The following is a 57,671-nucleotide window of genomic DNA, read 5'->3' as shown; positions in this document are numbered from 1 at the left end:
ATGGCGTAACAATAAGCTTCGACAAATCAAGAACCTACATTAACTTACAGTTAAATCCTTCTGATTTCACGTCAGAAGTTGATAGTAGGGAAATAAGAAAGCAACTAGAGAGCGGTGAAACTAAGCGGCTGTATGTTTCTGAAAAAGCGTTAAAGTCGGCCTGTGATACAGCTAATCATTATTTTAAGACGGGTGATAGCACTGTCGTTCAGGAACGCATTGGCGAGCGCAAAAATGCTGAAATTGAATTTCGCATTCCCGAGGATGGGATGCAGGCGAACCTTGTTCTGACCACACCCTATGGCGGTAAACTTCCCTCATTAAGTACCGTTAAATCTCTAGCAGTAAAAAACAGAATCATTCGTGGCTTAAGCACCAAAACCATTGAATCTATGCTTACCCAAGCAAGGCAGTCTCCTCCAGGCACAGTACTAGAACAAATTGTCGCGAAGGGCCTACCAGCTAGAAATGGCAAAAACTCAAAGTTTATTCCCCTGGTACCAAACGCACTTGAAAGGGTGTTAAAACCCCAGACGGGTGATGGCGAGCGCGTGGACATGCGTAATTTAGGCGAAGTTATTTGCGTTAAAGTGAACACGCCTGTGCTGAGAAGAACCGAGCCAACTCAGGGCCGTTCTGGCTTCGATATCAAAGGGAATAAAATTCCAGCCGTTGCGGGCGAATGGGTTAACTTTAAAATGGGCAGCGGCACCGTGGTGTCCGACAGCGACGCCAATTTATTAATGTCTGCAATTTCTGGTATGCCGAAATACCGAGACCAGATAATGAACATTGACGATACCTTCATTTGTAGCGGCGTGAACGTTGGCTCTGGGCACGTGAATTACGAAGGTGCAGTATTGGTAAACGGCGATGTTACAGAGAAAATGCAGATCAAGGCCGCTGGAGATGTAACCATTAACGGCTTTGTGGAGTCGGCGTATATCGAGTCTGGCGGCGACATCATCATTACCGAAGGCGCGATGGGTAAAGTTAACGATACCCAAGGTGAATTCCAATGCCAATTAGTCGCAGCCGGCAGTATCCACGTTCAACACGGTCAAGGCATTGATATTCAATGTAGCGGTAATATTACCGTTGGTCGTCAGTTGGCGTATAGTCGCCTGCGTTGCGGCGGCGCAGTCATAGTTGGACAAATTGATAAGCCCATGGGAAATCTATTTGCTTGTGACATTATCAGCCAAGATCGCGTTGAAGCTGGCACTTTAGGCGCTGTATCTGGCAGTACGTTGAAAGTTGATTTTAGCCCAGGCTTTAACCAATTGTTAGAGCGCAAAGACTCTTTAGATGAATTGTTGAAGCAAATTCGCGAAAACAATCTTAAACACAAAGAAAAGATTAACCTTATTCAAGGTAAGAAAGTACCTAAAGAGCTTCAACGTAAAGTAGCTGAAGCGTTAGAGCTTTTTAACAATGAGAGCGCATTGCTGGAGTGGCTTGAAAACAAAGCCAACGACGTCAAAGCAGCAAAAGAAAACTACCAATCAGATATAAAACTTATCGCAAACAAACGTCTTTATCCCGGGGTCTCGGCGAAGCTTAATAACCGTAACTGGCGTTCTGAGCGAGAATACGACAGGGCGCAAATTCGTTACGATTCGCACCAATGGCACTACGACCCTTTAATTTGACCTAACTAGTTCACTGAAGTTACTGTGCCACAGTTACGTTGCCATACCCTTGGCGCTTTGACTGGTACAGTGCCTTCATGGTGCGTTCAAACCACTCTGTGAATTCCTCAGACTCCCTGAGTTCAGATAAACCCATGGCCGTTTTAAAGCTCTCGACAAGCGAGTGATGGGTAGAAATGCAGTCTAACAATCTGTCTGCAAGGTTTTTAGCTGCGTTTAACTCGGTTTGAGGGCACAAGATAATGAACTGTTCACCGCTAAAACGCGAAACAACATCGACTTCTCGAACGGTATTTAGACAATTCGTTGCCACGGCTTTTAGCGCCTCTTCTTTAGCCGAGGGCTCAATTGAATCTCTGTCATCGCTTACAGGGGTTAGTTCGATAACAATTAACGAAGCCGTAGTGTGAAATCGATGGAAACGTGAGATTTCTTCTTCCGCACGCTGGATCATATGGTTGCGGTTATATAGCCCCGTTACCGTGTCGTGAGCAGACAAGAAAGCAAGGGTCTTGTTCTTTTCTAACAAGGTTGCTTGTAACGCACCTATTTCCTCGTTTTTCTGGTTAATAATACGCTTGTAGCCGCTAACGTTTCTATTTCTAAAAGTAAAAAGCAAGAAAACTAAAATGACAATCGCGGTGCTCAAAACCATAACGACATAGTTACGACTATAGCGAACTTGGACATTATTCCACTGCTTATAAATTTCTACCTTTCGCGTTTCTGGGATACGCTCAATGGCAAAGTTAAGCTTGTCCACCAGGTGGCCATAGGTTTTGTTCACACCAAAAGCTAATGAGTCGAAGGGCTCGGCGTAACCAACAATATTGAGGTCTTTCAACTTCAAATTATTGATGTGCATATTCACGCTCATTAATGAGCCCACCATTACATCAAACTCATCATTCGCCAGCTGCTTTAGCCCTTCTTCTTCAGACGGAATAAGCTTTAAACGTAACCCCGGATAGTGTCGTGAAATATATTCAACTTGGCGATAACCCTGAACAATCCCTACTACTCGATTTCCCACTCCAGCGTAGCCTTGTATCATTGGCATTCCAGACTTAGCCACCAGTACATTGGGCGCTTCAAAATACGGCACGCTAAAGTCGAGGAACTGCTTTCGATAGTCTGAAGTATTTAGCATGGGGATAACTTGGCATTTCCCCTGCTGAACGTACTCTAGGCTCTGTTGCCAGCTCTCAGTGGGCACTAGGGTAAACGTTAATTCAGATAGTTCAGCAATCAGTTGCATATACTGAGCAGAAACCCCCACATGGATACCGTTTCTGATTGCTTCGTAAGGCGCCCAGTTAGGATCTATACAGTACGTTACATTATTAGATTGTTCAGATGCCGCCTTTTGACCAGCTTCTGCTTGTAGGAGCGCGCTATAACAATTCGCTCCTACAAACAACATGGTACAAAGCAGATATTTTTTTATTTTTTTCAACTGCACACCCAAAACATGTGAAGATATCGATGACAACCGCGAAGTATTAAGCGTAAATTCAAAAATTGCAATTATTTAGCTGATAATCTCGCTTTTCAGCTAGGTAACGCTCTGTCTTTGCTGAAACTCATCGATTTCATAGCGCTTTTTATTCATAATTTTGGTAAGGCTTGCCACCGCTTTTTCAATATCGACGAAACTTAAATACAATGGCGCAAAACCTATTCGCAGAATATTTGGTGCACGGAAATCTGCAATCACCCCCTCAGCGATCCACGCTTGGCAAATGGCGTAAGCGTGGTCGTGAGCGAAAGCTAGCTGACTACCTCGATTATCAATATTGGGGCTTACAATGGAAAATTTGTCCAGAAGACCTGCGCGCTTGGCTTCAGCGATGAAAAATGCCTGTAGCTTTTTGGATTTTTCATCAATAGCTTTAAGTGATACATCTTCAAATACGTCTAATGCCGCATCTAAAATGCTCATTCCAATAATTCCTGGCGTACCGCACAAGTTTTGCTTCACAGAATTGTCGCCAGCGTAATCAGGGGAAAATGAGAAAGGCGAGCTGTGCCCCATCCAACCAGACAAAGGTTGTTGATACTGTGCTTGATGTCGTTTAGCGACATAGATAAACGCTGGCGCACCAGGGCCGCCATTTAGATATTTGTAGGTACAGCCGACTGCAAAGTCCACATTACATGCGTCTAGGCTGACAGGAAATGCTCCAGCACTGTGCGCTAAATCCCACAAAGTTAAAATGCCTTTTTGATGGGCTTGCTCGGTAATGGTTTGCATATCGAGTTTGTTGCCACTTCTGAAATTTACCTGTGTCAGCATCAGTACGGCAATATCATCAGTTAGCTGTGATCCAATACATGCTTCGTCAACATAGCGAATACTGTAATCGCTGCCTAGTAAGTCAAGCAGGCCTTGCACCATGTAAATGTCGGTAGGAAAATTATCGCGGGTCGTCGCTATTACCTTGCGACTTGGGTGCATTTTCAACGCCGCACTTAATACTTTAAACAGATTAATAGAAATGGAGTCACAACAAATAACTTGGCCACTTTTAGCGCCAATCAGGCCGCCAATCTTATCACCCACTATTTGAGGTAGATGGATCCACTGATGCTTGTTCCAGCTTGTAATGAGCCCCTTTCCCCACTGTTCATTGACAACTTCGTCAGCTCGCTGTTTCGCAGCCTTAGGAAGAGGTCCTAGCGAATTCCCGTCTAAATAGACCGTATTAGCGGGAAGCGAAAACGCCTGCGCCTTGTCACGGAGTGGATCTTTAATATCAAGTTGTTCAGCTGAAAAAACCTTATTCATCATGTTCACTAATAACCTCAAGTAAAGCATCAAAGGATGTTGATTCAGGGTGAAGCCAATCGAAATGGCCACCATTTTTAATTATTTTTGGGTTGGTTCCAGATAATACAGCGTGGCGCGCTGGCACTATACTATCAGCATCGCCTTGGAGTAGTGTAATTGGCAAACTGCCATGGGTTGGGCGTGGTGTCGCCCTTTGATATGCGGTTGGAACATCTTCAGGCGTTCCATTCATGAATTTCGCTGTAGCCGACTGGCAGCTGTTATGTCCCATGGCATAGGACTGGATGTCCGTAATTGCCGCTAACCCGATAATCCGTTTTATGTTTGCGCGCGATAGGCTCAAGGATGACGAAGAAAGACGTTGCGCAGCAAGCAGAGCTAAGTGCCCACCAGCAGAATGCCCCGCAATGTAAATGTTAGTGTAGCGCCCTTCGTTCTCTATTCGTTTTAAGGCTGTACTTATTGCTTGTGTCACGTCGTCTAAACTACCGGGCCAGCCACCGCCTTCATCACCTACGCGCCGATACTCTGTTACGTAGACACCCATCCCAAGCTCTGCTAAAGCATGATACATCCCTTTCGCATGTTCGTAACCGTAGGCATTAAGCCAACACCCACCGTGAATAAATATTAACGCTTTATCAGCATACATTTCGTTCGTAGACGAACGTCCGTGCCAAGTATAAATCGTTTGTAATGGGTCATCGCCGTAGCTGAATTGTTCATCAGCTTCGCTTGTTGGCAAGACACCCAACGCTGAATAAGGCACCTGGCTTATTTTCTTGGGGTAAATAGCTGACGATTCACTGTTTGCGTGGGCACTGTTGGCATGGGTGTCATCCGAAGTCTTTTTTTCTTCGTTAGTGTGGGTGTCTTCCGAAACAGCGTTGTTAGAAACATCAACGGTTGATTGAGTTTCGTGAAGCGCAGACAGAGTTAAGTCATCGTGGGTGTCTTCAGTACTCGATAAAGAACGTGATTCCTCGTAGTGAGTGCCATTGTTATCGTGGGTGTCTACGTAAGTCGAGTTTACTGAAAACGATGAGTCAGCTTGGACTTTCGTAACAAGCGTTATAGTGGATAGGGCAACCGCAAGGGTTATAGAATTGATAACGTTAGTCACTGTCTTCATGCTTTTGTATTTTTCTTTATATTGAACCACAGAGCGAAATCAATGTGATTAGGCTCCGTGATTAAATATTTTACATATTTGCCATCTATAGCTATAGCGGCTTAGAGCATTTCAACGGCAAGCGCTACACCCTCACCACCACCAATACATAAAGATGCGATACCTTTGCGACCACCGCGTTGCTTAAGCGCGTGAAGTAGTGTTACCAAAATGCGTGCACCAGAGGCTCCAATTGGGTGACCCAATGCACAAGCGCCGCCTTTTACGTTTACTTTACTTTCATCTAATCCAAGCTTCTTGACAGCCAACATGGTTACCATGGCGAAGGCTTCGTTAATTTCGAAAAGATCGACTTCTTCTTTCGTCCAACCTGCTTTATCCAGCACTTTTTCCATAGCGCCAACAGGCGCAACGGTGAAGTTTTCAGGTTCAATAGAATTTGTAGCGTGAGCAACCACGCGCGCAAGCGGTGCTAGACCAAGTTCATTTGCTTTGCTTTCGCTCATTACAACCAGTGCCGCTGCACCATCAGAGATTGAGCTTGAGTTAGCAGCCGTGACTGTACCGTCTTTTTTGAAAGCCGGTCTTAGTGTTGGAATTTTTTCTGGGCGAGCGGAACCTGGGCCTTCATCGGTATCAACAACGGTATCGTTCTTACGAGAAGAGACTGTCACGGGTACTATTTCATCGACGAAAGTTCCGCTGTTTATTGCTTCATGTGCCTTGGAAAGCGAGCTTAGAGCAAACTCATCCATTTCACCGCGAGAAATATTTTCTTCATCAGCAGTATCCTGTGCGAAGCAGCCCATTGCTTTGCCGTCATAGGCATTTTCCAGACCGTCTAACATCATATGGTCAAGCACTTGACCATGACCCATACGATATCCAGTTCTAGCTTTAGGCAACATATATGGCGCATTACTCATGCTTTCCATTCCGCCTGCCACGACTGTTGTCGCACTGCCTGCTTTAATTAAGTCGTGCGCCATCATTACCGCTTTTAAGCCCGACCCGCATACTTTGTTGATAGTTGTCACACCTGCACTTAGCGGAAGCCCCGCCCCCAGTGACGCTTGTCGCGCTGGAGATTGACCAAGACCAGCAGGTAATACACACCCCATGATGACTTCATCAATTACAGAGACATCCATCTCTTCACAGGCTGCTTTAATCGCAACTTCTCCAAGTTTGGTCGCAGCAAGCGAAGATAAATTACCGTTGAAACCACCCATTGGTGTGCGCTTAGCCGCGACAATAACTACTGATTCGTTACTCATAACCGTGCCCTTAAAATTCATATAAATTATAGAGTTAAGTGAAGAAATCTACGTAGATGTATACAAAAGTAAACACCCCTAACAGCTACAACGTCTTGCCTTCACCATGAAAAATTGACGTTAGCAAAATGTTACTCTACCTTAACGTAAAATGTAATTAACGTTAACGTAAACCTGTACTAAGTATGTGTCAACCAAACACTACGTTTTAATATAGCGGTATATAAAACCATCTACCTTAAAACGATAGTGCTATTGCAATGACACCCAACCTACTACAGAGAATTTAATTACAAAGACACCCACGTCAAAACAAGGGTGTTAAACAGCGCTGAAATACAAGGTACGTGTAATGAGCAAGTACGACGACGAAACAACATATGCAATAGGCGAACTCGCTCGAGAGTTTGACATTACTCCTCGTTCAATTCGTTTTTACGAAGAACAAGGCCTAATGTCACCGTCAAGAACGGGACAAAATCGCGTTTATCTGAACAAAGATAGAGTGCGCTTAAAGCTGATCTTGCGAGGAAAACGACTAGGATTTTCCCTTGCTGAAGTCAAAACACTGTTCGACATGTACGACACCAACCCCAATTCGGCTATTCAGTTAGAAGCCATGCTCGAAATGACTGAACAGAAAAGAGCGGTGCTTAAACAGCAGCTAGAAGACATCCAGATGTTAATGACTGAACTGGATGATGTTGAAGCACGTTGCCGTGAAGAACTCGCAGAACTCAAACGAGGAAATATCGCATGAACACCTCCTACCCTACTTTAAATTTTGGACTTGGCGAAGACATCGAGATGTTACGTGATCAGGTCTATCAATTTGCACAAAATGAGATTGCTCCTCTTGCTGAACAAGCAGACGCAGACAACCAATTCCCAAACCAATTGTGGACAAAACTTGGTGATATGGGCCTATTGGGCGTTACTGTTTCAGAGCAATATGGTGGCTCTGATATGGGCTACCTTGCGCATACTATCGCAATGGAAGAAGTTAGCCGCGCGTCAGGTGGTATCGGTTTGAGCTATGGCGCGCATTCGAACCTTTGTGTTAACCAGATCTTTAAAAACGGTAATGATGCCCAGCGTGAAAAGTATCTACCTAAGTTAGTAAGCGGTGAACATATTGGTGCACTGGCAATGAGTGAACCCAATGCAGGTTCAGACGTTGTTAGTATGAAGTTAAAAGCTGAAAAACGCGGCAACAAATACATCCTAAACGGCAATAAGATGTGGATCACGAACGGTCCTGATGCACATACATTTGTTATCTACGCTAAGACCGACCCTAACGCAGGGCCAAGAGGGATCACAGCGTTTATCGTAGAGCGCGATTTCCCTGGCTTTAGCCGCGCACAGAAACTCGACAAACTAGGTATGCGCTCTTCTAATACCTGTGAATTAGTTTTCGAAGATTGCGAAGTACCAGCTGAGAACATTCTTGGCAAAGAAGGCGAAGGTGTTCGCGTACTTATGAGTGGCCTAGATTACGAGCGCCTTGTTTTATCAGGTGGCCCGCTAGGCATTATGCAGTCGTGCATGGATATCGTAGTACCTTACATTCACGACCGTCAGCAGTTTGGTCAATCAATTGGTCAATTCCAGCTAGTACAAGGCAAAGTAGCTGACATGTACACGCAAATGAATGCCGCACGCGCGTATGTCTACACCGTTGCACAATCATGCGATCGCGGTGAAACAACGCGAAAAGATGCTGCTGGCGCTATTCTTTACTCAGCGGAACTGGCAACCAAAATGGCATTAGATGCCATTCAGCTACTTGGTGGTAATGGCTACATCAACGAATACCCGACGGGACGCTTATTACGTGATGCCAAGCTTTATGAAATTGGCGCAGGAACGTCTGAAATTCGCCGAATGCTTATAGGCCGCGAGCTATTTAACGAATCGAAGTAATACGGAGTTCTGGGTGGAAACAAACTTCGTTTGAAACAGGGAAAGCTCAGGCATTCCCTGTGTCATTGAAATTAGGAAGACACCCACCCTACTCTATTTAAAGTAGATTTAGAAACGCTGAACTTTATTAACAGGCTAATGAATTGCAAAGACACCCACCGCAGCGCAAGCGCTTAGCATGGGTGTCTTGTTAATCATCTTGCTAACTAGTGGCTAACGCGACAGCCGTCGCCTAGGCCCAACACAAGGAGGGGTTATGCCCGTTCTTCGCTCAAGTATAAATACGAAATCTGAAACATTTATCGCAAATGCTGAACACATGCAGGCTCAGGTAAATGATCTCCTCGAAAAAATCGAACAAATTTGCCAAGGTGGCGGTGAAAAAGCGGCGGAGCGCCACGTGTCTCGAGGGAAACTTCTACCTCGCGACCGAATCAACGCACTGATTGACCCAGACACGCCCTTTCTGGAAATAGGCCAACTGGCAGCATGGGAAGTCTACGAAGACTATGTACCTTGTGCCGGAGTCGTTGCCGGTATCGGTATTGTTGCAGGTATCGAGTGTATGATTGTAGCTAACGATGCCACTGTAAAAGGCGGGACGTACTACCCCCTTACCGTGAAAAAGCACCTTCGCGCTCAGACTATCGCAGAGCAAAATAACCTACCTTGTATTTACTTAGTAGATTCAGGTGGCGCTAACTTGCCCCGTCAAGATGATGTATTCCCAGACAGAGAGCACTTTGGACGCATCTTTTTTAATCAAGCGAATATGTCTGCTAAGAATATTCCTCAAATTGCGGTAGTAATGGGTTCCTGTACAGCCGGTGGTGCTTATGTTCCCGCCATGGCTGATGAAAGCATTATCGTTAAAGAACAAGCGACTATTTTTCTAGGCGGCCCACCGCTTGTTAAAGCTGCAACAGGTGAAGTAGTTACCGCAGAAGAGCTTGGCGGTGGTGACGTTCATACTCGAATTTCGGGTGTTGCCGACCATCTCGCTAACAACGACCACCACGCACTTTCATTAGCGCGTAATGCTGTCTCTAGACTAAACAGAAAGAAGCCAGAATGCCTGGACGTGGCCGAGGTAAAACCTCCACGCTACGACACCAAAGAAATATACGGCATTGTGCCTGCTGATAGTCGTCAGACATACGATGTAAGAGAAATCATTGCGCGTGTTGTGGATGACTCAGACTTTGATGAATTCAAACCGCTTTACGGCACAACCTTAGTTTGTGGTTTTGCACGCATTTTCGGTTTCCCTGTAGGCATTGTGGCTAACAACGGCATACTTTTCGGTGAAAGCGCGCTTAAAGGTGCTCATTTTGTCGAACTATGCGCCATGCGAAAAATCCCTCTCGTATTTTTGCAAAACATCACAGGCTTTATGGTCGGTAAGCAATACGAGCACGGCGGTATCGCAAAACACGGTGCAAAAATGGTAACCGCTGTAGCATGTGCGAATGTACCAAAACTCACAGTCCTCATCGGCGGCAGTTTTGGTGCAGGTAACTACGGCATGTGCGGCAGAGCCTATGACCCACGCTTCCTTTTCATGTGGCCAAACGCTCGAATTTCTGTAATGGGTGGTGAACAAGCTGCTGGCGTTCTCGCTCAAGTTAAGCGCGACCAAAAAGAGCGCTCAGGCGAGTCATGGTCGCAAGAAGAAGAAAAGGCATTTAAACAACCTGTTATCGATACGTACGAAAAACAAGGACATCCATACTATGCGTCTGCAAGGCTTTGGGATGATGGCGTTATTGACCCAGCGGATACTCGATTAGTGCTTGGCCTATCGCTTTCAGCGGCACTTAACAAGCCTATCGAAGACACCCAATTTGGCATATTTAGAATGTAGGAGTGCAGGTAATGGAACAATCAGTTATTTACAGCGTAGATGAAAGAAACATTGCCACTGTTACTTTAAACAGAGCTGAAAAACATAATGCCTTTGACGACGAAATGATAAACGAGCTTACTCGCGTTTTTAAAAAAGCGGGGGAAGATAAAAGCGTTAGGGCACTAATCCTGAGAGCTGAAGGCAAAAGTTTCAGTGCAGGAGCCGATCTTAACTGGATGAAAAAAATGGCCAGTTATACCGAAGCGCAAAATGAAAGTGATGCACTTGCATTAGCAACCATGCTGCAGACGCTTTATAAAATGCCGAAGCCCACGATAGCAAGAGTACAAGGTGCAGCTTTTGGCGGTGCTGTTGGTTTAATTGCATGTTGCGATATTGCTATTGGAAGCAAGCTCAGTAAATTTTGCTTAAGTGAAGTTAAAATTGGCCTTATTCCAGCAACCATCAGCCCTTACGTGGTTGAAGCTATGGGCGCACGAGTATGCCGACGCTACTTCCAGACCGCTGAAGTATTTTCTGCGCGCAGAGCAAGACGACTCGGACTTTTGAGCGAATCAGTAACAGAAGACGAACTCGATAGCACTATCGACAATATTTTATCAAACATACTGAAAAACGGCCCCCAAGCAGTGGCGAAAGCAAAAGACTTAGTGCAATGGGTGTCTACGCAAGAGATTAACGATGCGCTTCTCACAAAGACGAGCAAACTTATCGCACAAGTTAGGACATCTGAAGAAGGTCAAGAAGGTCTGTCAGCCTTTTTAGAAAAGCGCAGTGCTTCATGGGTGGAGGTTAAGAATGATAAATAAATTACTAATTGCAAACCGTGGTGAAATTGCTTGCCGCGTTATAAAGACAGCCAACGCTCAAGGTATAAAGACAGTCGCCGTTTACTCTGACGCCGACAAAAATGCCCTTCATGTACAAATGGCTGATGAAGCTGTTTATCTAGGGCCATCTCCGTCGAAGAAAAGTTATTTACGAGGCGAGTTGATCATTGAAAAAGCAAAGGAGCTTGGTGTAGACGCTATCCACCCAGGCTACGGCTTTCTCTCAGAAAATGCTGAGTTTGCGAATCTATGCGCCAAAAACAATATTATCTTTGTAGGCCCACCAGCATCTGCAATTGAAGCGATGGGTTCTAAGTCTGCCGCCAAACACATTATGGAAAAAGCTGGTGTTCCTTTGGTTCCAGGCTATCACGGCGACGATCAAAGTGAAGCGGTATTAAAAGGCGCTGCCGATGAAATGGGATACCCAGTTCTATTAAAAGCCGCTGCTGGCGGTGGCGGTAAGGGCATGCGCCAAGTGTGGAGTGAAAAAGAGTTTTCTCAAGCATTAAATGCAGCCAAACGTGAATCTATGGCGAGCTTTGGTGACGACCATATGCTGGTTGAAAAGTACCTGACGCGCCCTCGTCATGTTGAAATTCAAGTTTTCTGTGACACCCATGGTAACGGCGTATACCTTTTTGAACGTGATTGTTCGGTTCAACGCCGACACCAAAAGATTATTGAAGAAGCCCCTGCCCCCAATATGTCTCAGTCAGTGAGAGAAAAAATGGGTGAAGCGGCGATACTCGCGGCGAAAGCCATTAACTACGTAGGTGCGGGAACGGTTGAGTTTTTACTTGATGAAGACGATTCATTTTACTTCATGGAAATGAATACACGCTTGCAAGTAGAGCATCCTGTGACAGAAATGATCACCCGTGAGGATTTGGTTCACTGGCAATTAACTATTGCCGAAGGAAAGCCCCTTCCTAAACAACAAAATGAACTCACCTTAACAGGACACGCATTCGAAGCGCGCATTTATGCTGAAGATCCAAACAACGAGTTTCTACCTTCTACCGGCACGCTGCGCCTGTTACGCACACCAAAAGAAAATGACGTAGTTCGCGTTGACACAGGTGTCGTTGAAGGTGATGAGGTAAGCGTTTTTTACGACCCAATGATTGCCAAGCTTGTGGTTTGGGGAGAGAACCGTGAGATAGCGCTCAAACGCTTAATTAGTGCATTGGGTGACTACTATATTGACGGTGTAAGCACAAACATCGACTTCTTAAAGCGTGTCGCAACACACCCTGCGTTCGTTGCCGCTGAGCTTACAACTACGTTTGTGGAGAAACACCATGATTCGTTGTTTAGCGCGACAAGTGAGGATGCAGCTAGCGATGACACCCAAGTAAATATTCCTGTGATGGCATTGCTTTCACTTTTAAATAGAAAAGTTTCTAGAAGCGATAAAACCCCATCTGTTTGGTCAACCGTTGGTGCGTGGCGCGCTAACGCAAATCATACAGAAATTCTCACCTTGCTTTGCAACCAAGAAGAAGTGCATGTTGGGGTCAAACACCAGCGTCACGGAACTGAAGATGCTTGGGAGCTATCTGTTGGAGACAATTCCTATAACGTTAAAGGCAAGCTGGTAGATAGTGCTTTGCATGCAACAATTAATGGGTACAAATCAACATTTACGTATTCAGATAATGATGGCGTGTTTACACTCTTCAACAAAGACACCCATGCTAAGTTCAGCCTAATCTCAGCATCTCTTGGTGATGATAACGATGATAATGGCGACGCTAATTTCAGTGCCCCGATGAACGGAACCATAGTGGCGCATTTGGTCGAAAAGGGTGTGTTGGTCAAAAAAGGGGAGCCTATACTAGTTATGGAAGCGATGAAAATGGAGCACAGCATCATTGCCCCGCACGATGGTGCAGTGGAAGAGTTCTTTTTCAATCCCGGTGAACTAGTTGACGGTGGCGCAACACTGTTGGCGTTCTCCACTAAAGAAGCTGCCGAGGTTTGATGTGATGTTTCCTAAAGAAGTGAGTATTGTTGAAGTAGGTCCTCGAGATGGCCTTCAGAATGAAAAGCAGGCCTTAAGCGCCGAACAAAAGATTGAACTTATTCAACTTCTTTCTAAAACTGGCCTTAACCGTATCGAAGCAGGAAGCTTTGTATCACCCAAATGGGTGCCCCAAATGGCAAACTCGGATGCGGTTTTTAAGGCGCTTAGCCCCGAAGACAAGATTCATTATTCTGCATTGACACCCAACCTTAAGGGCTTGGAAACAGCCATTGAAGCGGGTGCGAAAGAGGTTGCAGTATTCGGTGCTGCCTCTGAGTCCTTTTCACAAAAGAACATTAACTGCTCTATAAGCGAGAGCTTAAAGCGTTTCGAGGCTGTGTTTGACCTGGCAAGCGAAAGCAAAATCAAAGTGAGGGGCTACGTTTCATGTGTAATGGGGTGTCCTTATGAAGGTGAAATTTCACCTAGTGCCGTTACACAGGTGAGTAAGGAACTTATTGACATGGGGTGTTACGAAGTATCCCTTGGCGATACTATCGGCGTAGGCACACCAATGTCTACAAGACTACTATTAGATGAAGTATTGAAAGAGATTAATGTCAGCAAAGTTGCCGCCCATTTTCATGATACTTATGGACAAGCGCTAGTGAATTTATACACTGCCCTTGGATACGGCATCTCATCAATTGATTCAGCTGTTGCAGGACTTGGAGGCTGCCCGTATGCCAAAGGAGCAAGTGGAAATGTTGCAACGGAAGACGTCCTATATATGTTGAACGGTATGGGTATATCAACAGGTATAGAAATGACGAAATTGTTAAAAGCGTCTTCTTACATTTCAGAACTTTTAGGCCGCTCTCCCGTGTCGAAAGCAGCTAATGCGCTTCTAGCAAAATAAAAAACTGATGGGGGGATGCGGCAATGCGCCCCCTCTACCCTCTAAGAAAGACACCCACCCTAATTGTGAAGTTTCACGTAAAATCACCGTTTATGTAATGGATGTCTTTATAAGTTTATCGGCACAAACTCATAAATACATTCTTTCACGCTCAGCAAGTTAGCTTTGCATTGGATGTCTCTTCAAATATTCATTACTTTTCAGCGAAAAGTCTTACGTTGGGTGTCTCTTCTAGAACAAAACAAGTCCATCGGTCAGGTCACAACTGAATATTCACAATGCTAAGGTCACACAATGACTAATTACCTTGCATTTATCTAACATGGCTCAAAGCAGAAAATCCCTCATTAGTTTAAAAGATACACCCTACTATCATTGTATATCTCGCTGCGTGCGCCGTAGCTACCTCTGCGGGTACGACCGAAACAATAGAGTTAGTTACGAGCATCGAAAATCGTGGGTAGAACAACGGCTGTTATTTTTGAGCCGGGTATTCGCGATAGATATTTGTGCTTACGCTGTTATGAGTAACCATGTCCATATCGTTTTATGCGTGAATAAAGAGGCAGCGCTCTCATGGTCATTACAAACTGTGTTACATCAATGGCATAAAATGCACAAAGGAACCGTACTTACTCAAAAGTTTATGAAGGGCGAGATCTTGAGCGAAAGTGAGTGTGAGACAGTTAAAAGTACTGCTGATGTGTATAGAAAAAGGCTCTACGACATAAGCTGGTTTATGAGAAATTTAAACGAGTATATTGCGAGAAAAGCAAACGAAGAGGACGATTGTACTGGCAGATTTTGGGAAGGTCGCTTCCGTTCACAAGCATTGCTAACAGAAAAAGCCCTACTGTCATGTATGGCATATGTTGACTTAAACCCTATACGCGCAAAGGTCGCAACGGGCTTACAAGACTCATATCACACAAGCATTAATAAAAGATTGAACACGAGTATTTCACAAAACAAGACAATAAAAGGGTTAATGCCATTAAAGAGCCACCAACGATGTAGAAACACTCGCGGCTTAGATTTCACATTGAATGACTATTGCGATCTTCTTAACCAGTCAATCCAACTGTTGCGCAACACCGATTCGATAGCCGCTCAAACGAGACCCATTCAACATGTAAAACCTCTTGGTGTATGCCAACATCATTGGCATCACATTATCAGTGATTTCGAAAACGTGTTTTCAGTCGCGGCAGGAGACGGTTCATCTATGCGGAAGTTCCAAGCAAATACTAAAAGAAAACGAATGGCCAAAATATCTTCGGCAGCGATATGCTTTGACTAAACCATTCTACTTCTCGTCAGGTAAGATAACAGTAATGATAATTGCCAGTAACAGCATACCAGCCATAATATAAACCACTGAAAAGGTTAAAACAGGGGTTAATGCAGCGTAAAGTGCACCGAATGCTAATAAAATCATACCTATAGCCGTGTTTGAGAAGCCAACCAGCTCTGTTCTTTCATGGCCTTCTTTAACATCTAAACTATATGTTTTCCGTCCGGTTCTTACGCCAGCATGGGATACCGATAACAAGAAAAACAACAGTGCAGAGGTTACAATCGTCGTCGTTTGCAATGTAAGCAAACCAATGCATGAAATTATTGCGAGTACCCCTGAAATTTGGAGTGTTAACTTTGCGCTTTTGTCTGCAATCTTTCCCCAAATTATTGATGATAAAAGAGCAGCAATTGCTTCGGCTCCTATATAAATAGGAAGCAGCTCTTTTACATCTCCATTTTTTTCTATCATAAAATAAGGCGCAACCAAGGCTGAGTGAACGAAAAGCCCTCTTACCAAAATGAATTTGTAAACCGTGGCGTCGAAGTCAATACTAAACGCTTTCTCCTCTTTATCACCCACATCTACCGTCGTTTTAACAGGCCATACACATATAAGGGTCAAAACAAATGATAAAAGACTCCCGCACAAGACTATCAGCAGCACGTTCGAAGAAAGAGAGCCGTCGTAAATTGTCAAAGGTATAGCGATAACAAGGGTGACCATGCCTGAAACGGTAGATGCAATTCCGATTAGGTTACCCCGCTCTCCTTTCTTAGCTACGTCAGCCTCCATATCTTTCACGGTAAGAGAACAGGCAGAGCGACCCAGGCTCAAGAAGACAAGGGAAATAAGTATCAAGGTACCCGCCAAGCCCCCTGAAAATAAAATGGCCGCGATCAGCATACAGAAAACTGAAAGCGTTTGTGTGAGCATACCGACACGCCAAACCAAGTGCCGCTGAGTATGTTTTCGAAGATAAATGCTAATAAGTACTTGAGGCAGAAGCGCGCCCGACTCTCTAATTGGAACCAGCCAGCCTATCATCCAAACTGGTGCGCCGATGCTAATAAGAAGTGCGGTCAAGGTTGTTTTAGCAGAGATCAGTAGGTCGGCTAGTTTATTAAGCGAAAGGCCTGTAATAAGTAATTTTTTTTGTTTCATGGAAGGTAAGCATGCACCGCAATTCGATTGAACATATACGGTGCACTTATTCAGTCAGATCAGAAAGTTGTATGCCCTACCCAGCGTTTTCGGCGAGTATTTTGAGATTTTCTAGACCCATTTCGAAATCAGGACCAATCATGCTGTCCATCATCAAAGCAAAATATTTGTTTATTGGGTTATTATCTACCGAGCCTTCATCTCTCCAGGTTACAAGAGAACCATTTTCTGTGGGCTCAATTTCTACGACGCCCGATGAACCCATGTCAAAATCGGGAAAATATAATCGGTACATCACACGTCTGTTATGCTCTAGTTGCGTAATCTCCATTTCTCCATTTCCCTCGGTTTCACTTAACCACTCGGAACGCATCCCAATAGCTCTATCAGGCCCTGAATAATCAAGTTTCATATCAGGATCACGCTTGAACCATACGCCCCATTTCTTCCACTCTTTCAAATCAACGACATAGGGATATATTTCTGATGGCTGAGCATCAATATTAATTGTTCTTTCAACGCTGTAATCTTTAGGAATAAAAAAGCTTGTTGCGACAAATAATACGATAACAACACCTACGACCATTAAGAGTTTTTTTAACGCTCCCATCTGAGACTCCATAAAAGAATTGACCCTTCAAATATAACATTTAATTAACATTTGTCACTTAAAGATCTTTCTTGCTCATTTTACTGTTAGATAGACACCCATTCCGTCATGTTTAACGCAGTTGAAAGCAAATTTATACTCAAAATAACTATTATGAGCCTTCTCTTTCGCGTTACCGAGAAAGGACACTCGGCAATAAAACCTTATGATGCATGAAGTAACCACTTCGTTTATCGAGCAAAGTGTAGACTAACTTTCTACAGTTTAAAAATGGGTGTCTACACAGTGACTTGCTTTGATCGAGGGCTTTTCTGGATGCGCATGATGAAATTGAGTTGTGTGTCTCGCTAACTTTTTTATCGTCAAATTTACTAAGTAACCAACTCATAGTAGCGATGGGTGTCATGCTAAAATTTTAATTCAAGAAGCCTATTCCAGTTTAAGAATAAGAGATAGGGGTGGGTGTCTTTGTAAGAGCAACGGTTGAATGCCATTGGATGAGATTAAGGGAATTAGGATGGGTGTCTCTGTAAGGGCGAGAGCCCCCCAACCTACAATTTTTTAAAAACTTTTACCATTTCATCACAAAGCATGAAAATCGCGCTGTCATTCTAAATTATCTTGTGTAATATGGATTTAGGTTATCAAGAAAGCCTGTTCAATCAGGCCTATCATGCATAGCGCAGTCAATCGCAACACTTCGTTTTCTTTTTATATTTCTATCGATACACAGTTGTCGCTTTATTACAGGAGTTTATAGGAAATGGCAGATCAAAGTTCTCGTTACATCAGTAACCTTACCCGCGATACATATGCGCTCATCCTCGCGGGTGGTAAAGGTTCTAGACTACACGAGCTCACTAATTGGCGAGCCAAACCGGCACTTTATTTCGGCGGTAAATTTAGAATTATCGATTTCCCGCTATCAAATTGTGTTAATTCAGGTATCCGTCGAATAGGCGTGGTTACCCAATACAAGTCGCATTCTCTTATTCGTCACTTGGTTCGCGGTTGGGGTCATTTCAAAAAAGAACTTGGCGAATCTGTAGAAATCCTACCCGCTTCTCAACGTTTCTCCGACAGTTGGTATGAAGGAACCGCAGACGCGGTCTTCCAAAACATAGATATCATTCGTGATGAGCTTCCAAAATATGTCATGATCCTTTCAGGCGACCACATCTACCGCATGGACTACGGTGATATGTTGGCCAAGCACAAAGAGTCTGGTGCCAAAATGACGGTTTCATGTATGTCGGTGCCCTTGGAAGAAGCTGCAGGTGCGTTTGGCGTTATGTCGGTTGATGAAAACTATCGTATTAACGGATTTGAAGAGAAGCCAGCTAACCCGACTCCACTTCCTAATGACCCAACGCGCTGCTTAGCATCTATGGGCAATTACGTGTTTGATACAGAGTTTTTATTCGAGCAATTACGTGTTGATGCTGAAAATATGGGCTCTCAGCGAGACTTTGGTAAAGACATCATTCCATCAATCATCGCCGACCACCCAGTATACGCCTATCCTTTTGAGAAAAGTGGCGGAGACAACGCCTATTGGCGCGATGTAGGTACTATCGACTCATTTTGGGAAGCCAATATGGAAATGGTTGCTCCTGTACCTCAATTGAACCTCTACGATAGAAAATGGCCTATATGGACATACCAAGAGCAACTGCCACCAGCAAAGTTTGTTTGGGAAGACCACGACAGACGTGGTGAAGCGATTAACTCCGTAGTTTCTGGGGGCTGTATAATTTCAGGCTCTACACTTCGTTCATCTATTTGCTTTTCCAACGTACGCGTACATTCCTATGGCCTTATTGAAGACGCCGTAATTCTTCCTGATGTGGAAATTAAACGCCATTGCAAGCTGAAAAAGGTGATTATTGATCGAGGTTGTGTCATTCCTGAAGGCACTACAATTGGTTACGATCACGAGCAAGACAAGGCACGTGGATTCCGCGTATCTGAAAAAGGCGTGGTACTGGTGACGCGAGAAATGTTAGGTCAGCCCGTAGGTGGACTAAGCAAGCCTAGAAAGCATGACTAACTCATTTATCCTAATGTTATGGCGAGATTGATTTTGGCGTTAAAACGCTTAAATCAATCTCCGTAATATTTAATTCGCCTCATTACTCCACTGCGTTAATGTACGCTCAATAAAGCTCGCTACCTGCTCAGGGTGTTCTAGTGGAAACATATGCCCACCATCGAGCACGCTATGCTCAATAGCATTATGCGTCAGAAGCCGCGAGTACATTTCTGGCTTACACACGTTACTTTTGCTTCCAGTCGCCAATACGGCCGGACACTTAAGCTTTCCTTTATATTTACCCAAATTGTGCGGAACATTGCGAAACAAATCTGCTTCTACTTCTGCACGAAATGTGAGTGAAATATTGTCCCCCTTCAAGGCGGTTACAGATTTTACATAATCGCGCACGCATCGTTTATCCATATCCCTAAACAATGCTTTGCTGTGAAAGTACGCCACCATATCAGTATTGCTTGGCCAGCTGGTCTTGCGTGTTTGCGCGAGTTTCGCTGGCGTTAGCTTGTTAATTAACGGCGTGTGTTTCGCGAATTTAAAAAAGTAACTTAACGGGCCAACAACAAGTGGCGGATCGAATAAAATAATGCCTCTGAACAGCTCTGGCGCCTCGCATGCCGCCATGTAGGTAATTACAGCACCAAATGAATGCCCAATACCATACACGCCTCGCGGATCCTTGTTCTCTTTTTTTATATGCTTGATGAGTTCTTGAACTTGATTGCGCCAGTTACCATTCACTGGAAGCTGAGGATCGTGTCCAAAGCGCTCAACATGAAGACGATGAAAGTGATCAGGTAACGCTGAAAACATCGCACTATAACTACCTGCGGGAAATCCATTTGCATGGGCAAAATGAAAACTCAACTCTGACGACGTCACCAAAACACTCCTTTATACTCAAACAACAAAGGGGCTTTAAATCAGCCCCTTAGCATGAAAGTTCGATAATACTATAAGCCTCTGGCTTCTGCCATTTCCCAATCTTTTACAATCTTCGTGCTCGTCCATAAGAACACGGCAATAGAAAGCGCGTAAGGAACTACCAGGTAGATGAGTGCCTGTCTCAATGCCTCCGTCTCGCCTAAAGATGGCACCAATGCTTGGCTAATAATACCCGTCAGCGTTGGGCCACCGCCCAGCGCAATGATGTTCAATACGAAGAAGAACAACGCTGTCGACATGGCTCTTACGTTTATTGGAGCTAGTGTCTGTGCCATCGCAAAACTTGGCCCTAGGTATGAACCACTGGTGAATAACAACAGCGCCATGAGCCCTACTGATAGCCACAAATCTTGCACTTGTAACGATGCATAAAATGCCGGCACACCAATAATAAGTGCGATAGCGGGCAATAACGCATAAGCTTTTTTATTGTGCTTACCCCATCTATCAGCAATGTAGCCTCCTAGCCATACACCGAGCGCATAGGCGGTGCCATTGATAATGCCAAAAACGATTAGCAACTGTGTAATATCTAAACCCGCAAAGGCGCGAACGTAGTAATCAATTACCCATGTCGATATGGCATAGTTACCGAATGATCCAAAGGAAATACCCAGTGCCATTCCCCACCACGTCGGAATTTTCAGTAACATCTTGAGCGACGACTTTACACTCGGCTTATTCGCATCATCTGCGCTTGGTAAAGAGACCGTTCTGGCAGGTTCCTTGATCGTGAGCTTAAGCAAAATAGCCAGTAACACCCCTGGAATACCTACGCTGTACATTACCGTTCGCCAGTCGGCAGAGCCGCCCTGTAAAAAGAACGCTGATGCAAAAAACGCAAGCATGACGCCAAAAGGAATACCTAAAGAGTATATTGCGAGCGCGCCCGCGCGTTTTTCTTTAGGGAATAAGTCAGAAATAATACTGTGGGACGGTGGACTACCACCCGCTTCACCAATGCCGACACCAATACGTGCTATGGCAAGCTGCATGTAATTGGCAGCTAACCCAGATGCAGCGGTAAATCCACTCCAAAGCGTTAGAGAGATCGCAATGATATTAACGCGGCTGTACCTGTCGGCAAGCCATGCAATTGGGATCCCCATCACGGTATAAAGTAGCGCAAAGTAGATGCCTTTAAGCCACCCAAGTTGGGCATCATCTAACCCCAAATCGGCTTTGATAAAAGGAGATAGAATCCCAATGATTTGCCTGTCTATAAAGTTAAAGGCATACACCAAGGTTAATATGAATAGAACGTAATTCCGGTAACTTCTAGATGCTCCTGCTTCTGCAGCGGGAATACCTTCAACGTGAGTATGGGCCATAACAGTCCTTTTGAGTGACAATAGCCCAGTCTATGCATTAGGCAAAAAAATAAACAACTAATTGTTACTTATTTGTTAACATAACGAAAATTTCTAACTGAGGCTTTTCGTTCTATAGCGCTTAAGGTACGATGACAAACACTTAACTCATCAGACCAGACAAGCAAATATGACAGTAGATGAATTGCTCAATATTCCTCAATTATCTCAAACTTCGGAAAACACATGGAAAGTTGATGGACTAGTTATCCCTAAGACGTGGGGACAGGGACGAACTGCGTTTGGAGGAATTTCTGCCGGTATGCTTTACACCGCAGTAAAGCAGCAAGTCACTGATAACCGTGTGCTGCGCTCTTTTACCACCAACTTTGTCGGTCCCCTATCTCTTGAAGCGCCTTTTTCTATCGAAGTAACGCTACTTAGAACAGGGAAAAATGTCTCTCAGTTCACCGCTCATGCTATTCAAGACGGCAAAAGCTGTGTTTTTTCGCAAGCCTGTTTTGGTGTTGCGCGTCAGTCAGGTATTCAAGTTGAGAATACAGATACACACGACATGCCTCAGCCGAATAAAGCAAAGTTCATCCCGCAAATACCTAAAGTTACGCCTAAATTCTTACGCTATTTTGATTTGGCAATTGAAGATGGCGGCATTCCATTTACGCGCAGAAAAACCAGCCATTATCACGGCTTTATGCGCTTCAAGCAGCCCCCCGAAGCCATCACTGATGCACATATCATTACTATGATCGACGCATGGCCACCTACACTTTTACAAATGATGAAGCTTCCGGCACCAGCCAGTACAGTAAGTTGGAACTTGGAATTTATCCATCCTCACAAGCCGGTAAGCCCGACAGACTGGTTTGCTTATAAAGCTCACACAAGACAAGCTGCAGATGGTTATGGCCATACTGAAGCGACGATTTGGGATAAGGATAATGAAGTGATTGCCATCAGTAGGCAAACCGTAGCGATTTTCGACTGATCGCTACGGCATTTCGAAAAGCACGTTAAAAACGTTACGTTAATACAGCATAAACGCGTTAGGGTTAAACAGGGAAATTACCGAAATACACTGCAGGTTGGTTATATCTAGCGCGTCTTCTAAATCTTCGCGATTAAGCGACAATGCCTCATGCAATTCTGGCTTTAAGTTGTGATAACTCGGGTAGATCTCAGGGTTAACGTTATCGAGTGCCAACACATAGGAGAGTTGTAGAATCTTCTCATCTGTAGAAGCAGACTCCTCCTCTTCTTTGTGGATACTGGCAATTGGCGTATAAATAGAGCTTGGAATATCCCACTTTTCAATTAATCTTGCCGATAATTCCGCATACGTGAACCCTAGCACTCCAAATTGAAGTTCAGCAGGACTTACTCTGGTGTTGAATGCCTGACAACGGGTTGCCGACTCAGGCAAAACCGAAACGGTTACCAGCTCGCCTATGTTGTGAAGCAGCCCCGAAACAAAGAGTCGCTCAGGCTCACGAATATTGCGCATATCGGCAAAGTATTTTGCCAGGAGACCGCACGATACACTTTGCTCCCAAAACTTGTCGAGATCGATACGTTGACCGTCTACATCACTGAATGCTTGGCTTACGCCATAAGCCAGTGCCAAGTCGTAAGTGGAGCGGGTCCCCACTACCTGGATGGCTCTTGTGACGGTGTCTATTTTATTAGGAAAACGATAGAGCGCTGAGTTTGCTACTCTTAGCAATTGCGTTGCCAATGACGGATCGAAAGCAATAATATCGCCGATGTCGTCAATGCTTGAAGCTTCATCATCCATACAAGCTTTAAGTCGAGTTACCGAATCAGGTAAAACAAAGAGGTTTTCCGCTTTCGAAACTAATTCATCTAAATTCATTCGTGCACTCTCTTTCATGCCGCCTTTGTCAATATAGCGTTGAAGGCACCTCCATTCGCCTTGTGTCCATTAAGGTATAGGCACAAAAATGTAGTTGGTCAATAAGTATCAACTAGTAAAAAAGTATGATTTCTTTACTAATCATTAAGTTAACCTGAATCCTTCATAAGCCTTGATACCGCGGGGCTCATTTTCAATTTGAAAATCTTGCTTTACGCTGAACATCAACAATCCACGTAACGCCGCTGATACGCACTACCCTCGTATATTCAGCGCGTCTCTCGAAGGCCTGTATTATAGCTTTTTGCCTCTTTTTACATACTAATAATTCTAATACACAGAAAAACTTAGGGTAATTACCCATAACAATTAGATTTTCTAAGGAACACTTGCTTTTGTAATGACCAATTCAAATTTATGGTAGTATTTGCATACTATTCACTATGCCCTTGATGGCATAATTCTTAAAGCAAAAGTTGTAATCCATCCATGTTAAATGTCGCTGTTATCGGTTATGTGTGGCCTGAGCCAAATTCTTCGGCCGCGGGCCAAAATATGTTAGCTATTATTAAGCGTTGCTTATCTGCCGATTTCAATGTGACATTTCTGACCGCTGCCACCGATAGCGACCATAAAGAAGACCTTACAACATTAGGCGTTGATGTGCATTCTGTGGCACTGAATTGCAGTTCTTTTAATAGCAAAATGGCGCATATAAAGCCTGACGTTGTTATATTCGACCGCTACATGACAGAAGAGCAATTTTCTTGGCGAGTAAAAGAAGCGTGCCCAAATGCACTTCGAGTTTTAAATACTGAAGATTTGCACAGCCTGCGTCAGGCAAGGCACGAAGCGGTAAAACAGGACAATGATGCTCGCCTTGCTCAGTTAAATAGCGAATTGGCGCAAAGAGAAGTTGCAGCAATACTAAGAAGCGACCTTACATTAATAATTTCAAAGCGAGAAATGGCGCTTTTAACGGAACACTACGGTGTACCTAGAGCGCAGCTCCAATACCACCCTCTAGTTGTAGGAAAAACGCCCCCCATCACGCTTCCGTTTGAGGAAAGAGCGCACTTTGTTCATATTGGAAACTTTCGCCATGCGCCTAATTGGGACGCGGTCCTGCAACTTAAGCAAAGCATATGGCCTGAGATAAGAAAAGCGCTACCCAAAGCAGAATTGCACATATACGGCGCTTACCCGCCTAAAAAGGCCACCCAACTGCACAACGAAAAACAAGGCTTTTTGGTAAAAGGTTGGGCCGAAAATGTGGAGTCTATAATGTTGAGCGCAAAGGTGCTGATTGCTCCTTTACGATTTGGCGCAGGCATTAAAGGCAAGCTGATTGATGCGATGCGCTGCGCTACTCCTAGTATCACCACGTGGATAGGCGCAGAAGGTATCACCTCAACCGATTCAATCACTGCTAATAGCAATGTACAGGAAATCGATGAGCCAAAGCAGCTAGCGCAATGGCCTGGTGCGCTTTGTAGCGCGAATACAACTGACGCAGCGGTTATTCAAGACTACGTAGAACAAGCTGTGGCACTTCACAATGATAAGTCTTCGTGGGATAGCGCTAGTAGCTTAACGGCATCAATACTTAGCTCATTTGAAAGCGAACTGCCCGAAGTGCCGTTAATTGAAAGAATCATTGGTTTAAAACAGTCGCTCAAGACGCATAGAAACGGTTTATTTATGCAAAGCTTGTTGTGGCATCAAACACTGACAGCGAGCAAGTACATGAGCCAGTGGATTGAAGCAAAAAACAAATAACGGCAGCCACCAGTTTAGCGGCTAGATGCCCTTTAATTTAGCTATTACAGATTTAATCCCGTTTCCACGGGACTGACTTAAGTAGCGTTCCAGCTGACAGCGAGACAAATATCTCTCAAAGTCGAATTCACTGCGCTGCTGCGGGGTTAACTCGTTTGCTTTTTCTAACAATACTGCAAGCACGCCGCGGATCACTTTGCTAGGCGAGTAAGCCATCAAACTGCCTTGTTCGTCAGAAGTTGCGAGCCATACCGGGCTTTCACACCCTTCTACTTCTGTTTCAGCCAAACGTTTTTCTGCTGGAAGCGAGACAAGCGATTTACCCGCAAGCATCAGTGTACGAGTAAAATCGTCCCACCCTTTCGCGTTAGCCAAAGATGAAGCCAGAGGAAGCAAAGTTTCGAGAGAACTCATGATCTCTATACCTTGCTTAATTTCCGCTAAGCTCTGAGGCTAAGTCATCTGCAGTCATAACTAGGTTTTCAACATCACTCGTGGTGGGGAACATAACTAGCTCAACGCCATTCTTATCGAGGCCTGGCAACCAAGTTTGCATAAACTCATCGAGTGTAATATTCACGCATTGGCCTTCAATTTCGTTTATATCTACAAACTTTTGAGCTAAATCGTGATGCGGGAATACTGGTAGCTGAACGCTTTCACCACCTTCAAACATCACAAAACCTTCACTACCTTGCACCATCCAAATTTCATTTGCTTTTGCAATGTAGCTCACTACAAGCTCTTGTCGGTCTTCTGCACTCAGCTTCATCGCTTGCTCGATAACCGCATCACTCAATTTGTCTGCAACTGTTTCTGGAAACACGTTATTTCACCTATCTCAAATTTTGCGGCAAGTATACCTTCCCCAGTAATGGGCGCAATGCAATAAGCGTTAAAAAAGCCCCTTCGGCTAATACACTTACAAAGACACCCATCCGTAGCGCTTCTTACCCACCAAAAACTTTGTTAAGAAGACACCCAAGTTTAGCCCTGAAATTACGGGAATCATCTCTCTATCACACTTACAAAGACACCCATCCGTAGCTCTTCTTCATCATCAAACACACTATTAAGAAGCCCCCCAGTTTAGCCCTGAAATTACGGGAATCATCTCCCAACTGTAACTCGAACAGCCATTACATTATTAACATTGACATTTTTCGCCCGTTACGAAGACACCCATGATAAAGTTAGAGCAAATCATCCAACGCTGTGAAAGCTTAAACGCAAAGACCTTTACCTCATGCGCAATCTATTTACTGCTTTTAAGCAAGACACCCATGCCAACCACGCTATCTTGGAAAATACCTTTCCCTTCTCGATGTACCACAAAGATAGTGAGTTTAACCATGAGGCCTATCTTGCCATCCTTAACATTATGAGGGTGTTTCACCAAACAACAGCAGAAACCGTAAAACAGGCTGCACTTCAGACCCCTTCCCTTAGCCGCATCGCCTCAATGCTCAATAGCGAAGTTGTTCTACTAGCCCTTAACAATGACACCCACGCGTTGTCGTCCACAACACTGTCGACTCAACCGCGTTACAAAGACACTCATGCCAAGCTCGAATCTACTACAAGAATAAAAAACAAAGATGAGCCAATCTTAAACACCCAGGCTATCGCACAGTTAACTCCTTGCTCCAATTCAACCACCAGCCATGCCATTGCAGCCATTTATGTATGGTTGGGCTCATCAATGGGCGCCAACATTATTGTTAGGCGGTTAGAAGCTATGACGTTAGATATTCCTACCGAGTATTATCAAGCGATGGCGGGATGTGCCAAAGAATGGGTGTCTTTCAAACAAGAAGTAGAAACACTCTTACCCGAGCTCGGCCTAGATAATGAAAGCTTTGTTGAGAACGCGGTGCAAGACGCAAATGCTTGGTTTGAGTTTTTGATTTCACTCGGCAAGCACACGGCACCGAATGACACTCCCTACCATGAGGCAAACGTGTGATTAATGGATGGCTAAATTTATGCTAATGACGAGATTTTAATACACAGCGATTTCACCATTAACTATAAATAAACTTAATCTAGCCAATCGACTGAATGCATTAATATAGTGGCAAAACGTCGTTAAGCGGCCGTGCAGTTTCTGGTAAACTCTAGCCAAATTCGAAGCAACCACTAAAAAGCATGAAAGTAATCTCATTTAATATAAACGGTATTCGCGCTCGTCTACATCAACTTCAGGCGGTTATCGACGCACACCAACCCGATATCATTGGCTTACAGGAAATTAAAGTTCACAACGAACAGTTTCCGGTAGAAGCCGTTGAGGCCATGGGCTATCACGTTTATTTCCACGGACAAAAGAGCCATTACGGCGTTGCTTTTTTGGCGAAGAAAGAGCCGCTTTCTGTGTCGATGGGTTTCCCAACAGATGACGAAGACGCCCAACGTCGCATGATTATTTTAAAAACCACCGATGATGCTGGCGAGCCCGTTACCGTTCTAAATGGTTACTTTCCTCAAGGCGAAAACGAAAAGCATGAAACCAAGTACCCAGCTAAGCGTAAGTTCTACAAAGACTTAATGACTTATTTAGATGATAACCACACACCAGATGACAACGTAATTGTTATGGGCGATGTCAACATCTCTCATACAGACTTGGACATTGGCATTGGTGAAGACAACCGCAAACGTTGGCTGAAAACTGGAAAATGCAGCTTCTTGCCGGAAGAGCGTGAGTGGTTGAACACAGTAATTGACTGGGGCTTTGAAGATAGTTTTCGAACACTCAATCCAGAGACAAACGACAGGTTCTCATGGTTCGATTACCGCTCAAAAGGATTCAACGATAATCGTGGCCTTCGCATAGATTTGATTTTGGCAACAAAACCGCTTCATGCAAAACTACATGACGCCGGTATTGATTATGAGCTGAGAGGCATCGAAAAGCCGTCTGATCACGCGCCTATTTGGGCTGAGTATAAAGGGTAAACAGTACTAAATACTGCTCCCCGCCATTAACTAAGGAGTAAAAGTGAGTTCACTACAACTGTTAGCATTACTGATTTACGGTGTATTTTTACTCGGTGCGGTCAGGCATGTGGACTTTACTCATTTTGCGAGTAACAAGCAGCAGCAACACCTTATTTTTGGTACTGCTGCTTCGCTTTTCGTTCTCTGGTTGTTTAAAGCAGGCATCTTCGAGGGCCTAGATGTTCATTTTTTAGGCCTTTCAGTTTTGACATTAATGCTCGGCTTTAGAAACGCTATTATTGCATCGTTTATCGCGCTACTAGGCGCAAATGCAGTCGGCTACGGAAGTTGGGAAAACTTTGGCGTTAACGGGCTACTCGGCACCGTTCTACCCATTGGCATAACCTATCTATTTTATATGCTTTCTTTTCACCGTATTCCTCGACAACTTTTCGTGTACATTTTTGTCTGTGCATTTTTCCCTGCCGCTCTTTCTATTGCATTAAAGACGCTAACGCTCGGCGCATTTTATTACATTGAAGGTACATATACTTGGGACATCATTTTTGACAACTATGTTTTGCTTATACCACTTTTGGTCTTTCCTGAAGCTCTGTTAAACGGTATGGCGATAACGCTTTTAGTGATCTACCAGCCAACGTGGGTTTATACCTTTCACGACAAGTTTTACCTCGATAATTAAGTTCTCTTCAACACAGTTACTGTAACTCGTGTAACTCATCAACTAATGTTTAATAAGCTTTTCCTAATTTCAATCTATTATTAAAGAGTATGGTTGAGTGGTAAAAGCCGAATCTATATACAAACATTTTCGTTGGAGTGTAACGACGCATCTAGTATGGCGTCCGAAATGGATAGGTTATTCAGTGAAAATAAACCTTCACTTGTTATTGGTTACGGCAATGCAGACTTACCTTTTAATGAGCTTCAATATGGCCTTAGTGCGTTTACCGCTCCTTCATTCATTTCCAGTTCTTGTTTAGGAGCACTACTTTGCGACGGCAGTACCGTTGACGCGGGGTGACAATTAGCGCTTTTTTGTGTGAATAACGATGGTGGAGCCTATGGCGTTGGACGTGCAGACGCCTCCTGCTGCTGCGCCTTTGAAGATGGCGCCATCGCATTACAAAATGCGCTAAACAATGCGGGAAGACCTAAGACACTGGATTAGGACTTTATATCTCGTTTCCCATCGTTGAAGCGATGGGGGGAACCATTAGCGTGGAAAGTGAAGTAAACGTGGGCACCACATTTACCCTATCTTTTCCAACAAAGTTGGAAGATAAAAAAACCGCACAAGCGTGCGGTTTAAATACGTTTGACAGCAACTCCTAGTCGCTTATATCAAGCAATTACTCACTACTTTTTGAACAAAATGTCCATAACGTCAGCCAGCTCGCCTTTGCCTTCACGGATTTCTTCTTCCGACAACCCCGCAATTTCGTGAGGGAAAACCAGCCATTCATCACTTTCGTTAACGTAATAATCTGGCACGATGTCTGTTGTGTTGTTTTGCGGCTTGTACCACGGACATGCAATGCGAATATCTTTAGGCATGTTCAAGCGCATTAGTTTGTTAATTTGCTTAATAAGTGCATCTACACTGCGGCCTGAATCGAAAACATCATCAACAATCAACAACTTGTCATCAGCATTCGCATTTTCTACCAAGTAGTGTAATCCGTGCACACGGATCTCTTTCGATTGTTTGTTTATTCCGTAGTAAGACGATGTACGTACTGCGATATGGTCGGTTGACGTATTCTTAAATTCAAAGAATTCTTGAACCGCGATACCAATGGGAGCACCACCACGCCAGATACCAATAATAAAGTCAGGGCGAAAGCCGTCTTCATACACCTTTGCCGCTAGGCGAAAGGAATCCTGTAGAAGCGATTGCGAGGTGATAAAATTCTTATTCATGACGTCTCACTGGGCAAAATTTAAAAGACCGCGAGTATAGTGAATTTTGCACTAACTTGCACGGTAAATTCAGCGATTTATTCGTTTTGGAGCGCTTGCGAAGGTGCAATTTTCATCGCTTTGCGCGCTGGATAAACACTGGCTAAAACACACAGTAGCAAAGACAGCAAAGCAATGCCTGCAATTTGTACAACGTCCATTTCAATTGGCAGCCCTCTACCGTCTGCCGCTAAGGCTAACGGCGACCCGATAAGATCCAAAATGTTATTTAATTGGAGTGTAATCACCACGCCTAATACTAGACCGATGCCAGCGCCTTTAATGCCGTTAAACAAACCGTTTAACACAAAAATCCACATTACTGAACTGGGTAACATACCTTGAGTTTGGAGTACTGCGATATCGCCTTGTTTTTCCGTTACCACCATTACCAGTGCCGAAACGATATTAAATGCCGCCACCGCGATAATAAGCAGCAACATGAGTGTCATCATGTTCTTCTCCATCTTGACGGCATCAAATAGCGGCCCCTGACGCTCACGCCAAGTCTTCATATTATTTACAGAGACACCCACCCTATCGGTGAGCGCGCTAACAACTGCTTGATAGTTAAAAGCGTCATTTAAAAAGAGTCGAAGCGATTGTTCGCTACCTTTAGGATCTCGCATTAAGCGGTTCACATCCTTAAGGTTCATATACATCACTTTGTCATCCATCTGCGAGCCCATATCGAAGACACCCACCACGGTTACAAGCCGTTGACTTGGCATTCTTCCAAACGGTGTATACACACTTGCGCCTGCCACCATAACCCGCAATCGGTCTCCAACACGCGCTTCAAGTTTAATGGCAAGTGAGCGCCCAATAATGGCAGCAAAACTCCCCTCAGTTAAATCGCTAAATCGCCCCTGCTCCATGTGACTTGCTACCAAAGTGTGTTCAATCATTACTTCAGGTTGAACACCGTGAACCTGAACACCACGCAAGTCCGAGCGAGACTGCACTACTGCTTCAGCTTCCCTGTAAGCCATAGTGGCAACAACGCCTTCGATGGGTGTCTTGCTAATTTCTTTCAAAGTAACTGTCTGCGTTTTTTCTGCAGTTTGCGTGGGTGTCTCTGTAATTGCGTTTTCGTTGGATGTCCTGCTAGGATTCTCGCTTATGATGGGTGTCTTTGTAATTTCAATATGAGGGACAATGCCTAATATGCGCTGTTTTAGTTGACCTTCTAGGCCGTTCATAACAGACACAACGATAATCAGCGCCATCAATCCCAGTGCAATACCCGCCACTGAAAATCGATTAATAAATGAAACAAAACTGGTTTGGCTTGCTTTGTTAGACTTGGCATAACGATAAGCAATGAATGCAGAAAGAGGATAAAACATAGCGCCTTGCTTTTCAGTAATACGGTAATCTGCCTTATGTTTAGCTATGCTTAATGAATGAGAAATTCAGATAAGTAGCCCAAAGACGAGATGACGGGTTAACCCCAAAATAGTAAAGTGAGTATACTACGTGTGAACGGTATACTACTTATAAGTTACTAACTGCACAAGAATTAGTGGCAGAGGAATGATGTGAGCGAACTTAGCCTAGAACAAAAAAAAGCCCAATTCGATGAATATTTTTCTATCGCACATCGCATAAACGCCAATATGCGCCCGTTAGGTGAAGACGAAGTAGTGCCTGATGAAGAGAACTTAGAGGAGTCGATGCCGTATGCATTTCGCATTGCCAGCGAAATGGCCGCTATCGAAGCGCAAGCAATTCGTCCGCTTCGCAACTTAAGTGACCACGCTGAGTCGCTGGCTGACTACTTAAACCATCAGTCTCGAAAAATCGATTTGATGATGTCGTTCGTTTTGCACCAGCAAGACGAGCCAGAGTTCCGCTTCAAAACAGTCAAACTGGGTGGTGGCGGTGTCATTATTGAGTCAAAAGAAGCATTGGATGTGGGCGCCAAAGCGGAACTTAAACTTTTCTTAGATGCCGAAGCAGCAGCAATATTTTGTTTTGGCGAAGTAATTACTTGCGAGCAAGTAGAAGACCGTTACCATATCGCCTTTATTTTTAACACCATTCGAGAGCAAGATCAGGAGCTTTTAGTTCGCGCTAGCTTGCATATTCAAACGCAACAGCTAAGAAAGCGGGCAAAAGAAAAAAAAGCGGGATCTGAATAGACCCTAACATCAGTATATAAGCCGTAAAACTCATCTTGCACTTAAAAAACAGGACGTCATGACAGCCACTTTATTATCGCTTCCATTACCTGGGCCTAAAAAAGAAGCCTCATCACAAGATCACAAACACTGGGGCCAACTTCAAGGCAGCAGTGCCGCACTATGTATCAGCCAAGCACTCAGCCAATACAAAGGCCCTATTGTACTGATTACCGCCGATACACCCTCGGCAATGAAGCTCGAAAAAGAAATAGCCTTCTTCTTAAGCGATAATATAAAGCATACACCTATTACTTTGTTCCCAGATTGGGAAACACTGCCCTACGATTCGTTTTCGCCCCATCAAGACATTGTTTCTCAGCGATTAGAAACCCTATTCCGCTTTACACAGCAAGGCGAAGGCATATTCATAGTGCCTGTTAACACGTTAATGCAGCGTTTAGCCTCTACCGATTATTTAGCAAAGTATTTGCTTATGCTAAACAAGGGCGACACCTTAGATAGAGATCAGTTCAGACGCAATCTCGAGCAAGCCGGTTACCTGCATGTTAGTCAGGTAATGAGCCACAGCGAATTCTCGGTGCGCGGCAGCATCATCGACCTTTTTCCGATGGGAAGCGACCAGCCATTTCGAATAGACTTGTTTGATGACGAAATCGACTCCATTCGCTATTTCGATACTGAAACCCAACGCTCTGGCGAGGCTGTTAACGAAATTCGCTTGCTACCAGCACGAGAATTTCCTACAGACAAAGAGGCAATCACGCTTTTCCGCCAGCAGTTTTTAGAAAAGTTCGACGCAAACAATGCATCTGAAAGCGTATTTTCTCAGGTAAGCAAGGGCACCATGCCAAGCGGTGTGGAATATTATCTTCCCCTCTTCTTTGAAAAAACCGCTACGCTTTTTGACTATCTTCACCCTAAAAGCCTGCTATTACTTCACGGTGATGTGCAAGACGCCAGCGAGTTTTTCTGGGCCGACGTACAAGAACGTTACGAGCAGTATCGTTATAACTTAGCCCGTCCACTGCTTGCACCAGACGAGCTGTTTTTACCTATAAATGAGCTATTTGGTGCCATAAAACAGTGGCCACGTGCATCCCTTTCCAGCAAGGCACTTGAAGAAAAACAAGGTACTAGCAACCTTCAATGCGAAAAGCTTGACGACATTGCGATTAACTCGCAGAAAAAAGTACCTGCTGAACGACTTATTAAAACGGTAAATCACGCCACTGACAACGGGGCTAAGGTACTGTTTTGTGCTGAGACCCAAGGTCGCCGAGAGGGTTTGCTAACCGTACTCGCAAAAGCGGGCATCAAGCCAAAGATTGTTGATAGCTTTAGCGATTTTATCGCAAGCCACGACGCCATTGGCATTACCGTGGGTATGGTTGATAACAGTTTCCGCTGGCAAACTCAGGAAGGCGAGCTGTTATTCATTACCGAAACCGAACTATTAGGGCAGAAAGTAAGTCAGCGCCGCCTTCGCGATAAACGCACCGCCACCGACGAAAGTGCAATTATCCGTAACCTGGCGGAACTTTCTATCGGTCAGCCTGTGGTGCATCTCGACCACGGTGTTGGCCGTTATTTAGGCCTTCAAACATTGGACGCGGGCGGCGTAGCAACCGAATATTTGTGCATCGAGTATGCCAAGCAATCTAAGCTTTACGTGCCTGTGGCCTCGCTTCACTTAATTTCACGCTACACCGGTGGCGATGTCGACAGCGCGCCAGTAAGCGCCCTAGGTTCTGACGCATGGACAAAAGCCAAGCAAAAAGCCGCTGAAAAAGTTCGTGACGTGGCCGCTGAGCTTTTAGATGTATATGCCCGCCGCGCAGCCAAGCCAGGTTTTGCGTATAAAATTAACTGGGACGACTACCAAGCGTTCTCAGACAGCTTCCCCTTTGAAGAAACACCCGACCAAGCCCAAGCCATTGCTGCGGTTATGCACGACATGGGCAGTCCATCGGCTATGGATCGCCTCGTTTGCGGTGACGTAGGTTTCGGTAAAACCGAAGTTGCCATGCGCGCGGCATTCCTTGCAGCTAATGCTGGTAAACAGGTGGCTATTTTGGTGCCCACTACCCTACTTGCGCAGCAACATTACGAGAACTTCAAAGACCGTTTCGCGGCATGGCCGTTTGAAATTGAAGTCATGAGCCGTTTTGTCAGCGGTAAAGCGCAAAAATCTGTGGTTGAGCGGATCGGCGAAGGCAAAGTAGATATCGTAGTAGGCACACATAAACTGCTGTCTAGCGATATTAAATATAAAGACTTAGGCCTTGTGATCATCGACGAAGAACATCGCTTTGGCGTGCGTCAAAAAGAGAAACTTAAGTCATTACGTGCCGATGTTGATATCCTTACCCTTACGGCAACGCCTATTCCTCGTACGCTTAACATGGCGTTATCAGGCATGCGCGACTTATCGATTATTGCCACAGCCCCGGCTCGTCGTTTATCAATTAAGACTTTTGTGCAGCAGCGTAATAAAGCCGTTATTCGCGAAGCCATTATGCGTGAGATACTGCGCGGTGGTCAGGTTTACTTCCTTCACAACGAAGTGGATAGCATTGCACGAACGGCTGAAGAAATCGCTGAAATCGTTCCCGAAGCCCGTATTGCAGTGGGTCACGGCCAAATGCGCGAGCGTGAACTTGAAGGCGTAATGAGCGACTTCTACCACCAGCGCTACAACGTACTTGTGTGTACTACCATCATTGAAACAGGTATCGACGTACCAAGTGCGAATACCATTATTATGGATAGAGCCGACCATTTAGGTTTAGCGCAGCTGCACCAGCTTCGTGGTCGTGTGGGTCGCTCGCATCACCAAGCGTACGCCTACTTATTAACGCCTCATCCAAAGCGCATGACCAAAGATGCAGTAAAACGTTTAGAAGCAATATCGCAGCTTGAGGATTTAGGTGCAGGTTTTGCGCTTGCTACCCACGATTTAGAAATTCGTGGTGCCGGTGAGCTGTTAGGCGATGACCAATCGGGGCAAATAGCGAGTATTGGTTTCAGTTTGTATATGGATATGCTCGATAAAGCCGTTAACGCCCTTAAAGAAGGTAGAGAGCCGTCATTAGACGACGCGACCTCGGGCCATACCGAAGTTGAACTGCGTATTCCAGCCCTATTGCCTGAAGACTATATTGCCGACGTTAACACTCGCCTATCGCTATATAAGCGTCTGGCAAGCTGTACGTCGCAAGACGACATTGATGAATTCCAGGTAGAATGTATTGACCGCTTTGGTCTATTGCCAGAGCCAGCTAAAAACTTGATAGAAGTGGCTGAAATTAAACTAAAAGCCCAGGCGTTAGGCATTCTAAAAGTAGACTTGTCGGCCCAAGGCGGTACCATAGAGTTTAAAGAAACCACTAAGGTTAACCCAGGCTATATTATTAGTTTGGTGCAAACCAAACCAAACACCTTTAAGTTTGAAGGAAGCCAAAAACTGCGTTTGGTGAAAAAGACCGAAACAGCTAAAGAGCGCATCGCGTTTATTAGCGATATTATTGCCGATTTTGCAAAGGAGTCGCGGTAACATGAAGTTATCTCGCTGGTGCCCGTTAGTTGCATCAATAAGCGCCGTTTTCTTAACGACAATTTCAACTACAGCTAACGCTAATGACAACTGGTGGTTCGATGTGGAAGTTATTGCGTTTAAGCGCAACGTGGCACTAACTGAGTTAGAAGAGCAGTTTTCTTTGGCTGACAACTTGTCAGCCCCTCGCGCTCAGGCAGACATCATAAGCGATATCATTTCGCCTGATATAAGCTATCTAAAACAAGGGTTAGCCGTTTGCGGCGCTGAAACATCAGTTAAGTGGCCTAGCAACGGACTATTGAGCGTGCCCGCAAAGGATGTAGATTTCTTGTCGCTGTCTAAAGATAACAGTTCGCAGTACGGTGACATGTCTCCTAACTCTTACTATGAAGAAGCGGGCTATGGATATAATGAAACATCTGGTTTAACAGCCAATGAGCCATCTCCTACACCAGACGTAGCGAGTCAGGCACAAAGCGAAACCATTAATGGCGATGAGTATGGCGCTTCTTATTCTTCAACAGACTCCGACTATAGCGATAGCCTTGACTACTCAAATGAGGGGTTCATCACTGACGACGTCACACCCGCTCCTGATGCTGCAACCATCGCCAGCTATTGGACGTCTTTCTTCGGCGTAAAAGATTCCTCACCTGTCACGGTGCCTGTATTTAAATACTGTGAAGAAGCGAAGCCATGGCTTAGTGCTGAGGTAACCAATGCACTTAACGTTATTGTTCCAAGCGACAACGAACTAATCTCAGGCGTTTCGACAAGCGAGAGCAAGTCTAGAAGCAGCGCGCTTCAACCTGTAATCGTATGGAAGGTGAATCAGCCGGATAATAGGCTACCCGCTCCAGCAAGTTTACCTATTATCATTGAAGGGCACGACTGGCCGCTTGCTTCAAAAGCGCATCTGCTTACCAGTAATCAGCAAGCACTGTCTTCAATTTCTCGCCAAATACGTTCTAATCGCGAGCTAGAGCGTTTGTTCCACGCAACCTGGCGTCAGCCAGTTATGTTTGGTAAGAACAAAGCTTTCAACGTGCGTCTTTATGGTGGGCAAAACTACGCGCAGCAGTTTGACTTGAACGGTGATATGCGAGCTCCAAAACACGTTGATAATGTAAACAGTGAAACTGACGATTCCGCTCCAGAGTTTGGTTACGGCTCCACCGCCGCTCTTACTGTTAATGATGCTTATAAAAACACATCGAGCACAGATGAAAACAGCCTAAGTGATGTAAGTACTGCTTTTGAAGCTGATAAAACTGCAGCGCTAGGCACTGATCAATTTATTGCTGTTTCAGATATTTTTGCCGATTTGAACCGCCGTTTGTCAAACCCACAGGCTATAGAGTATGGCGCATTTAAAGCGCTTGATACGCCGATGATTGTAGAGCAAGGTGAAGATGACGCTATAGATGCTTCGTTAAGAACACCTATTTGGGAAATTGACGGCACTATCAAAGTATTTCTTAAATATATCAACCGCGTACCTTACCTTCATGTTGATAGTGAGATGTTTTATCGCCAGCCGGTGCCACTCAGCTACTTCAGCAGTGAAGATGATAGCTCTGGCAATGCCGCTAAGCCCCGTATGGCACCATCAACAGAATACAAGCTGGTTTCAGTTCCGTTAGCTGAGCAAAGACGTGTAATCAGTACGCAACTGCATTATTTCGACCACCCGCTGTTTGGTTTTGTAGTACAAATTCGTCGCTACAACCGCCCTGACGTTAGCGAGTGATTTGAGTAAACGCTTAGTGTAAGTGCTTTGGTTTTAAATACGAAAAACAACATTTGCGATTGATAGAGAGATTTAGGTTTTTATGAAGATTTACACTCGCACTGGTGATAAGGGCAGCACGCAAATTTACGCTGACAAGGCCGTACGTGTAGATAAGGATGATTTAGTAGTACAAAGCTACGGCGATATGGACGAACTTAATAGCCACATCGGGCTACTCGCAGCGCATGTTACTGACAAACATAAGCCAATGCTCCAGGACATTCAGCGCAACCTGTTTCAAGCTGGCTTTGCTATTTCAGCAAGCTCAACGCTGACGCAAACTGATATTGAGAACCTAGAAAGCCTTATAGACAATATTACCCGTCAAATGCCGCCTAATACGTCGTTTGTGCTGCCCGGCGGATGTAAGGCTGCTGCGCAAGCTCATGTTTGTCGCGCTGTATGCCGCCGAGCTGAACGTGCTGTCATTAGCCTATCTAAACATTATGACGTGCCAGAAGTGGTACATGCTTATTTAAATCGTCTGAGCGATTTTCTCTTCACTTTCGCGCGATTTATGAATGTAGAAGCTGGCGCAGACGAAGTACCAGTATAAGCAAACGGCATTAAAAAACAGAAAATGAAAAACGGTAGTTATAAAAACTACCGTTCGCTTAAACGCTTCACCAGCTCAACCGCACTGTCGTATTTATCATTAAGCCCTACTGGCATAATACGATCGTAAAGCGCCATAACGCGCTTTTGCTTTTGTAAATCGCTGTTAGACGGGTTAGCAAAGCGCTTTTCCAATCCATCAAGGATAGTCTCAGCCCCTTTCGGATTGTTGCACGCAAGTACCATGTCGCAACCTGCTTCCAGTGCTGCCTCAGCACGCTCAACGTAACTTCCCGCAACACTTGCTCCGTGCATAGACAAGTCATCAGAAAATACCGTGCCGCTAAAACCTAGATCCTGTTTAAGGATACCCTGCAGCCATTTAGTTGAGAAACCCGCAGGCTTATCGCATACCTGATTATAAATAACATGGGCAGGCATAACGCCATCAAGCAACGCACGTTCAATTAAGCGTTCAAAGACCACCATATCGGTACTGCGTATTTCATCAAATTCGCGTTCATCGACAGGTAACGCTACATGAGAGTCTGGCGCTACACTGCCATGCCCAGGAAAGTGCTTTCCAATAGCTGGCATATTTACGGCTTTTAGACCTTGGATTAGATGAGCGGCAAGACGAATAACGTCGTCTGCATTGTCTGAAAATGCCCTGTCACCAATAACTTGCGATACACCATTTATATCAAGCACCGGTGCAAAACTAAAATCGATATCTAAGGTTTTAAGTTCATAAGCCAATACTAATCCACACGCTTTTGCGTATGTCGCACTTTCATCTTGATGCTCTGACTGCCTTAAAATATCGCCCATTGCTGGTATGGCAGTAAAGCCTTCACGAAAACGCTGAACGCGGCCTCCTTCATGATCAACGGCAATCAACACCGGCTGCTTCGCAAAGCGTCTTATATCTTGAACCAGCGCAGAGAGCTGGCGTTTATCATGATAGTTGCGGCTAAATAAAATAACGCCACCCACTACTGGATGTGTTAGCTTTTCCTTTTCTTCAGGCAGAAGTTCTTCGGCCTGACAATCCAACATTAATGGCCCCACGGCACCGCCTTAGTATGTGTCATAAAACATCACTTCAATTTTGCAAGTTCTGTGGTTAGGATAGAGAAAAATAGGGAGTTTTACACGTGATAAATTGGTTCAAGTGGTTGGTCTTAAGTGTTTTAGCACTGCTTTTTTTAACGGTACTGGGATTGTACATCTCGCTTCGTATGAGTTTGCCCGCACTTGACGGAAATAGCGCCACCTATCACGTAAACGCACCTACTGAGCTAAGCCGTGACGAACTAGGCCAAGCTGTTATTAAAGCCAACGATATTTACGACGCAGCCTATGCACTGGGTTTTGCGCATGCTCAAGATCGCTTTTTTCAAATGGATTTACAGCGCCGCGCCGCATCGGGCAGTTTGTCACAATGGGTGGGCGACATTGCCCTAGATATCGATAAAAAAGCCCGCTTTCATCAATTTGAGAAACGAGCAAAAGCCGTATTCGATAACCTTCCCTCAAAACAACAAGAACTACTCGTACGTTACGCTCACGGCGTAAATGACGCATTGTCTGAGTATACGTTGCCACCTTTTGAATACCTAGCTGCAGGCGTTGATATAAAACAATGGCGCCCCACCGACAGTATTCTTGTGATTTACAGTATGTATTTGGATTTACAAGGTAGCCAAGTAGAACTTGATTTAGCAAGAGAGGCACTGCTTTCAACATTTGGGAATGATGTATACAGCTTCATTACTCAGCCGAGTAATTATCAGGCAGCGCTAGATGCCAGCGAGATACCATTGCTTGAAGCACCTATCCCAGAGTACCCTGCACCGCTACGCCCAATTACTCACTCACCAGAAGATAGTAATGACGAGAGTCTTAAGCAAGAGCCTGAAGACGCGACTACTCAGTACTCAAACGATAGCGACAATACTGCTATTGCCCGTGCACAATATAACGGTACTGAGCTTCCTGATATTGGTAGCAATAACTGGGCGGTGACCGGAAGTCACACCACGACAAGCGCAGGCCTTTTAGCAAACGACATGCATTTGGGCTTGCGGGTTCCCATCATCTGGTATCGCGCCCAGCTTAACTATCAAGAATCGGGCGGCGATGTGCAAGTAACCGGGGTTTCCCTGCCGGGTATTCCTGGCATTGTTGTAGGCACCAACGGGCATATCGCTTGGGGTTTTACGAATGCAAATTTAGACAATGTAGATTGGATTGAGCTAGGCGAATCGACGGCCACAAGTACGGTAACAGAGCGTATTCCTTTACCTGATGGTGAGCACACATTTGAGTTTGAAGTAAGCTCGTATGGGCCAGTGAAAGAACTCAATGGCAAGCGCTATGCACTTAATTGGGTAGCGCATCATCCGTTTGCTGCGAACTTGGGAATAATAAACTTCGGCAATGCAAAAAATGTCCAAGCAGCGATAAAGATAGGCCGACGCATTGCTATTCCCACGCAAAACCTCGTGATTGTTGATGAAAGCGGCAATGCGGCTTGGCTTCCTGGCGGCGCGGTTATGGAAAGGCAACAGGCTTCATTCACCGCTATAAAAGAACAAGAAGCAGTAAACACACCACCAAAGCGCGCATCAAAGCTTCCCATGGTTTTAAACCCCGATATGGGAAGAATATGGACTGCAAATGCCAGAGTAATTTCGACTGATGACTTCAAAGTCTGGGGCAACGGTGGTTACGCGCTAGGTGCTCGCGGACAACAAATAAGAGACCGTTTATTTGAAAAAGACACCTTTACTGAGACTGACTTTTACGCCATTCAGTTAGATAATCACGCCCGCTTTCTTATTCCTTGGCAGCACCTTCTGTATGGGCTGCTTAATATGCGAGACATTGAATTTAAGCCTGACCTTGCTTACCTAAACACATGGGGCGAATGCGCGTGTGAAAATTCGGTTGGCTATACGTTAGTTAAGCACTTTAGGCAGGAGGTGGTACAAACCCTGTTTGGAGGCGTACTTTCAACGTTAGACCAACAAGGTGTAAACAGCCGTACACTCTTACGTGGCATTGAACCTGCTGTGTGGCAACTTATTCATAGTCAGCCTGACTCTTGGCTACCTAACGATACTGAAAGCTTCGACGAGCTACTTGTAGACGCCTACAGGCGCGCCAAACACAAGCTGTTAGACAAGTATTCACCAGTAGAGGCTAACATGGAAACATTAGCCTGGGGCAAGGTAAACGCACTTTCTGTTAAACATCCATTTGCCGATCAAATTCCTCTAGTTGGTAATATGTTAAACATGCAGCTAGTGGAGGGGTTTGGCGATACCTACATGCCTGCTGTACAAGCACCTAGCTTTGGTGCATCGGAGCGATTCTTTGTAAGCCCTGGTCATTTAGAAGATGCCATCCTAACCTTACCTGGCGGACAATCTGGCCACCCACTGTCAAAATTTTTTACAACTGGCTTTAACGACTACGCAATACACGCAGCTACTCCTCTGCTGCCCAGCCAGCCGATACACAGCCGAACATTTTACAAAAAAGAGGTTGAATGACACCTGCAATCACTTTGCTTACTAAAAAGCGTATCGCTCACAGCGTTTTAAAATATGAACACGATGCCAATGCGGCGTCATACGGTCTTGAAGCTGTTGAAAAACTAAACCTTAGTGCGGATACCGTTTTTAAAACGTTGGTAGTGAGTGCAGATAATAACAAGCTTGCCGTGGCCGTGGTCCCTGTAAACACCAAACTTAGCGAAAAGAAAATGGCTAAAGCGTTAGGTGTTAAAAAGGTAGAAATGGCGCAAGCAAACGCGGTAATGGTTGCAACAGGCTACGTACTTGGTGGTGTAAGCCCATTAGGGCAAAAAAAGCGGTTAGCCAGCGTAATTCATAAAAGTGCTGAAGGCCTTGCCACTATGCACGTAAGCGCGGGAAAGCGAGGATTAGAAGTGGCGCTTTCTCCTGCCGATTTAGCTTTGCTAACAAGCGCTAAATTTGCGGATATTTCGATAAATTAACTTATTACAACCCAATATATCGTTAGCTGCGTTAGCGAAAACTCACAATGCAGCTATTAGTTATGCGACTGCCGCCATTATATTCTTAAGGTTTTCGATTGGTTTGAGCCTTTTTTTAATAAGCACATCTTCGTTTATCTTAAGGATTATACCTTTCAGTAAATCAGTGGTGTTTTCTATGTGCGAGAGTGATTTAAGGTGCTCTATGTCTTCGAAAATCTTACGCCCTTTTAGCGATAGGCGCTTTTCGGATCTGCCTTTTGCCAAGTCACTTTGAAGGTAACTCGCTATCTTTTTCGCTGACTTTTCATCTTCAGACAATGAGTGAATGTAGTACTTCATCATGCTTGGAACAAAGTCTGTAGTTGCACCGATTTCCATTGTCGCTAAATTTAGAATGTCGATTAAATGCGCAGGTAAACGCCCTTCCACTGGCTTTCGCTTTGCTTCATATTGACGTTTAACCGCAGGTGTGGATTGATGAGGTAACACGGTTACACTCTCACACTTATCGCACACCCCCACCAAAACCTTTTTAACCACACCCGTACCATCACTGAAAGGAACATCTCTTAATTGAAATGTCGCATTTTCAAATGACTGGCACGTGCTGCATGCCGCTTTCTGCGACTCGCCGACTTTGAAAATTTTCATATCTTTTCCCTAATGATGGACGCTAATAAAAACGCTATTCGGTTCTACGTAATACCATTTAACATACCAATTGTGACCGGCTAGCCTTGTCTTAATTATGTGTACTGTAATGCTGCTATCAAAATGATGAAGGCTGGAAGAATAATCGTTTCCTCGACTTCGACCTATAATTTCGGCAACTTCCTCAAGCGACACTTGCCCAATTGCCAATAAATTTTTAACGTCAATATCGTTTCTCTGCTCATGGGAAACGTATCCTTTATTTAGACAGTCAATGACCTGTCGCTTTATTTCCTTGTAACGCACCCAGCACTCCACACGAACGACAAATGTACGCCAAATTGCGTACATTTTCAAATTAAGCTTTCAAAAAAATTATAGTACGAAAAGTAGGAAGGGGTATGAAGCTGGTCTGTGGTATAGGTTTCTGGTGAGTGTTTGAGTGCAGCGCGAGCAATAGCCTAAGTTATAACTTAAATCATAATCTAATTGGCCGCCTGCGCTAACCACTGTTTGCGTGCTTCTTCAAGCGCGGCTACGTCAGGCTGCTCGCTTCCTGAAATAGCGACAGCAATTTGTTGAATGATAGCGTCACGCTTTTCAATCAACGCATCAGTACGAGCAAACAAGTCTTTAGCTTCCGGATATTGCTCTTTAAGCGTTTCTACCTCTTCCAACGCATAATAACGCGCTTCAAACGCTTCGTTGTACAACTGGCGTTTAGCATTGAATACAACGTAATCTTTCGCAGTTTCCGAATTAAGATATTCCATATCTTCTGATGAGAGGTTGGCAGCCTGCCCTACTTCACGGGCTTGTGCCATCCAAGAGTCAACGACTTCGAGATTTTCATCTTTCACGGCCTGCTTAACCCCTTCCTGCAAATCGCTTGCGTGAAGAATTTCCATTACTGTGATTAGCGGAACTTGCGCTGCGTCTTGGTCTCGTTTGTCTGCATCTAGCGACAGATAAGCAAACCATGAAAACGTAGCAGCAACAATAATAGCAAGAACGACAAGTGCTTTCTTCACACTTTCCTCCAAAGAAGTTGCATATGAAAACCAGTGCGACGGCACTGTATAAAAGAAGCAATACAAAAAGAGCGAGAGACCCCGCTCTTTTTCAGTATTGTAACGACCTAAAGATTATTGGTCGACAGGCTCTGAGTTTTCAACTCGGCTTTTCAGTTTTTGACCCGGGCGGAATGTAACCACACGACGTGCTTTAATTGGAATGTCTTCACCGGTTTTTGGATTGCGGCCAGGACGTTCATTTTTATCACGCAGGTCAAAGTTGCCAAAACCTGACAGTTTTACTTGCTCACCAGATTCCAGAGCGCCTTTAATCTCTTCGAAAAAAAGCTCTACCAGATCCTTCGCATCACGCTTGTTAATGCCTAGTTTCTCGAATAGGTGTTCAGCCATCTCGGCTTTGGTCAATGCCATAGTTTACTCTCTTAACGCGGCCCCAAACTCAGATTCCAGACCTTTAACCACAGTATCTACAGCTTGCTGAATTTCAGCTTCTTCCAAGGTTTTATCCGGATCTTGTAAATGAAGTGACAAAGCAAGGCTCTTATAGCCAGGCTCAATTCCCTTGCCTTTGTACTCATCGAACAAGTTTAGAGCAACTAGTTGATTTACGCCAATTTTTTCTATGTAAGAAAGGACATTTCCTACACGCACTTCATCTTTAACCGTAATAGCAATATCACGGCGGTTCGACGGGAAGCGCGATACCGGTACTGCCGACGGTAATTTACGCTCGGTAATGGCATCTACCGCCAACTCGAACACAAATACACGGCCGTTAACACCAAGCAATTTAGTGAACTGCGGGTGTATAGCACCAATATAGCCAACTTCTTCATCATTAAGCAAAATTTTTGCCGTCATGCCAGGGTGTAACGCACTGTGTTGCCCTGTAACGAACTGGAACTCACCGGTTCTGCCTGTAAGTGCCAATAACGCCTCAACGTCGGCTTTTGCATCGAAGAAATCAACCGGGCTGTCGCCCAAGTCCCAATGTTCTTCATTACGACGCCCTGCTACTACACCACCAATTACTTGCTGTTGCAATACACCATTTGGCGCATCTTGTTGAGGAATAAAGCGTAATCCGGTTTCAAACATGCGAACACGTTGCTGCTGACGCTTCTGATTATAAGCAGTAGCACCTAGCAAACCCGGCCATAAACTTACACGCATTACCGACATATCAGATGAAATTGGGTGTGGTAACACCATACCTTTTACGTCTGGGAATAATGCGTTTTGAATTTTAGGGTCTACAAACGAATACGTGATTGCTTCGTTGTAGCCACGGCTTAGAAGCAATGACTTCATTGTGTTTAGCGGCAGCTTGGCTTCTTGCGAAGGCAGCATTGCCAACGTCGCTTTTGGCGCCACGTTTGGAATGTTGTTGTAACCGTATACGCGCGCAATTTCTTCAATCAAATCTTCTTCAATTGAAATATCAAAACGATAGCTTGGCGCAACTGCTTCCCAGCCGGCTTCAGTTTGCGTTACGTCTAAACCAAGGCGGTTTAGCATTTTCGTTACTTTCGCATCGTAAATGCTAATGCCTAGTACGCGAGATAAACGTTCGCGACGAAGCGTAACCGTAGCTTGCTTAGGTAGCTTGTCTTCAGCCACGGCTTCAACTACTGGGCCAGCTTCACCACCGCAAATTTCTAGTACCAGTGCAGTAGCGCGCTCCATGGCTTTGCGCTGAAGTTGTGGGTCTACACCACGCTCGTAACGGTGCGATGCATCGGTGTGTAAACCGTACTGACGGGCACGGCCCATAATCGCATCACGGCTAAAGAAAGCACTTTCAAGCAAAATGTCTTGAGTTTCAGTAGTTACACCAGAGTGTAAGCCACCAAAAATACCCGCCATTGCTAACGCTTTCTTGTCATCAGCAATAACTAACGTATTGCTTTGTAACTTAGCTTCGGTTTCGTCAAGTAGCGTAAGGGCTTCGCCTTCATTCGCCATACGCACGTTAATATTGCCTTCAATACTGGCAAGGTTAAACGCGTGCATTGGCTGGCCAAGCTCTAGCAATACAAAATTAGTTACATCTACAATGGGGTCGATGCTGCGAATACCGCAACGACGTAGCTTTTCAACTAACCACAGTGGCGATGCTGCTTTAACGTTAACGCCCTTAACCACACGGCCCAAATAACGTGGGCATGCGTCGTCAGCGCTTAACGTAATTGATAATTTATCTTCAATAGTTGCGTTTACCGCCGCTACTTCAGGCTCGCACACGTCAAGGTTATTAAGTACGCCAACTTCACGGGCAATACCGCGCATACCCAAGCAGTCTGCACGGTTTGGTGTTAGGTCTACTTCGATTGCGTTGTCATCAAGACCAAGATAATCGCGAATGTCTGTGCCAATAGGTGCATCAGCTGGAAGCTCGATAATACCATCGTGGTCGTCGCTAATACCTAGCTCAGAGAAGCTACATAGCATACCGAATGACGGCTCTCCGCGAAGCTTCGCTTTTTTAATTTTAAAATCGCCTGGCAATACAGCGCCAACAACAGCAACGGCTACTTTAATGCCCTGACGGCAGTTAGGCGCACCACAAACGATATCAAGTAGCTCATCGCCACCCACGTTTATTTTAGTCACGCGCAGTTTGTCGGCGTTAGGATGCTGACCGCACTCAACCACTTCACCTACTAGCACGCCTTTAAAATCGCCGGCTACTGGCTCAACGCCGTCTACTTCCAGGCCAGCCATGCTCAACTGTTCAGACAGCTCATGTGCCGACAGCGACGGGTTAACCCACTCTCTTAACCATTTTTCACTGAATTTCATGTGTACTCTCTGCCTTAGTTGAACTGCTTAAGGAAACGAAGATCGTTTTCAAAGAACGCGCGCAAGTCGTTAACACCGTAACGAAGCATAGTTAAGCGCTCTACGCCCATACCAAAGGCAAAACCTGTGTACTCTTCAGGGTCGATACCCACCGCTTTAAGTACATTCGGGTGCACCATGCCACAGCCCAATACTTCAAGCCACTGACCGTTTTTACCCATAACGTCTACTTCAGCTGAAGGCTCAGTGAACGGGAAGTAAGACGGACGGAAGCGAATTTCTAGTGACTCTTCAAAGAAGTGATGTAGAAAGTCGTGCAAAATACCTTTAAGGTCGGTAAAGCTAACGTTCTTATCAACCATTAAACCTTCCACTTGGTGGAACATCGGCGTGTGTGTTTGATCGTAGTCGTTACGATAAACGCGCCCTGGCGAGATAATACGTAATGGCGGCTTTTCCGCTTCCATAGTACGAATTTGAACACCAGAGGTTTGCGTACGAAGCATCATGTCTGGGTTGAAATAAAAGGTATCGTGGTCGGCACGCGCTGGGTGATTCGCAGGAATGTTCAGTGCGTCGAAATTGTGAAAACCATCTTCAATTTCAGGGCCGGTTTTAACAGAGAAACCAAGCTCACCAAAGAAAGATTCAATACGCGCAATAGTGCGGCTAACCGGGTGCAAGTTACCTGGCTTTTCAGTGCGACCAGGCAAAGTTACATCAACGGCTTCTTCTGCTAGCTTCTTGTTAAGCTCTTCAGTGCGTAAAAACTCACCTTTTGCAGATATAGCTTGCTGAATAACCTGCTTAGCTTGGTTAATCTTTTGGCCTGCGGCAGGACGTTCTTCGTTCGATAACTTTCCAAGCCCTTTAAGTAAGTCGGTAAGTTTACCTTTCTTACCCATGAATTCGACCCTAACTTGGTCTAATGTAGCTGCATCTTGTGCAGCGTCAATCTGGCTTTGTGCCTGATTGATAATAGCGTCAAGCTCCATGTTTTCCTCAATTTACATGATGACTGCATGGCCAAAGCATAGGAAGAATTTTTCTGTGCGCTAAGGCTTGCCTGAAATAAAAGCGGTAGTTTACACGAGTGACAGACATTACCGCTACCCTATATAGCTGATAATGGCGAAAATTTGGTGGGAAACAGCATGGTAAGCGAAAAGTTATAATAATAAATACACAAAAAATTGGATTTATCTTGTTACATTAAGTTGCTCTCACTAAACTTTAAGTGACTTATCTTGCACAGTGCTTTTCACAGTTAGTCTTCAGTTGCCAAAAAGCTTGGCTGTTCTCAAATTGCAAAACAAAGGAATTTCATATGAAAATCCCTTCATTATATATTGCGGCACTCTATCTATTAGCAATAGTTTTAGTCAGCTCCTCGCTAAGCTCTTGTCTATCTACTTTAACGTCTACAGCCCAAAAAACGCAGCTGGGGGACGAGCTATTAGCAACTTCATCCGAACTAATAAACGGGAAAGACACTGTGCTACATAGTTATGTAGCTAGTTTTTTAAAAGAGCATACTCAAAATGAGTTCTCCGACGCTCACGTATCCAATATCGTTGAAATGCTTCGAACAGGCACTTTAGCTTCTGCTTCTAACGGCAACCTCAACTTTATACCAACATGGAAGCAAGATGATAAAGAAGAGATAAAGACTAAAATAGAAACTTTATTGGTATTGTTTCCTAAAAGTGCGAAATCTTTAAGCCAAAAGGCTAGTCAGCAGGAGTTACTGAGTAGCCAAGAATTTGTAGAGCTAATTGTAAAAGCTAATTTGGATCCTACTTTGGTTATGGGAGTACCGGCTTCAAGTGGTGAACCTAATATTTTGCGTATAGGTTGGGGAGGAAGCGGGCTCTTTAGTAGTGTTCTCGAATTCGAAGGTGAAATTTATGCATCTTCTGATGTTACTGGCGTTTGGAAGTTTAATGGTTCTGGGTGGGACCCTCTTGTTAAGGGACTGACTAATTATAATATTACTGGTTTGTTGGTCCATCACAACTCCCTGTTAGCCGCTACCAAGAATCAACTTTTAGAACTTAGGGCCGACAACACGTGGTCACCTATAGGGCTAGAACTTAAAACTTATCGAAACACAACACTTCAGCTTTATTCAACGTCATCTAGCGGGGTGACTTGCTTCGCAGCTATACAGCCGTCTTTGGGTTGTATAGATAAAGACGGAAATATAAGTAAAACACCGTTATCTATCAGCAAGCTAAAAGGCGTTTACTTTGATAAAAGTGACGATTATCTTTTTGGCTTTAATGGCAAGAAGCTTTATAGAATTAACAAAAGTGACGGTAGTCAAACTTTAGAATACACATTTCCTACAAATATATTGAGAATTGAAAAGTTAGATGAGTCATTAGGAGCACTTGTATTTACTCAAAAAGGAATTTTCGAGCTAGATTCGTTTGCTTCGATTACCGTTGATTTAAAAAATAAGTCTATTCTCAATGTGTTAAAGGATACTACATTAGAAGGTAACCACCTAATTGCTCTTGGAAGTACTTGGAATGCCGGGCTATATAAATTGACTTCAACTCCTGAAGGTTTAACAGTTGGAGACAAAGTGCCTATTAGCTTCGATAAATCTCTGCCATTTAGACAATGGAGAAAGGTAATGACTAAGCCTTTAGGTATGCCTCGCTCTGTATCAGGAAAGATATGGTTTAGCGACTACCGAGGTATATACGGTTACGATGTACGTACAAATAAGATTTACGAAAAATCTAGAGACGCTAGCAACTTTGTTGGAACCGACATACATATTGACACAGATAAGTTATACATTACTAGTATGGATAATGGCTTAGTCTCAATGCCATTAGAAACTCCAAATAAGTTTACACAAATTTTCCCAAGAAGAAGTAGTGATTGGCTTCTCGCAGGGCACACTTGGTCTGTTGATAGCAATGAACAAGGCGTATTTGCAACGCTTTCGCCATGGAACTTAGCACAAGATTACCTACTGACAGCCGATAAAGAAGACAACTTCCTTAACGTTCAAAAAATAGACGACGCTACTAATAGAAGTAATGCAGAAGCATTCTGGAGTCAAAGCTACTCAAGAAAGCTTGTAGTTGATGAAGAAATCCTAGTATACAAAGATGGCTCTATTGGTGGTTTATTTAAGTTAAAATTTACCCCTAGAGAGAATAATAACGATATACAGGAAACAACGTCCGAAAAGATATTCTCTACTTCGAACAACCGTGTTTATCGGGCTCTTCTTAAAACAGATAAATATATAGTGTCTTATCATATAGACGATGAACAGAAGCTGTATTTCAACGATATTGAAACAAAGGCATTAGTCAAAACTGTTAATGCGCCAGCAGGCCTTTGGGCGTTTAATATGGCATATATAGACAATGAAATTTACTTAATAGGTGCAATAGGTAACGCCGTTGTGTACAAATATATTGAAAGCGGAAGTGACTTCGTTGAAATATTAAACGAACCTTCATCCTCTGCTTTCTTAAGTTTCAACAAAGCACCTAATGGGCTACTTACAATAGCAGGCGCAGTTAGCTGGGGCGGAAGTTCGAGTGGAAAGGTACTAGTGAACAAACGACACTCAGATAATTGGGTTGACATGACCTGCCTTCTTGGCAACGAAAGTGGCGTAGTTGATACAGAGTTTTCAAGCGACGGACGTTTTATTTACTTACTTCAAAAAGTAGGGTCTATTACTCGAATAGAAACAACGTTCCTATACTCTTTTGAAGGTTGCTAAGAACTCAAACTCATTTAAATATTATTTGAATTAAATCCACTCTTTAGCGAAATTTTAGTTTAGAAAAAGTTTATGAGTTTTCTACGATGCAGGCATCAATAAATCATAATTAATCAGTTTAGTGTTGAGAAAATTTCACTGAGCCTTCAAAAATTGTTGTGAAGGCTCAGTTAGGTTTAGTATATTAACTCAACGATAGAGATTGATTATTAACTACTGAGATCAAGGAAGAGTAAATTGCATAAAAGACATTTCATCCTCACTAGCGGTCGTTGCGGTAGCAATTATCTCGCAAACACTCTTAATTTGAACGCTAAAGTAGTTAACTACGGTGAAGTATTAGGACACTGGACACTTTTGAATAAATTTCATAAACCTTTGTTCAATTTGGGTGGTTTAAGCAAAGAACGGTACTTAGATATGTTATATAGGCAAAGTACCTATTTTTACTTAGCACAATGCTATAGTGCTTACTCGCATTTGAGGAAGAAGCAACCTGTCAATTGGAAGAGTAGATACGACACGCAAACTATAGGAATTAAAGACTTTTTCGTAAATGTAAAGCAAGATAACCTTTACAACTATTTCATTGATTCAAAAGAAATCAGTATAATACACCTAAAAAGAAGTAATATTTTGAAGCGCTTAATCTCTGCGATGTTGATGCATCAGGCTGGTGTAGTCTCAACAACAGAGAATAGTACAGAGAACAAAAGCTTTGAAATAGATATTGAGCAACTTCTAGCTAAGTTGAAAAGGGACTATGAGCTGAATGAGGAAGAAAATGCTTTCGCTGCAAAGTTATCTAAAAAGCAACCGTTTTACCAACTCTATTATGAAGATTACTTCTCGAGTCCAGAGAGCACATCAAAACATAATTCGCAAATTTTTGATTTCCTTGGCGTTGAAACTACTCAAGTTAAGAGCAAGCATCGAAAAGTTCTTTCTCAAAATCTTGCAGATATTATTACAAACTACGATGATATGGAAAGAGCACTTAAGGCTACAAAATTTGAGCAGTACCTTTATTAAAAATTTGCATGATGCTTCAATCGTTATACGACTGAACATTCAACATTGATTATTTTTTACGTAAAGGTATATCTCTACAACTTTTGTAAAACGTGTTAACCATTATAATTTCCACATCTATGAGATGGTAGCTTTAAGCGAACCATTTGCCTCAGAATGAGACAAACTTCTATTTCAACTTGCTCTTAAACAGAAGCTCTAATATGAAAAGCATCGCTATTAAAATAAATCCAGCTGAAACTGAGTCCCAAGCCATCACTTTAATCGAAAAAGAAATACGGAAAGCTAAGGTAAGTGTGATTTCTTTCATTAATGCACACGCTTACACCATGGCAAATAGTGATAACAATTTTAAAAACTGCTTGCTAGATGCTGACCTTTTGTTCAGAGATGGTATTGGCGCAAAAATACTATTAAAAAAATACGGCAAGCCCGTTGGCTATAACGCTAACGGTACCGATTTAATACCGTTAATTTTAGACCGTTTCAAAGGGAAGTCGGTATGTTTTATCGGAACAGAGTCTCCTTACATAGAGCAAGCTGCATCAATCTACAAATCAAACGGTCACAATGTTAAAGCTTTTATAGATGGCTTTCAAAGTAACGAAAAGATGTTTGAATTTGTAGAGGCATTTCAACCCGAAATATTAATACTGGGCATGGGTATGCCGAAGCAAGAGTACTTTTCAGCTTTACTACAGCGCAACTATGAAAAGCCATTGGTTGTAGTGAACGGCGGCGCCATATTTGACTTCATCGCAAATCGTTTTACGCGCGCCCCCTCTATTTTTAGAAAACTTAATTTGGAATGGCTTTATCGTTTAATGAATGAGCCAATTAGACTATTTAATAGATATGCTATAGGTATACCGAAGTTTTTCTGGATATTACGAAAAAACATGAAACAAGAAAGATTAGGTTGATTTCAACCTAATCATTCATTGTCCCGCTTCGTTCTCACCCAGTTTTTTTCACGATTTGAAATAAAAGTGCGATAAACACTAAATTTGCTTAGAACAAAAGGAATCATGCCTTTTAGTTGTGCTGGTGGTAATATTTTTTCCCCATATTTAAACCATGCACAAACAATTGCTAAAGCAAAAACAGAGATACACAGCCCTATGACTGCAGACCAATAAAAGCCGTCGAAAATTGCAGCGATAAACGAGACAACTAGTGTAAGAATTGTGAATATTATCCACATAATAGTTGGGGGAATTGCTGCATCTAATGCCTGAAAAAACAACCTGAAGTTTAGCTGTTTCAAGCCTTGCAGCATCATACTTGGCATTTTCTTTACAACAGATAGATGGCCATGCTCCCAACGCTTTCGTTGGTTTTCGAGCCCTTCATTGTTCTCAGGAAATTCACTCGTCACTAAAGCACGGGGAACAAACATCACTTCTTCCCCCCCTTGAACTATGTGCAAACCGAGTTCAAGGTCTTCAACAATACTGGAAGATGCTAAAGAGTATTTATTTAAGACTGACTTTGGAAAAGCCATACCAGAACCTTGAAGGTGGCAGCTGATTCCTAGCCTTTTTTGGCCTAATGGTCTCACCCAATTCTTTATCAGCCAGGTAAACTCACTGATATTAAGCTTTATGTTGTCTTTATTCGGCGATCTCATTAAATAAAGGGCCTGCGCTACGCAATTTTTCGTTTGTGACGCATTTAGTAAAGTATGTAAACTCCCTTCACCAAACAAGCAATCAGCATCCATTACAACAACAGTAGCAAACTCAACATCATTTTCGGTTAAGTAATCGACCCCGTATTGCAATGCATGTCCCTTACCTACTAATTCTAAATTAGTACGTTCGATGCAGATAGCTCCAGCATCTCGACTAACAGCAGCCGTATTGTCTGAACAATTATCTGCGACAACCAATATCAAGTCGCCTTCTTTAACCTCTTTTCTTGCAGACATTATTGTCTTTGCAATACCTAACTCCTCATTATGAGCCGGAATTAGGACCACGCATGGCAGAGTATGGTTATTGTTGTTTGCTTCAACCGAGTTACTGTTTCGAAGACCTAAAAATAGCTGTAAAGAAAGAAAGGCTGATACAAAAGCCACGATAAAGAAAACAATATCTAGTAGAATCATTTACTCTTTTGCTCCAACCAGCACAGCTAACTTTTCAGCTTCTGTCGTTATATTATGTTCTTTCTTAACCGCTTCGAAAGCTCTTTTTCGAACCGCATCTAACTCACTTTGACTCAATTTGGTAAACGCTACTAATGCGTCTTCGAGTGAATTAATGGAACCAGGAAATACCAAAAAGCCTGTAACCTTATCTACTACAAGCTCTGGTATACCTGCAATTGCCGTACTAATGACGGGAACTCCTGTTGCCATAGCCTCCATAATAGCCACAGGTAAACCTTCGGCAAAACTAGGTAGCAGCATTGCGTCACTTTTACTAAGTAACTCTTTAATTTCGATGCTATCAACCCACCCCGTTATAGTTACATTACCTTGCAGATTGTGCTGCTTAATGAAAGACTCTATTTCTACTCGCATTTCGCCATCACCAGCTAAAGTAAGGTGTGCCTTAAAGCCAGCGTTAATAAAGCGAGAAAACGCCTCTAATAATAGTAATTGCCCTTTTTGCTCGCATAAACGACCAATGCATAAAAAACGGTATTCATCCCCTTCTCTTTTCGAGTTTAGAGCTTGCTCATTAAAAAAGTTTTCTTCAAGACCACAGTGGACAATGCCCACTTTTTGCCAGTCTTTATAATCAGCCCAGCGAAAAAGCTGCGATTTACAATAATTAGTTATCGCTATTACTCTGCTCGCGTATTTTATTTTTTGGTTTAGGTTAAGTGTTAAAGGTTTGTCAAACTCTTCAGGTCCATGAACGGTAAAGCTATAAGGTACGCCACTAATAATGCTTGTGTACATGGCTACTTCCGCCGGATTAGTACCAAAGTGCGCGTGTATGTGATCTACGTCACTTTCTTTGCAGACTTTCGCAACGTTGCAGCTTTCCACCAAATAAATTAGATGAATTAGCAAGCTCTGCTTCGATGCAGAATGCATTTTGAACAACACCTTTAAAGCTTTAAGAAAGCTCTTTGGGTTTTCTCTAATTGCACTAAAAACGTGCTTTAATAATTCCAGTTTGGGCTGTTTTAGCACGTAGTGCGTTTTTTCATACTCTGTGAAATCAACTTTGCTCATGTCGTTCGGATCATCAGAACGCATAGCAACCCTTAAAACTTCTATACCATTCTCTTCATGCGACATTATTTCTCGTCTAATGAAGGTATGGCTTACTTTAGGGTACTGATTAATAAGATAAAGAATCTTCATTTAAGTAAAGTCCTTTTAACGACTTGAGCGACCTTTCTAAAATGACCACCCATAAATATTTTAAAAAGTTCGGAAATCCTGATATCGATCTGAGGGTAACCACTATACATAGTCGCTAACAAATGCGACTCTTCAGAGCGAGTTAATGGCTGAAGCTTGTTCATCAATCGATTGAATGCAAAACGAATCTTTTCAGCAGGTTTGCCGGTTATTCTCTCGCCTGCGTGGTTCTGGATTTGAATATAGGAACGAGTGTTTATATTCAAGATATCTCCGTATTGATTCGATAACCGCAACCAAGTATCCCAATCTTGTAGTGCTGGCATCTGTTCATCGAAGCCACCTACCGCTTTCAAATAAGAAGTTTTAGTGAACACTTGATTACCAACTACATTACCTTTTCTCAACTTTTGGTAAGTAGCTACTTTGGTATCATAACACGCTACTGGACCACTTTTTCTATGCTCTACCACACTATCAAACAACGCAGAAAACACTTTTTTATTTACTGTATATTCTTGCCATTTTTTAATAAATGTTTCTATACGCCATGGTTCAAAGTAATCGTCGTCATCTAATCCAGATATGAACTCCCCTTTAGCCATTGAAATTGCTTTATTCCGACCGTAACACGCTCCTTTTGATTTGCCGGTTGTATTGAGGATTGCGGTTAATATACCTTGGTCATGCAGTTCCTTTAGGTATTCTTGACTGCCGTCCGTTGAGCCATCGTCAGCTACGATAAGTTCGATTGGCGAATGGGTTTGATTCAAAACTGAACTAATCGCCCGCTCTAAAAGCTTTCTGCGATTATAGGTGGTGATATAAACAGTAACTAACAATCTAAATCCTTTTTAAAACAGTCTAACTAATAAATGCTTTATTGGAACAATGGTAACAGAAAAGCGTAATTGAATTACAAATTACTAGAGTAGTAATTTTAAGAAATCATCTACTGAGAACCGTAGCGTTGAACTACCCTTTCGCTTTTACTCTGCGCCTTTGAATTTATAAAGCAATAATTAAACCATCAAGCATCCGATAGGTGTGAAAATACGCTTGAAAGCAGTTTGATTTAATAGTCATTTATGGCTTATGCAACATGTGGGCATAAAAAAGCCGCTATACTAGCGGCTTTAATTTTTCATTGAGAAAAAAGAATTGCTATTTACGATTTTTCTTTGAAACAAACATCAACGTTAAAGACATTAACATAAGTGTCAGTACACCAGGACCGTTTACAGAAGCCACGAAATTAGAATCAGATGTTGCAATGCTATAAGATGACTGTGCATTTGCACCGCTTTTATCTTGGTCATTTATAAATACAAGTTGACTAAACGTTCCTGTTAGAAACTTTCCGATTTCAACAGTGAAAGTCTCAATCGTATTAGGTGCTGTATAAGTATTGTAATCTTGAACTCCGAAAGTCTGCGTACCAGCAAACTGGAAATATCGGTTTTCGCCGTTCTGAAAATCTTCGAAGTTATCGAAAACAATATCATTGTCAAATCCAAAGCCATGCAACTCACCTAATTGACTCGAAAAAAACGTAACCTGAAGAATAGTATCCGCAGTTATGTTGTACACACCTTCAAAAGCAACCCAATTGTTACCAAACATTGAAAGCGTTTTGCCACCATCCCCGGCCCCAACCGTTCCAGTTTTAAACTGGTTACCATAATTCGCGAAGGTATCGCTAAAATCTAATTCTATAACTGCAGCGTTCGCAGTAAAAGATAGAACACTAAATATTGCTAAAACAAGCTTTTTCATTAAGACAACCTCTGCTAAACAAGCTAAAACTAAGTACTTAGCAAAAGTATGCAAACATCATACCGATAATTTATTTTATAATTTTCAACAAGTTAAATCATATAAATCGCAAGTTGTAAATATTACTGACACTAATACACTTCTTTTTGAACTAATTCAGCGTAAGTATTGGCAAATCTAAGGAAGCTGCGAATAAGTCCCTAATGTGAGATCATAGCAGCACAGCAAATTCTAGACAGTAACGCCCATGAGCCAACAGTTTACCTTCGCCGATAGTGAGTTCTCCAGCAAGCGCCGCCAGACCCGTAAAGAAATATTCGTATCCCGAATGGATAACCTGTTGCCGTGGTCTCAACTGCTGGACGTGATTGAACCTTTTTATCCCAAAGCAGGCAACGGTCGCCGTCCGTATCCGCTTGAGACAATATTTCGTACTCACTGTATGCAACAGTGGTATAGCCTCGGCGATGAAGCCATGGAAGACGCGCTGTACGAGATTGCCTCAATGCGCCAGTTTACCCAGCTGTCACTGGATAAAGCCATTCCAGACCGCACGACGACAGCCAAGATCTGTCTGAAATCCGGGAACAGCCCGGATTAGGGGCGAAATACGGCCTAAAACGGCAGTATATTGGCCGAAATTGGAAATTTGATGTTCAAAAATTGAGCTGGTAGTACAAAGTCTCGATTCGGACCTAATTGCAGGACTTGTTCGCAATTTCCTTAGAAAATATGCCTAACCGCTTTTTATTTCTATACCTTCCCATCTCAACTTGATACGCTATTGGAGTCAAGTGAGCCATTACTTAAACTTTCTACAAATTTTAAGTATCAGGATAAGGTTTTACCCGCCTTCAAGAATATGACTTTAAAAACATTTAAGAT

Annotated in this window: 47 protein-coding genes and 2 pseudogenes (1 of these 49 running past the window's edge); 26 read left to right on the top strand and 23 right to left on the bottom strand. The window is 43.6% G+C overall.

What is annotated here, in order from left to right:
- Positions 1-1,652 carry the 3' portion of a FapA family protein gene (locus BIZ39_RS04420; protein WP_014976276.1) on the top strand. The gene continues 4 nt to the left of window position 1, outside the view, so only the last 1,652 of its 1,656 coding nucleotides appear in the window; its start codon lies off the left edge, out of view; it ends in the stop codon at positions 1,650-1,652.
- A 19-nt stretch (positions 1,653-1,671) separates the two neighbouring features.
- Here BIZ39_RS04420 and BIZ39_RS04415 read toward each other — a convergent pair whose 3' ends face one another.
- The 4 genes from BIZ39_RS04415 to BIZ39_RS04400 form a co-directional block, all read right to left on the bottom strand.
- The gene (locus tag BIZ39_RS04415) at positions 1,672-3,075 is read right to left on the bottom strand and encodes a diguanylate cyclase (protein WP_187446458.1); all 1,404 of its coding nucleotides are present in this window, start codon (positions 3,073-3,075) and stop codon (positions 1,672-1,674) included.
- 132 nt (positions 3,076-3,207) lie between these two features.
- A complete protein-coding gene (gene kynU / locus BIZ39_RS04410) occupies positions 3,208-4,443 on the bottom strand; it encodes a kynureninase (protein WP_187446445.1) in 1,236 nt (411 codons plus the stop codon).
- Entirely contained in the window at positions 4,433-5,575 is a 1,143-nt protein-coding gene (locus tag BIZ39_RS04405) for an alpha/beta hydrolase family protein (RefSeq protein WP_187446444.1), read from the bottom strand. Before BIZ39_RS04405 ends, kynU begins: the two co-directional genes overlap by 11 nt.
- A 101-nt stretch (positions 5,576-5,676) precedes the next feature.
- Positions 5,677-6,852, bottom strand: a complete 1,176-nt coding sequence (locus tag BIZ39_RS04400) for a thiolase family protein (RefSeq protein WP_187446443.1) — start codon at positions 6,850-6,852, stop codon at positions 5,677-5,679.
- A gap of 352 nt (positions 6,853-7,204) precedes the next feature.
- Between BIZ39_RS04400 and BIZ39_RS04395 the strand changes: the two genes are divergently transcribed.
- The 7 genes from BIZ39_RS04395 (at position 7,205) to BIZ39_RS04365 (ending at position 15,663) form a co-directional block, all read left to right on the top strand.
- Positions 7,205-7,612, top strand: coding sequence for a MerR family transcriptional regulator (locus tag BIZ39_RS04395; RefSeq protein WP_014949161.1), 408 nt, complete (start codon positions 7,205-7,207; stop codon positions 7,610-7,612).
- A complete protein-coding gene (locus BIZ39_RS04390; protein ID WP_049586522.1) occupies positions 7,609-8,778 on the top strand; it encodes an isovaleryl-CoA dehydrogenase in 1,170 nt (389 codons plus the stop codon). Before BIZ39_RS04395 ends, BIZ39_RS04390 begins: the two co-directional genes overlap by 4 nt.
- 256 nt (positions 8,779-9,034) lie before the next feature.
- A complete protein-coding gene (locus BIZ39_RS04385) occupies positions 9,035-10,642 on the top strand; it encodes a carboxyl transferase domain-containing protein (protein WP_039229963.1) in 1,608 nt (535 codons plus the stop codon).
- A gap of 11 nt (positions 10,643-10,653) precedes the next feature.
- A complete protein-coding gene (locus tag BIZ39_RS04380) occupies positions 10,654-11,454 on the top strand; it encodes an enoyl-CoA hydratase/isomerase family protein (protein ID WP_014949158.1) in 801 nt (266 codons plus the stop codon).
- Complete coding sequence (locus BIZ39_RS04375; protein WP_049586517.1) at positions 11,444-13,462, top strand: acetyl/propionyl/methylcrotonyl-CoA carboxylase subunit alpha; 2,019 nt, start codon at positions 11,444-11,446, stop codon at positions 13,460-13,462. Before BIZ39_RS04380 ends, BIZ39_RS04375 begins: the two co-directional genes overlap by 11 nt.
- A gap of 4 nt (positions 13,463-13,466) precedes the next feature.
- Entirely contained in the window at positions 13,467-14,363 is an 897-nt protein-coding gene (locus BIZ39_RS04370; protein ID WP_080986391.1) for a hydroxymethylglutaryl-CoA lyase, read from the top strand.
- A gap of 322 nt (positions 14,364-14,685) precedes the next feature.
- Positions 14,686-15,663 carry a transposase gene (locus BIZ39_RS04365; RefSeq protein WP_316248222.1) on the top strand — a complete coding sequence of 326 codons (978 nt, stop codon included), beginning with the start codon at positions 14,686-14,688 and terminating at the stop codon, positions 15,661-15,663.
- 6 nt (positions 15,664-15,669) lie between these two features.
- Here the strand turns inward: BIZ39_RS04365 and BIZ39_RS04360 are convergent, their stop codons facing one another.
- Together BIZ39_RS04360 and BIZ39_RS04355 are read right to left on the bottom strand one after the other, a co-directional pair.
- Entirely contained in the window at positions 15,670-16,824 is a 1,155-nt protein-coding gene (locus BIZ39_RS04360; RefSeq protein ID WP_187446442.1) for an MFS transporter, read from the bottom strand.
- Between the two features lie 76 nt (positions 16,825-16,900).
- Positions 16,901-17,434, bottom strand: a complete 534-nt coding sequence (locus BIZ39_RS04355; protein ID WP_014976267.1) for an SRPBCC family protein — start codon at positions 17,432-17,434, stop codon at positions 16,901-16,903.
- A 763-nt stretch (positions 17,435-18,197) separates the two neighbouring features.
- Between BIZ39_RS04355 and glgC the strand changes: the two genes are divergently transcribed.
- Positions 18,198-19,484, top strand: coding sequence for a glucose-1-phosphate adenylyltransferase (glgC, locus tag BIZ39_RS04350; RefSeq protein ID WP_014976266.1), 1,287 nt, complete (start codon positions 18,198-18,200; stop codon positions 19,482-19,484).
- A 69-nt stretch (positions 19,485-19,553) separates the two neighbouring features.
- Here glgC and BIZ39_RS04345 read toward each other — a convergent pair whose 3' ends face one another.
- Positions 19,554-20,366, bottom strand: coding sequence for an alpha/beta fold hydrolase (locus BIZ39_RS04345; RefSeq protein WP_049586509.1), 813 nt, complete (start codon positions 20,364-20,366; stop codon positions 19,554-19,556).
- Between the two features lie 71 nt (positions 20,367-20,437).
- Entirely contained in the window at positions 20,438-21,760 is a 1,323-nt protein-coding gene (locus BIZ39_RS04340) for a spinster family MFS transporter (protein ID WP_049586506.1), read from the bottom strand.
- A gap of 169 nt (positions 21,761-21,929) precedes the next feature.
- Between BIZ39_RS04340 and BIZ39_RS04335 the strand changes: the two genes are divergently transcribed.
- The gene (locus tag BIZ39_RS04335; RefSeq protein ID WP_039229981.1) at positions 21,930-22,745 is read left to right on the top strand and encodes an acyl-CoA thioesterase; all 816 of its coding nucleotides are present in this window, start codon (positions 21,930-21,932) and stop codon (positions 22,743-22,745) included.
- Positions 22,746-22,784: 39 nt separating this feature from the next.
- Here BIZ39_RS04335 and BIZ39_RS04330 read toward each other — a convergent pair whose 3' ends face one another.
- Entirely contained in the window at positions 22,785-23,630 is an 846-nt protein-coding gene (locus tag BIZ39_RS04330; RefSeq protein WP_014976262.1) for an HDOD domain-containing protein, read from the bottom strand.
- Positions 23,631-24,119: 489 nt separating this feature from the next.
- Between BIZ39_RS04330 and BIZ39_RS04325 the strand changes: the two genes are divergently transcribed.
- A complete protein-coding gene (locus tag BIZ39_RS04325) occupies positions 24,120-25,409 on the top strand; it encodes a glycosyltransferase (protein WP_187446441.1) in 1,290 nt (429 codons plus the stop codon).
- Between the two features lie 21 nt (positions 25,410-25,430).
- Here the strand turns inward: BIZ39_RS04325 and BIZ39_RS04320 are convergent, their stop codons facing one another.
- Positions 25,431-25,823, bottom strand: a complete 393-nt coding sequence (locus tag BIZ39_RS04320) for a SufE family protein (RefSeq protein ID WP_187446440.1) — start codon at positions 25,821-25,823, stop codon at positions 25,431-25,433.
- A 16-nt stretch (positions 25,824-25,839) separates the two neighbouring features.
- Entirely contained in the window at positions 25,840-26,235 is a 396-nt protein-coding gene (locus BIZ39_RS04315) for a DUF2750 domain-containing protein (protein WP_039227089.1), read from the bottom strand.
- 420 nt (positions 26,236-26,655) lie between these two features.
- Here BIZ39_RS04315 and BIZ39_RS04310 point away from each other — a divergent pair, with 420 nt between their 5' ends.
- The 5 genes and pseudogenes from BIZ39_RS04310 to BIZ39_RS04290 form a co-directional block, all read left to right on the top strand.
- Positions 26,656-27,375, top strand: a complete 720-nt coding sequence (locus BIZ39_RS04310; protein WP_187446439.1) for a hypothetical protein — start codon at positions 26,656-26,658, stop codon at positions 27,373-27,375.
- 182 nt (positions 27,376-27,557) lie between these two features.
- Positions 27,558-28,367: an exodeoxyribonuclease III gene (xthA, locus tag BIZ39_RS04305; protein WP_187446438.1), complete on the top strand. Its 810-nt coding sequence runs from the start codon at positions 27,558-27,560 to the stop codon at positions 28,365-28,367.
- Between the two features lie 43 nt (positions 28,368-28,410).
- Positions 28,411-29,052: an energy-coupling factor ABC transporter permease gene (locus BIZ39_RS04300; protein WP_049586496.1), complete on the top strand. Its 642-nt coding sequence runs from the start codon at positions 28,411-28,413 to the stop codon at positions 29,050-29,052.
- A gap of 168 nt (positions 29,053-29,220) precedes the next feature.
- Positions 29,221-29,394 (top strand): hypothetical protein, encoded by a 174-nt coding sequence (locus tag BIZ39_RS22160; RefSeq protein WP_230962248.1) that lies wholly within the window; start codon positions 29,221-29,223, stop codon positions 29,392-29,394.
- Positions 29,395-29,543: 149 nt separating this feature from the next.
- Positions 29,544-29,705, top strand: a pseudogene (locus BIZ39_RS04290) (two-component sensor histidine kinase); the annotation flags it as partial.
- A 24-nt stretch (positions 29,706-29,729) separates the two neighbouring features.
- Here BIZ39_RS04290 and BIZ39_RS04285 read toward each other — a convergent pair.
- Both BIZ39_RS04285 and BIZ39_RS04280 read right to left on the bottom strand, forming a co-directional pair.
- Positions 29,730-30,293 (bottom strand): phosphoribosyltransferase, encoded by a 564-nt coding sequence (locus BIZ39_RS04285; protein ID WP_014949139.1) that lies wholly within the window; start codon positions 30,291-30,293, stop codon positions 29,730-29,732.
- A gap of 77 nt (positions 30,294-30,370) precedes the next feature.
- Complete coding sequence (locus BIZ39_RS04280; RefSeq protein ID WP_187446437.1) at positions 30,371-31,681, bottom strand: lipoprotein-releasing ABC transporter permease subunit; 1,311 nt, start codon at positions 31,679-31,681, stop codon at positions 30,371-30,373.
- A 192-nt stretch (positions 31,682-31,873) separates the two neighbouring features.
- Between BIZ39_RS04280 and BIZ39_RS04275 the strand changes: the two genes are divergently transcribed.
- From BIZ39_RS04275 to BIZ39_RS04260, 4 genes are all read left to right on the top strand, one after another.
- Positions 31,874-32,476: a PilZ domain-containing protein gene (locus tag BIZ39_RS04275; RefSeq protein ID WP_039227099.1), complete on the top strand. Its 603-nt coding sequence runs from the start codon at positions 31,874-31,876 to the stop codon at positions 32,474-32,476.
- A 58-nt stretch (positions 32,477-32,534) separates the two neighbouring features.
- Positions 32,535-36,032 carry a transcription-repair coupling factor gene (mfd, locus tag BIZ39_RS04270; RefSeq protein ID WP_187446436.1) on the top strand — a complete coding sequence of 1,166 codons (3,498 nt, stop codon included), beginning with the start codon at positions 32,535-32,537 and terminating at the stop codon, positions 36,030-36,032.
- Position 36,033: 1 nt separating this feature from the next.
- Positions 36,034-37,785, top strand: a complete 1,752-nt coding sequence (locus tag BIZ39_RS04265; RefSeq protein ID WP_187446435.1) for a CsiV family protein — start codon at positions 36,034-36,036, stop codon at positions 37,783-37,785.
- A gap of 82 nt (positions 37,786-37,867) precedes the next feature.
- Positions 37,868-38,383: a cob(I)yrinic acid a,c-diamide adenosyltransferase gene (locus BIZ39_RS04260; protein ID WP_187446434.1), complete on the top strand. Its 516-nt coding sequence runs from the start codon at positions 37,868-37,870 to the stop codon at positions 38,381-38,383.
- A gap of 47 nt (positions 38,384-38,430) precedes the next feature.
- Here the strand turns inward: BIZ39_RS04260 and nagZ are convergent, their stop codons facing one another.
- A complete protein-coding gene (nagZ, locus tag BIZ39_RS04255) occupies positions 38,431-39,441 on the bottom strand; it encodes a beta-N-acetylhexosaminidase (RefSeq protein ID WP_187446433.1) in 1,011 nt (336 codons plus the stop codon).
- Positions 39,442-39,539: 98 nt separating this feature from the next.
- Between nagZ and BIZ39_RS04250 the strand changes: the two genes are divergently transcribed.
- Both BIZ39_RS04250 and ybaK read left to right on the top strand, forming a co-directional pair.
- On the top strand, positions 39,540-41,942 hold the full coding sequence (locus BIZ39_RS04250) for a penicillin acylase family protein (protein ID WP_187446432.1): 2,403 nt from the start codon (positions 39,540-39,542) through the stop codon (positions 41,940-41,942).
- Positions 41,939-42,409 carry a Cys-tRNA(Pro) deacylase gene (gene ybaK, locus BIZ39_RS04245; RefSeq protein ID WP_187446431.1) on the top strand — a complete coding sequence of 157 codons (471 nt, stop codon included), beginning with the start codon at positions 41,939-41,941 and terminating at the stop codon, positions 42,407-42,409. Before BIZ39_RS04250 ends, ybaK begins: the two co-directional genes overlap by 4 nt.
- 60 nt (positions 42,410-42,469) lie before the next feature.
- Here the strand turns inward: ybaK and BIZ39_RS04240 are convergent, their stop codons facing one another.
- The 5 genes from BIZ39_RS04240 to pheS form a co-directional block, all read right to left on the bottom strand.
- On the bottom strand, positions 42,470-43,063 hold the full coding sequence (locus BIZ39_RS04240) for a hypothetical protein (protein WP_061094791.1): 594 nt from the start codon (positions 43,061-43,063) through the stop codon (positions 42,470-42,472).
- A 485-nt stretch (positions 43,064-43,548) separates the two neighbouring features.
- Positions 43,549-44,094 (bottom strand): hypothetical protein, encoded by a 546-nt coding sequence (locus BIZ39_RS04235; RefSeq protein ID WP_187446430.1) that lies wholly within the window; start codon positions 44,092-44,094, stop codon positions 43,549-43,551.
- A gap of 114 nt (positions 44,095-44,208) precedes the next feature.
- The gene (gene ihfA / locus BIZ39_RS04230) at positions 44,209-44,508 is read right to left on the bottom strand and encodes an integration host factor subunit alpha (protein ID WP_012518129.1); all 300 of its coding nucleotides are present in this window, start codon (positions 44,506-44,508) and stop codon (positions 44,209-44,211) included.
- 3 nt (positions 44,509-44,511) lie between these two features.
- Positions 44,512-46,899 carry a phenylalanine--tRNA ligase subunit beta gene (pheT, locus tag BIZ39_RS04225; RefSeq protein ID WP_187446429.1) on the bottom strand — a complete coding sequence of 796 codons (2,388 nt, stop codon included), beginning with the start codon at positions 46,897-46,899 and terminating at the stop codon, positions 44,512-44,514.
- 14 nt (positions 46,900-46,913) lie between these two features.
- On the bottom strand, positions 46,914-47,894 hold the full coding sequence (gene pheS / locus BIZ39_RS04220; protein ID WP_012518127.1) for a phenylalanine--tRNA ligase subunit alpha: 981 nt from the start codon (positions 47,892-47,894) through the stop codon (positions 46,914-46,916).
- Positions 47,895-48,226: 332 nt separating this feature from the next.
- Between pheS and BIZ39_RS04215 the strand changes: the two genes are divergently transcribed.
- From BIZ39_RS04215 to BIZ39_RS04205, 3 genes are all read left to right on the top strand, one after another.
- Positions 48,227-50,656, top strand: coding sequence for a hypothetical protein (locus tag BIZ39_RS04215; protein WP_187446428.1), 2,430 nt, complete (start codon positions 48,227-48,229; stop codon positions 50,654-50,656).
- 237 nt (positions 50,657-50,893) lie between these two features.
- Complete coding sequence (locus BIZ39_RS04210; RefSeq protein WP_187446427.1) at positions 50,894-51,688, top strand: hypothetical protein; 795 nt, start codon at positions 50,894-50,896, stop codon at positions 51,686-51,688.
- Positions 51,689-51,891: 203 nt separating this feature from the next.
- Entirely contained in the window at positions 51,892-52,611 is a 720-nt protein-coding gene (locus BIZ39_RS04205; protein ID WP_187446426.1) for a WecB/TagA/CpsF family glycosyltransferase, read from the top strand.
- An 11-nt stretch (positions 52,612-52,622) separates the two neighbouring features.
- On the opposite strand, the gene BIZ39_RS04200 is transcribed toward BIZ39_RS04205, so the two are convergent.
- The 4 genes from BIZ39_RS04200 to BIZ39_RS04185 form a co-directional block, all read right to left on the bottom strand.
- On the bottom strand, positions 52,623-53,798 hold the full coding sequence (locus tag BIZ39_RS04200; RefSeq protein WP_187446425.1) for a glycosyltransferase family 2 protein: 1,176 nt from the start codon (positions 53,796-53,798) through the stop codon (positions 52,623-52,625).
- Positions 53,799-55,010 carry a glycosyltransferase family 4 protein gene (locus BIZ39_RS04195; RefSeq protein WP_187446424.1) on the bottom strand — a complete coding sequence of 404 codons (1,212 nt, stop codon included), beginning with the start codon at positions 55,008-55,010 and terminating at the stop codon, positions 53,799-53,801. It lies immediately after the preceding gene.
- Positions 55,007-55,852 (bottom strand): glycosyltransferase, encoded by an 846-nt coding sequence (locus BIZ39_RS04190; protein ID WP_187446423.1) that lies wholly within the window; start codon positions 55,850-55,852, stop codon positions 55,007-55,009. Before BIZ39_RS04190 ends, BIZ39_RS04195 begins: the two co-directional genes overlap by 4 nt.
- 322 nt (positions 55,853-56,174) lie before the next feature.
- Complete coding sequence (locus BIZ39_RS04185; RefSeq protein WP_187446422.1) at positions 56,175-56,786, bottom strand: hypothetical protein; 612 nt, start codon at positions 56,784-56,786, stop codon at positions 56,175-56,177.
- A gap of 247 nt (positions 56,787-57,033) precedes the next feature.
- On the opposite strand from BIZ39_RS04185, the pseudogene BIZ39_RS04180 reads away from it, so the two are divergent.
- A pseudogene (locus BIZ39_RS04180) lies at positions 57,034-57,345 on the top strand (transposase); the annotation flags it as partial.
- Positions 57,346-57,671 lie beyond the last annotated feature (326 nt).

It is taken from the genome of Alteromonas sp. BZK5 (assembly GCF_014349115.1).
In the GTDB taxonomy this organism is placed as follows: Bacteria; Pseudomonadota; Gammaproteobacteria; order Enterobacterales; family Alteromonadaceae; genus Alteromonas; species Alteromonas macleodii.
The sequence above is the reverse complement of the archived record's forward strand: the minus strand, read 5'-3'. Positions and strand labels throughout refer to the sequence as shown.

Excerpts from the sequence above, each read along its gene's own strand:
- BIZ39_RS04415 (WP_187446458.1), bottom strand. The coding sequence starts at position 3,075 with ATGTTGTTTGTAGGAGCGAATTGTTATAGCGCGCTCCTACAAGCAGAA.
- kynU (WP_187446445.1), bottom strand. The coding sequence starts at position 4,443 with ATGATGAATAAGGTTTTTTCAGCTGAACAACTTGATATTAAAGATCCA.
- BIZ39_RS04405 (WP_187446444.1), bottom strand. The coding sequence starts at position 5,575 with ATGAAGACAGTGACTAACGTTATCAATTCTATAACCCTTGCGGTTGCC.
- BIZ39_RS04400 (WP_187446443.1), bottom strand. The coding sequence starts at position 6,852 with ATGAGTAACGAATCAGTAGTTATTGTCGCGGCTAAGCGCACACCAATG.
- BIZ39_RS04395 (WP_014949161.1), top strand. The coding sequence starts at position 7,205 with ATGAGCAAGTACGACGACGAAACAACATATGCAATAGGCGAACTCGCT.
- BIZ39_RS04390 (WP_049586522.1), top strand. The coding sequence starts at position 7,609 with ATGAACACCTCCTACCCTACTTTAAATTTTGGACTTGGCGAAGACATC.
- BIZ39_RS04385 (WP_039229963.1), top strand. The coding sequence starts at position 9,035 with ATGCCCGTTCTTCGCTCAAGTATAAATACGAAATCTGAAACATTTATC.
- BIZ39_RS04380 (WP_014949158.1), top strand. The coding sequence starts at position 10,654 with ATGGAACAATCAGTTATTTACAGCGTAGATGAAAGAAACATTGCCACT.
- BIZ39_RS04375 (WP_049586517.1), top strand. The coding sequence starts at position 11,444 with ATGATAAATAAATTACTAATTGCAAACCGTGGTGAAATTGCTTGCCGC.
- BIZ39_RS04370 (WP_080986391.1), top strand. The coding sequence starts at position 13,467 with ATGTTTCCTAAAGAAGTGAGTATTGTTGAAGTAGGTCCTCGAGATGGC.
- BIZ39_RS04365 (WP_316248222.1), top strand. The coding sequence starts at position 14,686 with ATGGCTCAAAGCAGAAAATCCCTCATTAGTTTAAAAGATACACCCTAC.
- BIZ39_RS04360 (WP_187446442.1), bottom strand. The coding sequence starts at position 16,824 with ATGAAACAAAAAAAATTACTTATTACAGGCCTTTCGCTTAATAAACTA.
- BIZ39_RS04355 (WP_014976267.1), bottom strand. The coding sequence starts at position 17,434 with ATGGGAGCGTTAAAAAAACTCTTAATGGTCGTAGGTGTTGTTATCGTA.
- glgC (WP_014976266.1), top strand. The coding sequence starts at position 18,198 with ATGGCAGATCAAAGTTCTCGTTACATCAGTAACCTTACCCGCGATACA.
- BIZ39_RS04340 (WP_049586506.1), bottom strand. The coding sequence starts at position 21,760 with ATGGCCCATACTCACGTTGAAGGTATTCCCGCTGCAGAAGCAGGAGCA.
- BIZ39_RS04335 (WP_039229981.1), top strand. The coding sequence starts at position 21,930 with ATGACAGTAGATGAATTGCTCAATATTCCTCAATTATCTCAAACTTCG.
- BIZ39_RS04330 (WP_014976262.1), bottom strand. The coding sequence starts at position 23,630 with ATGAATTTAGATGAATTAGTTTCGAAAGCGGAAAACCTCTTTGTTTTA.
- BIZ39_RS04325 (WP_187446441.1), top strand. The coding sequence starts at position 24,120 with ATGTTAAATGTCGCTGTTATCGGTTATGTGTGGCCTGAGCCAAATTCT.
- BIZ39_RS04320 (WP_187446440.1), bottom strand. The coding sequence starts at position 25,823 with ATGAGTTCTCTCGAAACTTTGCTTCCTCTGGCTTCATCTTTGGCTAAC.
- BIZ39_RS04310 (WP_187446439.1), top strand. The coding sequence starts at position 26,656 with ATGCGCAATCTATTTACTGCTTTTAAGCAAGACACCCATGCCAACCAC.
- xthA (WP_187446438.1), top strand. The coding sequence starts at position 27,558 with ATGAAAGTAATCTCATTTAATATAAACGGTATTCGCGCTCGTCTACAT.
- BIZ39_RS22160 (WP_230962248.1), top strand. The coding sequence starts at position 29,221 with ATGGATAGGTTATTCAGTGAAAATAAACCTTCACTTGTTATTGGTTAC.
- BIZ39_RS04285 (WP_014949139.1), bottom strand. The coding sequence starts at position 30,293 with ATGAATAAGAATTTTATCACCTCGCAATCGCTTCTACAGGATTCCTTT.
- BIZ39_RS04280 (WP_187446437.1), bottom strand. The coding sequence starts at position 31,681 with ATGTTTTATCCTCTTTCTGCATTCATTGCTTATCGTTATGCCAAGTCT.
- mfd (WP_187446436.1), top strand. The coding sequence starts at position 32,535 with ATGACAGCCACTTTATTATCGCTTCCATTACCTGGGCCTAAAAAAGAA.
- BIZ39_RS04265 (WP_187446435.1), top strand. The coding sequence starts at position 36,034 with ATGAAGTTATCTCGCTGGTGCCCGTTAGTTGCATCAATAAGCGCCGTT.
- BIZ39_RS04260 (WP_187446434.1), top strand. The coding sequence starts at position 37,868 with ATGAAGATTTACACTCGCACTGGTGATAAGGGCAGCACGCAAATTTAC.
- nagZ (WP_187446433.1), bottom strand. The coding sequence starts at position 39,441 with ATGTTGGATTGTCAGGCCGAAGAACTTCTGCCTGAAGAAAAGGAAAAG.
- ybaK (WP_187446431.1), top strand. The coding sequence starts at position 41,939 with ATGACACCTGCAATCACTTTGCTTACTAAAAAGCGTATCGCTCACAGC.
- BIZ39_RS04240 (WP_061094791.1), bottom strand. The coding sequence starts at position 43,063 with ATGAAAATTTTCAAAGTCGGCGAGTCGCAGAAAGCGGCATGCAGCACG.
- ihfA (WP_012518129.1), bottom strand. The coding sequence starts at position 44,508 with ATGGCATTGACCAAAGCCGAGATGGCTGAACACCTATTCGAGAAACTA.
- pheT (WP_187446429.1), bottom strand. The coding sequence starts at position 46,899 with ATGAAATTCAGTGAAAAATGGTTAAGAGAGTGGGTTAACCCGTCGCTG.
- pheS (WP_012518127.1), bottom strand. The coding sequence starts at position 47,894 with ATGGAGCTTGACGCTATTATCAATCAGGCACAAAGCCAGATTGACGCT.
- BIZ39_RS04215 (WP_187446428.1), top strand. The coding sequence starts at position 48,227 with ATGAAAATCCCTTCATTATATATTGCGGCACTCTATCTATTAGCAATA.
- BIZ39_RS04205 (WP_187446426.1), top strand. The coding sequence starts at position 51,892 with ATGAAAAGCATCGCTATTAAAATAAATCCAGCTGAAACTGAGTCCCAA.
- BIZ39_RS04200 (WP_187446425.1), bottom strand. The coding sequence starts at position 53,798 with ATGATTCTACTAGATATTGTTTTCTTTATCGTGGCTTTTGTATCAGCC.
- BIZ39_RS04195 (WP_187446424.1), bottom strand. The coding sequence starts at position 55,010 with ATGAAGATTCTTTATCTTATTAATCAGTACCCTAAAGTAAGCCATACC.
- BIZ39_RS04185 (WP_187446422.1), bottom strand. The coding sequence starts at position 56,786 with ATGAAAAAGCTTGTTTTAGCAATATTTAGTGTTCTATCTTTTACTGCG.